This window comes from Streptomyces coryli, from assembly GCF_011044975.1.
GTDB lineage: Bacteria > Actinomycetota > Actinomycetes > Streptomycetales > Streptomycetaceae > Streptomyces > Streptomyces coryli.
Map to the genome: position 1 here is coordinate 1 of NZ_JAAKZV010000040.1, position 45,153 is coordinate 45,153.

Here is a 45,153-nt window from a genome sequence, read left to right on the forward strand (position 1 = left end):
CCCCGCGCCACCGGCCGCCCCTCCATCGCCGCGACCTGGGCCACCAACCGCCTCCTGTGGTCCTCCCGCCCGCGCCGGTACGTCTACCTGGCGCTCTGGCTCCCCAACGGCCTGATCGTCGGCTGCGAATCCCTGTTCGTCTCGTACGAGCCCCGGCACGCGGGCGTCCTCTTCGCCGCCGCGGCCGCGGGCATGCTGACCGGCGACATCATCGGCGGCCGCTTCGTACCGCAAGGCCGCAGGGCGCGGCTCGGGGTGCGGATGCTGATCCTGCTCGCCGCCCCGTACCTGATCTTCGCCCTGCACCCACCCCTCTTCCTCGCCGCGGCACTGGCCGCGATCGCCTCGGTCGGCTTCTGCGCCAGCCTGATGCAGCAGGAACGCCTGATGTCCCTCACCCCTGACGAACTGAGCGGGCACGCCTTCGGCCTCCACTCGTCGGGCATGCTGACGATGCAGGCCGTCGCCGCGGCCCTGGCGGGGGCCATCGCCGAGTGGACGTCGCCGGGGACGGCGATGACGATCATGGCGGCGGCATCGCTTACGGTGACGGCGGCGCTGGCTCCCGGACTCGCCGTCCGGGGGCAGGCGTCCCGCATGGCGGGACGGGTGGGTCCGGACGGCACCGCACCCGCCGACGCAACCGGCACCGGGCACTAGCCGGCGCGCCACCCGCCCCCACCCACCGTCATGTCGGATTCTCGCTAGCTTTAGGCCCCAGCCTCAGCAAGGCTGGGGTTCATGCACACCGACACCGAGCGCTGCGTCCGCGCCGTCCAGTCCAAGGACGCCCGGTTCGACGGATGGTTCTTCACCGCCGTCCTCACCACCGGCATCTACTGCCGGCCCAGCTGCCCGGTGGTGCCGCCGAAGCCCGAGAACATGCGGTTCTACCCGAGCGCGGCCGCCGCCCAGCTGGCCGGCTTCCGGGCCTGCAAGCGCTGCCGTCCGGACACCAGCCCGGGCTCTCCGGAGTGGAACGTCCGCGCCGACCTCACCGCCCGCGCCATGCGCCTGATCGCCGACGGCGTCGTCGACCGCGATGGCGTGCCGGGCCTCGCCGGCCAGCTCGGCTACAGCACCCGCCAGATCGAGCGGCAGCTGAACGCCGAGCTCGGCGCCGGCCCCCTCGCCCTCGCCCGCGCCCAGCGCGCCCAGACCGCCCGCATCCTCATCGAGACCAGCGACCTCCCCATGTCGGACGTCGCCTTCGCGGCGGGCTTCTCCTCGATCCGTACCTTCAACGACACCGTCCAGGAGGTCTTCGCCCTCGCCCCGTCCGAGCTGCGCCGCCGGGCCGCGACCCGTAAGCAGCCCGCCGCCGCCCCCGGCGTGATCTCCCTCCGCCTGCCCTTCCGCAAGCCGCTCACCCCCGACAACCTCTTCGGCCACCTGGTCGCCACCGCCGTCCCCGGCGTCGAGGAGTGGCGCGACGGGTCGTACCGGCGCACCCTCGCCCTCCCGTACGGGCACGGCACCGCCGCGCTCACCCCGCACCCGGACCACATCGAGTGCCGGCTCGCGCTGACCGACCAGCGCGACCTGGCCATCGCGATCACCCGCTGCCGCCGCATGCTCGACCTGGACGCCGACCCCGAGGCGATCGACGAACAGCTCTCCACCGACCCGCAGATGGCCGAACTGGTGGCGAAAGCGCCGGGCCGGCGGGTGCCGCGGACCGTGGACGGGGAGGAGTTCGCGGTACGGGCCGTGCTCGGGCAGCAGGTCTCCACGGCCGCCGCCCGCACCCACGCCGCCAGACTGGTCAAAGCACACGGCACCCCCGTCGAGGACCCCTTCGGCGGCGGCCTCACCCACCTCTTCCCCGATGTCCACGAGCTCGCCGCCCTCGACCCCGAGGCGCTCGCGATGCCGAAGTCCCGGCGTACGACCCTGACCACCCTCATCGCCGCCCTCGCCGACGGCGAGCTCGACCTCGGCGGTGGCAGCGACTGGACCAAGGCCCGCGAGCAGCTCGCGGCGCTGCCCGGCATCGGGCCCTGGACCATCGAGGTCATCGCGATGCGCGGGCTCGGCGACCCGGACGCCTTCACCGCCACCGACCTGGGCGTACGCAAGGCGGCCGAAGCCCTCGGCCTGCCCTCATCGCCCGCCGCCCTCACCCGGCACGCCGAGGCGTGGCAGCCCTGGCGGGCCTACGCGGTCCAGTACCTGTGGGCCACCGACGACCACCCCATCAACCTCATGCCTACGGAGTGACCTCAGACATGCGCACCCACACCGTCACCGACAGCCCGTGCGGCCCGCTCACCCTCGTGGCCGAGGACGGCGAGCTGACCGGCCTCTACATGACCGAGCAGCGGCACCGGCCGGGGGAGGAGACCTTCGGCGAGCGGGCCGACGCCTCCGAGGCCCCGTTCGCGGCGGCGATCGCCCAGCTCACGGCGTACTTCGCGGGTGAGCGGACCGACTTCGACCTGCCGCTGAAGATGACCGGCACCGCCTTCCAGCAGCGCGTCTGGAAGGAGCTCCAGGCGATCCCGTACGGCGAGACCATCAGCTACGGCGAGCTCGCCGAACGCATCGGCAACCCGGCCGCCTCCCGCGCCGTCGGCCTCGCCAACGGCAAGAACCCGATCGGCGTCATCGTCCCCTGCCACCGCGTCGTCGGCGCCAACGGCAGCATGACCGGCTACGGCGGCGGCCTCGAGCGCAAGCAGCTGCTGCTGGCGCTGGAGCAGGAGGCAGCGGGGTCCTGACCGCAGGCGGCGGTCACATGCCGCGCTCCTCGATCCGGTGTTCCACGGAGACGAGCTGGTTGCCGAACCGGCCGACCAGGCCCGGGCCCGCGTCCATCAGCTGCGGCTGGGCGCCGGCCACCGCACGCGGGTCGGGCAGGGCGAGCTTCCGGCGGGAGAGCGGCGTGCCGTTCGCCGGATCCACGGCGAAGAGCTCGGCGTCCGGGGTCAGGATGTACGTCCCGAGCATCGTCATCACGACCGCGGGCGTCCGCCGGCCCCACGATCCGGCGTCCATGTCCGACGGGGGTCGGAAGGTCCAGAGCCTCGTGCCGCCGGCCGCCCGGACCGCCGTGACGCTGCCGTCCGGGCCCGGAAAAGCGATGGTGCCGCTGTAGTCGTGAAAGCTGGGCTGCCGGGCGGCGGTCTCGGGGAACGGGTGGCTGCGGGCAGGCTGCAGATTCTCCGGCATGTCGCCCGGGGGCAGCGGGTTGACGATGTCCACCCGGTGGTAGCGCTTGACCGGCTTCCCGATGTCCTCGGGCCGGTATGCGGCGAAGTACAGCTTGGCCCCGCGGGAACCGAGGAATTCGGTGCTGCGGGGCAGCGTGGCGAGCGGGTAGGGCTGGTTGCTCTGCGGGTCGACGCCGATGAGGCGGAGGGTGTCGGACGTATCACCCGGTGCCGGCGGGCACAGGAACGACGGTTTGTAGATGCTCGAGACCGGGGTGCACTCCTGCCCAGGGTCCGCGGGGTAGTCGGTGCTCCACAGGTACCGTCCGGTCTTCAGGTCGAAGCCGCCCATGGCGGGGTACTGCTCCGTCTGGGCGTAGAGCGTGTCGAAGCCGGGCTTCGCGGTCCGCGCGCCTGTGGCTTCGTCCGCGAGCTCCTGCTTCCAGACCTGCTTGCCGGTGCGCCGGTCGAGAGCCGCCACGTTCGCTCCCGGGGCCGCGCCGGGGCCGCGGGAGCGGACGGCGAAGACCATGTCCTTACGGACTCCCAGCGGGGCGACCCGCGGTGCGGGGGCCTTGCCGGACGCCGCGGAGGGGAGCTTCCACCGCACCTGGCCCGTCGGCGTCCAGATCCGGATGGCGTCGTAGCCGGCGCCGTTGCAGTAGACGGAGTTCCCGTCCGCGGAGCACAGTGCGTCGCCCCGTACCGGCAGCGTCATCGACCACTCGGGGCCGCGCGGGCGGGGGCGCGGCTCGTCGGAGTCGGGCAGGCCGAGGGCCAGCAGGAATCCGGTGGCCATGGCTATGAGGGCGAGCGTCGTTCCGATCAGGACGCGGTGTCTTCGCCCGCGGTCCGCGCCGGTGCCGGCGGGCTTGGCGTCGACGGGTGCGGGAGCGGCTGTGGGCCGGGCATCCTCGGGCCCTCGCGCGTCTTCCGGCCCCGCATCCGCGCCCTTGCCCGCTCGCGCCCCCGCACCCGCAGCGTCCTTGATCCCCACCCGCGCCCCCCTCGCTTCCGGAGGGGGAAGCTTACGGCTCCGCGCAAACTCCAGGCACCCCGGCGGCCTCAGCCCTCCTCGTCCCGCCCCCTGATCGCCGCCGCGGCCCGTCGCAGGCGATAGTGCCGCTGCGGCCCGCGGCCGCCGCCCTGCTGTTCGTCGATCGCCTCGCCCACCATCGCGCGTACGGCGTCCTTGAGGCCGTGCATCGCGTGGTGCCGGGGCGGTCCCGCGCCCGGGTCGTCGCGCAACTCCTTGAGCAAGGCCCAGACGACGACCAGCATCACGACCACGAAGGGCAGCGCCACCAGGATCGTCGCCGTCTGCAGCGAGTTCAGCCCGCCGGCGACCAGCAGCACCGCCGCCACCGCGGCCATCAGCACGCCCCAGGCCACGCTCACCCAGGTCTGCGGGTGCAGCGCGCCGCGCGACGTCAGCGAGCCCATCACCAGCGACGCCGAGTCGGCGCTGGTGACGAAGTACGTCATCACCAGCACGATCGCGATCCAGGAGGTGACGACCCCCAGCGGCAGCGCCTTCAGCAGCGCGAAGAGCGAGGCCTCGGCGCCGTCCTTGGCGGCCGTCGCCATGTCGGCGGTGCCCTTCTGGTCCAGCCGGATCGCGCTGCCGCCCATGGTGCAGAACCACACGATCGTCGCGCTCGACGGCACCAGCAGCACCCCGAGCAGGAACTCCCGGATCGTGCGGCCGCGCGAGATCCGCGCGAGGAAGGTGCCCACGAACGGGGCCCAGGACAGCCACCACGCCCAGTAGAAGATCGTCCACGTGCCGAGCCAGGAGGCGTCGGTGAAGGCCCCGGTGCGGGTGGACATCTGCAGCAGGTGGTCCATGTAGCTGCCGACGGACGCCGGGATGCTGTCGAGGATGTACACGGTCGGGCCGAAGATGAAGACGAACGCCATCAGCAGCGCGGCCAGCGCGATGTTGATGGTGCTCAGCCACTTCACGCCCTTGTTGAGACCGCTCATGGCCGAGACGACGAAGGCCGCGGAGAGCGACGCGATGATGATCAGGCTCAGGGCGGTGGAGGCCTTCACCCCGGCGGTGAGGTTGAGGCCTTCCGCGATCTGCAGGGCGCCGAGGCCGAGGCTGGTCGCGGTGCCGAAGACGGTGGCGAAGACGGCGAGCAGGTCGACGCAGCGGCCGGGCCAGCCGTCGGCGCGCCGCTCGCCGATCAGCGGGACCAGGACGGCGCTGATGCGGTTGCCGCGGCCCTTGCGGTACGCGGCGTAGGCGAGGGCCAGGGCGGTGATGCCGTAGATCGCCCACGGGTGCAGGGTCCAGTGGAAGAACGAGTACTCCATCGCGGCCCGCGCGGCGGCGTCGGTCTGCGGCTGGGCGCCGGAGGACGGCGGCGGGTCCACGTAATGCTGCAGCGGCTCGCCGACGCCGAAGAACATCAGGCCGATGCCCATCCCGGCGCTGAACATCATCGCGATCCACGCCAGATTGTTGAACTCCGGCTCCTCGCCGTCCTTGCCGAGCCGCAGCCGCCCGTAGCGGCTGAGCGCGATCACCACGCACAGGACGAGGAAGAGGTCGGCGGCGACGACGAACAGCCAGCCGAAGTTCTTCAGCACCCAGGCGAGGGCCGTGCTCGACGAGCTGTCGAGGGAGTCCTTGCCGAAAGCGCCCCAGGCCACGACGGCCAGCACGACGAGGGCGCCGATGACGAAAACGGGCCAGTCCGGCGGCTGTGGCTGCGATCGAGGCGGCTCGGGTGGCTCCTCCGTCGGGGGCGCAGCGGTCTCGACGGTACTCATGTCGCCCCACTATGGTGCGCTATGTCCGTGATGTCGCCTCTGGCGCGCCGAACGTGGTGCCGGATAGTGTCGGCTCCGGCGCGACTGCACGTTCGACAGTAAGGAAATGCAAGGTGGCGGACGGAGCAGTGAACCGCGTGCTGATCGCCGCGGACAAGTTCAAGGGATCCCTCACGGCCGTACAGGTCGCGGAGCGGGTCACGGCCGGGCTGCGCAAGGCGGCGCCCGGGGTGTCCGTGGAGGCGCTGCCCGTCGCGGACGGCGGTGACGGCACGGTGGCCGCGGCGGTGGCCGGCGGCTTCGAGCGCCGCGAACTCGAGGTGACCGGGCCGGTCGGCGCGCCGGTCACGGCGGCGTACGCGCTGCGCGGCGACACGGCGGTGGTGGAGATGGCCGAGGCCTCGGGCCTGGCGCATCTCCCGGACGGCGTCTTCGCGCCGCTGACCGCCACCACGTACGGCAGCGGCGAGCTGCTGCGCGCGGCGCTGGACGCGGGTGCGCGCACCATCGTCTTCGGCGTCGGCGGCAGCGCGACCACGGACGGCGGCGCCGGGATGCTGGCGGCGCTGGGCGCCCGCTTCCTGGACGCGGACGGCGAGCCGGTGGCGCCGGGCGGCGGTCCGCTGCGCGATCTGGCGTCGGCGGATCTGTCGGGCCTGGACCCGCGCTTCGCGGACGTGGATCTCGTCCTCGCGAGCGACGTCGACAATCCCCTGACCGGGCCGAAGGGCGCGCCCGCGGTCTACGGGCCGCAGAAGGGCGCCTCCGAGGAGGACGTGGCGACGCTGGACGCGGCGCTCGCCCACTTCGCCGAGGTGCTGGCCGAGGCGATCGGCCCCAAGGCGACCGAGCTGGCGCTCCAGCCCGGCGCCGGCGCCGCGGGCGGCATCGGCTACGGCGCGCTGGTGGGCCTCGGGGCCCGCTTCCGCCCCGGCATCGAGGTGATGCTGGACGTCCTCGGCTTCGCCCCGGCCCTGGACCGCGCCGACCTGGTGATCACGGGCGAGGGCTCGCTCGACTTCCAGACCCTGCACGGCAAGGCCCCGGCGGGCGTCGCCGCGGCGGCCCGTAAAGCCGGCAAGCCGGTGGTGGCGGTCTGCGGCCGCCTCGCGATCGACGAGTCCGCGCTGCACGGCGCGGGCATCGAGCGCGCCTACGCCCTCGCCGCGCTGGAGCCGGACCCGGCGAAGTCGATGTCCCAGGCCGGTCCGCTGCTCGAACAGGCCGCTGAGCAGCTGGGCCGGGATTATCTGAGCTGACCCGGCCGTGAGGGCCCCTACGCTGGGGCCCTCGCGGACGGCTTTACGGCGTTGCCGTGGCGGATGTCTTCGATGGCTGCGACGGCTGCTCCGTCCGGTGCTCGCCGCCGGGCCGGGTGACCCAGCCCAGGCAGAGCGCCAGCGCCACGGTCGCGATCAGGCCGGCCCGCAGCCGCGGATCGGCGAAGTCCCGGCGCCATTGCCCGCCGGTGGCTATCTTCTCTTCAGGCAACGCAGTTCCCCCTGTACGTGCATGGTCAGACCCCCTCATCGCGCGGTGGTCAGCCGCGACGATCAAGTGCCGTTACTCAACAGCATCCTCGCCGGTGAGCCGGTACGCGTCCAGCGCCAGCGTGATCTCCGTCAGATCGCGTGGCCGGGACAGCGAGCGCGATGTCAGCTGCTCCACCCGGCGCAGCCGGTTGAAGACTGTATTGCGGTGGCAGTACAGGCGCGTGGCCGCCCGCCCCGCGGAGCCGCTGCACTCCAGCCACGCGTCCAGGGTCTCCAGCAGCACCGCCCGGTCCGTCGCCTCCAGCGCCATCAGCTCGCCGAAGACGTCGGCCACCAGCAGCCGCGCCAGCTCCGGCTGGCTCACCACGAAGGCGGCCGGCAACCGCCGGTCCAGGCGGACCACTTCCGTCGAGCCCGCCGGCACCGTCCGCAGCGCCAGCTCCGCCCACCGCCGCGCCCGGCCCAGCTCCGTAAGACCGCCGACGACCGGGCTGATCCCGCCCGGTCCCGCCGAGCGCGCCGCCACCGCGGCCGCCAGCTCCGCCGTGCCCGCCGCCTCGCCCAGCGCGACCAGGCCCACCTCCGAGTCCGGCCGGATCCGCCACAGGAACCGCATCCCGCCCGGCTCCCCGAACACCCCGTGCTCGGCGCCCCGCAACACCACCACCGCGTACCGCCCCCGCACCGGCAGATCCAGCGCCGCCGCCGCGCGCTGCGCCAGCTCCGGCTCCGCGCCGCCCGCCAGCAGCGCGTCCAGCAGCGCCTGCACCCGCTCGTCCGTGCGGCGGCGCAGCTCGCGCTCCGTCGCCCGGTAGGCGTCCGTCACCGTCGCGGTCTGCCGGTCGGTGCCCGCCCAGATCACCGTCGCCGTGTGCCCGAGCAGCGGCAGCGCCTCTGGGTCCTTCGCCGTGACGATGTCCAGCAGCGTCTCCCAGACCAGATAACCGGCATGCCGGTACGCGTAGAGCAGCAGCTCCAGCGGCAGCCCTTGCTCGGCGCGGCAACGCCCCAGCTCCGCCGCGTACTCGAGGTCCCGCCGCGTCCCCTCGCGGGAGGTCACGATCGCCTCGATGCCGTAGCGCAGCGCCGCGTCGATCTGCCGCCAGTGCTCGTCCCGCGGCACCGCGAGGTCGTATTGCGGCGAGTGCGCGATCAGCTCCTCCAGTAGGCGGTCGGTGAGTTCAGGAACCCGGCTCGCCAGCTCGTCCGAGGCGCTGAGCAGCACCTCCCACTCCCGTTCCGTGCGCGCTCTCAAAACGGCCACGCCGTCAAGATGGCAGGCATTGTGCGCATGCACAATCGTCCGGTTTCACGGGTGTTCACGGGCAGCGATTCCGGCGCCAGCCGTGGACGCGCGGCGCCGCCCGGTGTTGTGGTATCCGCACTCCCGGTGAAACTTCTCAGTAACAAGGAGCGCCGATGCCGCACGCCGCCTTGCAAGTAGGCGCGCTGACCGCTGGATACGGACCTGTGCGGGCGCTGCGGGAGGTGACACTCACCGTCGGCGACGGCGCCGTGGTGGCTGTGCTCGGGGGCAACGGCGCAGGAAAGACGACGCTGTTGCGGGCCATCTCACGGACGCTCGGCTTCCACGGTGGAGCGGTCGCCGGGGGCGAGATCAGCTTCGGGGAGACCCGCCTGGACCGGCTCGCCGCGCCGGAGGTCGTCGCGGCCGGAGTGGTTCAAGTGCCCGAGGGGCGGCGCGTGTTCGCCCGCATGACCGTCGCCGACAATCTGCGGGCGGGTGCGCTCGGCGCCCCGCGCGGCTCCCGGTCCGTATCGCTGGAGCGGGTGCACGACCTCTTCCCGGTCCTGCTGGAGCGGGCCGCGCAGCCCGCCGGGCTGCTCTCCGGCGGCGAGCAGCAGATGCTCGCCCTGGCCCGCGGCCTGATGGCGCAGCCCAAGCTGCTGCTGCTCGACGAGCCCACCCTCGGCCTGGCCCCGCTCGCCGCCGAGCGGATCGCCGAGCGGATCCGCGAGATCAACCGGCAGGGCACCTCGGTGCTGCTGGTCGAGCAGAACGCGGCCATCGCGCTGCGGGTCGCCTCCGAGGCGTACGTCCTGGAGACCGGCCGGGTCGCCCTCTCCGGACCGGCCGCCGAACTCGCCGCCTCGGACGAGGTCCGCAGACGCTACCTGGGCGTCGTCGATGAGGACGCGGCCGCGGACGCCGAACGGATCGCGGACGCGGCCCCGGTGCTGCGGAGGTGGCAGCCGTGACCGAGGATGCCCCCGAGAAGACCGCGGACGCCCCCGGGCAGACCCCGAGCCTCGAAGTCCGCGACCTCACCGTCCGCTTCGCCGGCCTCACCGCCCTCGACGCGGTGTCCTTCACCGTCGCCCCCGGCAGCCTGCACGCCGTCATCGGCCCCAACGGCGCCGGGAAATCCACCTGCTTCAACGTCCTGTCCGGGGTCTACCGCGCCTCCGCGGGGCACGTCCACTTCGGCCCCGACGAGCTCACCGGCCTGCCCCCGCACCGCATCGCGGCCCTCGGCGTGGCCCGTACCTTCCAGAACATCGCCCTGCCCCCGTACGCCACCGTCGCCGACTCCCTCATGCTCGGCCGCCACCGCCTCACCAAGGCGGGCTTCCTGGCCGCGGGCCTGCGGCTGCCGTCCGCGGCCCGGGAGGCGGAGCGGCACCGCGAACGGGTGCAGGAGATCGCCGAGTTCACCGGTCTGGAGCGCTATCTGGACCACCCCGCAGCCGCGCTCCCGTACGGGCTGCAGAAGCTCGTCGAGCTCGGCCGGGCGCTGTGCATGGAGCCGCGGCTGCTGCTGCTCGACGAGCCGGTCGCTGGAATGACCTCGGACGAGCGGCGCCGCACCGCCGCAGTCATCGCGGGAGTACGGGAGGGCCTCGGGATCTCCGTCGTCCTGGTGGAACACGACATGGGGGTGGTCATGCGCCTCGCCGACGAGGTGACCGTGCTCGACTTCGGCCGCCGCATCGCGAGCGGGCCGCCCGCCGAGGTGCAGCGCGACCCTGAGGTCGTCCGCGCGTATCTGGGCGACACCAACAACTCCGAGGACGCAGAAGAAGGTGTGACCTCATGACCACCTTCTTCGAGTTGCTGATCAGCGGCATTTCGCTGGGCGCCGTCTACGCCCTCATCGCCCTCGGCTTCGTCGTCATCTTCCGCGCCACCGAGGTCGTGAACTTCGCGCACGCGTCGCTGCTGTTCGCCGGCGGCTATGTGACCGCGCTGCTCACCGACGACATCGGCTTCTGGGCGGCGCTCATCGTCGGCATCGCGGGCGCGGCGGTGGTCGGGTCGCTGGTGGAGTTCCTGGTCATACGGCGCTACCGGGGCCGCGACCACAGCGTCCTCGCGATCGTCACCATCGGCGTCGATATCGTGCTGCTCACCGATCTGACCCGGCGGATCGGCACCGACGTGCTCCCGCTCGGCGACCCCTGGGGCGACAAGATCGTGCAGATCGGCCCGCTGGCCATACCGGAGACCCGGATCGCCGCGCTGCTCACCGCCGCCCTCGTCATCGCCGTCTTCCTGCTCGCCTTCCGCTACACGTCCTGGGGCGTGGCCATGCGCGCCGCCGCCGAGGACCGGGAGGCGGCGGCGCTGATGGGCGTACGACTCGGGCGGGTGTCGCTGTCGGCGTGGGCGGTGGCGGGGGCGCTGGCGGCGATAGCCGCGCTCTTCCTCACCGTCTTCCCCACGCCGGGCCTGGAACGCAACACCTCCCTCGTAGCGCTGAAAGCCTTCCCGGCCGCCATCATCGGCGGCCTCGACTCGACGACGGGCGCGCTGGCGGGCGGCCTCATCGTCGGCGTCACGGAGGCGATGGTCACCGGCTACCAGGACGAACTGTCCTTCCTGGGCCGCGGCCTCGGCGAGGTGGCCCCGTACCTGGTCATGCTGCTGATCCTGCTGGCGCGCCCGGCCGGGCTGTTCGGGACGAGGGAGCTGACCCGTGTCTAGCCGCATCCGGATCGGACTCATCGCCGCCGGCGCCCTGGTCCTCCTCGCCCTCCCCTTCTACGTCGACCGCTTCTGGCTGCAGGCCGGCCTCTTCGCGATGGCGGCGTCGATCGGCGCCATCGGCCTTAACCTCCTCACCGGCGCCACCGGCCAGCTCTCCCTCGGCCACGCCTTCTTCCTCGCCGTCGGCGCCTACGGCTACTGCGCCCTGGCCGACATCGTCCCCACCGCGCTCGCCGCCATCGGCGCGGTGCTGGTCGCGGGCGCCGCCGGGGGCCTGCTCAGCCCGATCGCCGGGCGGCTCAGCGGCGCGTATCTGGGCATCGCCACCCTGGCCCTGATCTTCATCGGCCAGCATGTGCTCTTCAACGCCTCCGACCTCACCGGCGGTTACAACGGCCGCGACGTGCCCGCGCTGAACATCTTCGGCCTCAGCTTCGACGACACCGAGACGGTCGTCCTCGCCGTCCCGTTCGAGTCGATGGAGAAGCTCTGGTACGCGGGCCTGCTGCTCCTCGCGGCCTGCGCCCTCTTCGCCCGCGGCGTGCTGCGCGGCCGCCCGGGCCGGGCCATGAACGCCATCCGCGACCACCGGGTCGCCGCCGGCGTGATGGGCGTGCCGGTGGCGCGGCTGCGGGCCTGGGTCTTCGTCCTGTCGTCGATGTACGCGGGCCTGGCGGGCGTGTTGCTGGCCCTGATCGTGCAGCGGACGACTCCCGAATACTTCGGCTTCGCGCTCTCCCTCGAGTACCTCGCCATGATCGTGATCGGCGGCCTCGGCTCGGTCGCGGGCGCGGTGCTCGGCGCCGTCTTCGTATCGCTGCTGCCGCAACTCTTCGACCGCTACAGCGAATCGCTGCCGCTCGTCTCCGCCTCCGGCACCGGCGGCATCGCCCCCGGCGAAGCGTCCTCGTACCTCTACGGCGCCGCCGTCGTGGCGGTGGTGCTGTTCCTGCCCGGCGGTCTGGTCCGGCTGGGCTCGGCAGCCACCCCACGCGCCCTCACCCTCAGGAAGAAGGAGCCGACCGATGAAAGCGCACCCGCGTAGATCAGCAGTGGTGGCGGTGGCAGCGATCCTCGCCCTCACCGCGGCAGGCTGCAGCAGCAAGGCGAAGGACGACGACGGCGACACCGGCGGTGGCAAGGGCGCGGGCGCGCTCAAGACCGGCGACGGCGTCACCGCCACCACCATCCCGCTCGGCGTGCTCACCGACATGACCGGGGTCTACGCCACCCTCGGCAAGAGCGTCACCCAGGCCCAGCAGCTGTACATGAAGCAGCTCAACGACGATGGCGGCATCTGCGGCCGCAAGGTCCAGCTGACGATCCGCGACCACGGGTACGACCCGCGCAAGGCGGTCTCGGCGTACACCGAGCTGGAGCCGAAGGTGCTGGGCTTCCCGCAGTTCATCGGCTCGCCGTTCGTCGCGGCGCAGAAGAAGCGCATCGACGGTACGGACAAGGGCCTGGTCATCCCGCAGGCCTGGTCGGCGAACCTGCTCGGCAGCGAGTCCATCCGGCAGATCGGCGCCACCTACGACTACGAGATGATCAATGCCGTCGACTGGCTGGTGAAGTCGAAGAAGGTCAAGTCCGGCGACAAGATCGGCCACGTCTACTTCGAGGGCGACTTCGGCGAGAACGCCCTCGCCGGTTCGAAGTACGCGGCCGACGAGGCCGGCCTCGAGGTCGTGGAACAGAAGATCAAGCCCACCGACCAGGACATGACGGCCCAGGTCACCGCGCTGAAGAAGGCCAAGGTGAAGGCCATCCTGATCAGCGCGGGCCCGGCCCAGTCGGCATCCCTGACGGGCGTTGCGGCAGCGGCGAACCTCCCGGTCCCGGTGGTCGGCAACAACCCGACCTTCGCCCCGCAGCTGCTGAAGACCCAGGCCGCCCCCGCGTTGCTGAAGAACTTCTACTTCCTCGCCTCCACGCTGCCGATCGGCGACAAGGGCTCGGGCCCGGCGGAACTCGCCAAGACCTACTCGGCCGAGTACAAGGGCGACCTGCTCGACAACGGCATCATCGCCGGCTGGGCCGCGGCCGACGTCTTCGCCAAGGCCCTGGAGGGAGCCTGCAAGGACAAGAACCTCACCCGCGAAGGCGTCCGCAAGGCGCTGCTGTCGATGAAGTCCTACGAGGAGGGCTTCGGCATCACCCACGACTTCTCCGACCCGGCGGCCCCGTCGACAAAGGAGAGCTACGTGCTGCGCCCGGACGACAAGGCAAAGGGCGGCATGGCAGTGGCGGAGAAGGCCTTCACCGCACCGGCGGTTGAGGGGTACACGCCGGAGGGCTAGTGGACCGCCGCGGCGCAGGCCTCGTGACCCCACCCCTCCGGGTTCTTCATGATGGTCTCGCCGCGGTCGTACGACTTCCCGCACCGGCAGCGGCCGGGGAACTTTGCCTTCACCGTGCCGCCGCCGGTGCGCCGCTTGGCGCCGGAGGCGGCGTTCGCGCGCGCCTTGGGGACCGACGCCTTCTTCGTCGGCGCGTCCGGCTCCGGCAACGCCGACCCGTAGGCGGAGCCGATCGCCTCCTGCGTCCGCGCCGCATAGCTCGCCGCGGCATCCGCGGCGGCGTTGTACGGGTCGCCGTCCACCTGATGCGCGGCCACGTAGACGAGCTCGACCTCGCGCCCGCTCAGCCGCTCGTCGATCGCGACGATCAACTCCTTGTTGGCCACCGGCTTTCCGGCCGCGGTCTTCCAGCCCCGCCGCCGCCACCCGGGCAGCCAGTCCCGCACCGCCTGCATCGCATACGTGGAGTCCATCCGGACCTGCAGCGGCACCGCCGCATCCGTCGACTCCAGCAGCCGCAACAGGGCGGTCAGCTCGGCGATGTTGTTCGTCGCGGTGCCGAGCGGCCCGGCCTCCCAGCGCTCGACGCCGCCATCGGCGCCCGCGATGGCCCAGCCCCAGGCGGCACGTCCAGGGTTACCTTTCGACGCGCCGTCGCACGCCGCGATGATCAAGTCAGTCACCGGGCGATTCTCCCATCCCGGCGACCGATTCCCGGACCGAGGCGGCGATCGCGTCGAGGCAGGCGGCGAAGTCCTGTTCCCCGCGGGCCTCGATCCAGCGCTCGAAGGCGTTCTGGAAGACGACCGTGGCGAGCTGCGCCACCAGCTTCGCGCGGTCGTCCGGCACCCCGCGCTGCCCCAGCGCATCGCGGATCGCGGCCCCGACCGCGGCGGTCTTGGTGCGCTCGCGCTCCTGGAGCTCCGGGCTGGCGTCGATCACGGCGCGGCGCTCGGCGATGTGGTCGAGGTCCTCGACGAGCCGGGTGCCGATCGGAGCGAGCGCGTCGAGAACCGCGGTCAGCGCAGGGGCGTCCGGATCGGCGGCGAGGACGGCCTCGGCCGCCGCGGGCGGCAGCTGCTCCGAGCCGGCGAAGAGCACCTCGCGCTTGTCGGGGTAGTAGCGGAAGAACGACCGCCTGGTGATCCCCGCGCGCTCCGCGATCTGGGTCACGGTCACCTGCTCGTATCCGTGCTCGCCGAAGAGCTCCAGCGCGGCCTTCTTCAGCCGCTCCTCCGTGCCGGGATCCCATCGCGCCATGGCCCCGACGAGGAGGACCGACATGAATACGCAGCCGGCAGAGGTATGGATCCTGGGCGCGACGGGCCGTATCGGCCGCGGCGTCGCCGCGGACCTGGCAGTGCGGGGCCTGGCCCCCGTCCTGGTCGGACGCGACGCGGAACGCCTGCGCAAGACCGCGGCGGACCTCGGCCTCGGCTCCGGTACGAAGGTCGTCGCCGCCGACGGGGCGGACCGCATCGCCGCCGAGATCACCCGGCAGCGACCGGCCGTGGTCGTCAACACCATCGGTGATTACGCCGACACGGCCGCGCGGATCGCCCGCGCCTGCATGCCAGGCGGCCACTACCTCGACTTCGCCAACGACCTGTACGCGACTCCCCGGCTGCTCGACCTGCACGACGAGGCGGCCGCGGCGGGCAGCACCCTGGTCACCGGCGCCGGCTTCGGCGTCCTGGCCACCGAGGCCGTGGTGGCGAAGCTCTGCGAGGGCCTCCCCGCCCCGGACCGGGTACGTATCGACGCGCTGCCGTCGGTCGCCTCCGAGGGCGGCGTCATGGGCGCCGCCCTCGCCGCCTCCGTCGTCGACGTGCTGGCCACGGGCGGGCGCCGGTACGCGAACGGCCGCCTGGCCAAGGCGCGGCTCGGCGCCGAGCCGCAGCGGCTCGCCCTCCCCGACGGGGAGACGGCGCGGAGCGCGGGCGGCCCGTCGGGCGAGCTGTTCGCCGCCCAGCGGGTCAGCGGCGCCCCGAACGTCACCGCCACCTCGGTCCTGGTCCCGGCCGCCCCCGCCGTGGCGGCGGCTCTGTCGCTCCTCGGCAAGCTGCTGTCCGTACCGGCCCTGCGCCGCCTGGCCGTCCGCGGGATGGCCCGGATCTCGGTGAAGCCCGCCCCCAGGCCCCGGCAGCACTCCTGGGGCCACGCGGTCGCGCAGTGGTCCGACGGCACCCGCCGCGAGGGCTGGCTGCGCGCCGGCGAGGCCATGGACTTCACCGTGTCCGCCGCCGCCGAGACCGCCGCCCGCCTCGCCAGGGGCGAGGGCAAGCCCGGCGCCTATACGCCGGCCGCCGCCCTGGGGCCCGAGCTCGCGACCGCCGCCGGCGGCACCTTCATCCTCGGCTGACGGACTGGCCGAGCTCTCCGGGGCAGAGGGTCCGCGCCGCCTCGTCCCCGCGGAGTTCCGCCCGCACGCACCCGCCGTCGACTCCGGCCCGCCGCTGGTCGCCGAAGTTCGCGGTGACGGTGAGCTTGCCGTCGCCGAAGGTGGTGCGCTGCACCGTCCGGTCTTCCGTAAGCCGGTCGAACGCCGTCATCGGCTCGGTGCCCACCGCCTTATGCAGCGGCGCGAAGTACCGCTGCAGCGCGGCGAGCTCCTTGCCGTGCTGGTCGATGGCCGGGCCGTCCAGCACAAAGTTGAGCGGGATGTTGTAGAGCATCGCCAGCAGCGCCCGGTCGGTCTTCTGCGCGGGCAGCTTCTCGTACGACAGCTCCCACCGCTCGGCGCCGACCAGGACGTCGTGCAGGGCGGTCTCGTAGAGCGGGACGCGGTAGCGCGGGTCGTACATCTCCTTGGCGAGCTCTGCCGGGAGCTCGACCGGCTTGAAGAAGAACGCGGGCGCGTTGTGCGGCGCGTAACCGCCCCACGCCTTCTTGTCGTTCTGCAGCGCCCACAGCCCGTCGGCCACCGGGGTCGCGTTGCCGTGACTGTACGCGAGCGGGCCGGAAGCCCACGCGCCCGCGGACTCCGAGCCGAGGACCAGGCGGCGGCCGGGGGAGCCGAGGCGGTGCATGCGCTCGAGCCGATTGGCCCGGTCCTGGCGCTGGTTCATGGGATGGGTCGCGCTGTGGTCGGCGAAGAGCTCACCCGCGGCGTCCACGTCGAGGAAGTAGCTGCGCGCCCCGTTGCCGGTGAACTTCGCGGTGTGCTCGTCGAGCAGCCGCTGCCCCTTGGCGCCGGTGAAGGCCTGCGAGCTGAGGTAGCAGCCACGGCCGCCGAAGCCCGGCTTGACGCTGCCGTCGGCGCGGCGCACGCAGGCGTCCTGGTAGACCGGATCCGGCCAGACGGACGTGGGCGCGTCGGCGCTCTCCGGGGCCTGGGCATTGGCGTACGAGTCGTACGGCCCGACCAGATAGCCCGCCCGCTGAGCCGCGCGCACGGCCGCCTTCGTCATCGGGGTGTCGTCGGCGTCGTAGCCGAGCCACATCCGGTCGATGCCGAGCTTGCGCAGCTTGGCGACGCCGTTCGCGGTACGGGCCTGCCCCCAGCCGTACGCGTGGAAGGCGCCCAGCAGCCGCTCGGTGTCCGGGTTGGCCGCGATCTTCTCGCGCAACGAGGTCAGGTCGCCGTGCTCGCGCATCCAGGACCGGTAGTCGGCGGCGGCCGCGACCGGCGAGGCGTCGGTGAGCTTGAAGGTGACGGTGTACGTACGCGTGTCCGCGGCCTTGGAGAACTCGTGGCTCGCCGCCGTACGCAGCCGGCCGCCGGACGAGCCGACGTCGAGGGTGGTGCCGATCGGGTCCGGGACGAGGTAGCTGACGCCGGCCTTGCCCGACGTATAGCCCCAGAGGGGGAGGGTGAGTCCGGCGGTCATGTCCATCGGCTCGGCCTTGACCAGATCGGACTCGGTGTTCCACCACGTGTCTCCGGCCGGTACGGACAGGCCGCTGCCCTTGGGGAGCTGCAGGGCATCCGCCCCGGCGCCGGTGCGCGGCCAGTCGAGCGTGCCGTCCTTCGCGGCCCGTACGGACATCTCCAGGCGGCCGTGGCGGGCGGCGGCGGTGACGGTGAGGCCGCGGTCGGGATAGCGCCAGCGCGCGCCACCCGGGACGGTCTCGGGGTCGGTGGGGGTGCCGAGGCCGGTCGCGGAGGCCCCGGAGAGGGTGAGGTCCTGCCCGGAGCGGGTGCGGGCGGTGACGGCGAGCGTGCCGGGGTCCACGGTCGCCGTGCCGCCGGTGACCCGGACGCGTATCCCGTCCTGGTCCTCCTCGGGCGACCCGGTCGCGACGGTCGGCACCAGCGCGCCCGCCACGCAGGCCCCCGCTGTGAGCAGCGCCGCGCGGCGCTTCGTCAGGTTCCATGGCATGCCGGCGGACGCTAGGCGCGGGTTCTAAGAGCGGCCTCTTAGAACCCCGCGCAAACGGCCCCGGGCCCACGTCCAAGACGTGGGCCCGGGGCCGTAGAGCTTCAGATACGGGTGTCAGCCCTGGGCAGCAGCCCGCGCTTCGCGGCGATTGTCGCGGAAGGCGTTCACCCGCCGCGCCGTCGCGAAGAGCGGGATGACCGCGGCCATCACGATCTGCAGCGAGCAGCCGGTCTGCAGCAGCAGCTGTGCGCCGGGCGCGTCGAGCGCCCAGGACGCCAGGCAGCCCATGCTGATCGCCGCCCAGATGAGGGTGGCGAGCGCCAGCCGGCCGCGCGGCTTCGGGTACTCGACGCGGCTCACCATCAGCCACGCCACGCCCACGATCGCCAGCAGCGTCGGGATGAACGGCAGCTCGAGCAGCACCACGGAGATGACCGTCAGCGCCCCGAAGGGCGACGGCAGCCCCTGGAAGCCCCCGCCGGGGACCTCCGTGCACGAGAACCGCGCAAGCCGGAGCACCACCGCCAGCAGGACGACCACCGCGGCGACCGCGGAGATCCGCTCGTGCGCGCCCTCGGTGACCATGCCGTAGACCAGCACGAAGTACGCCGGCGCCAGGCCGAAGCTGATCAGGTCGGAGAGGTTGTCCAGCTCCGCGCCCATGGCCGAGGAGCGCAGCTTGCGCGCGACCAGGCCGTCGAAGAGGTCGAAGACCGAGGCCAGCAGCATGAGCATCACAGCGGTAGCGGCGCTGTGCCTGGCCATGCCGCCGTCGCCCTCGCCGGTGATGTGCGGCATCAGGACGCCGGTCGTCGTGAAGTAGACCGCCAGGAAGCCGCAGGTGGCGTTCGCGAGGGTCAGGGTGTCCGCGATGGACAGCCGCGTCGACAGCGGCATGTCGTCATCGTCGTCCGCGGCGGGCTCGGGGACCCACTGCGCGTCGGCTGAGGTACTGGGATCAGTCACGGTCAAGGCGTGTCACCCCCGCGGTAGTGGCCTGGCCGACCTCGACGGCCGGCTCGACGCCCTCCGGGAGGTAGACGTCGACACGCGAGCCGAACCGGATGAGTCCGATCCGCTCGCCCTGCTCGACCTTCGCCCCGGCGTCCACGTACGGCACGATGCGGCGCGCCACGGCGCCGGCGATCTGGATCATCTCCACATCGCCGATCTCCGTGTCGAAGTGCCACACGACGCGCTCGTTGTTCTCGGACTCCTTGTTGAACGCCGGTACGTAGCCGCCGGGGATGTGCTCGACGGAGGCCACCGAGCCCGCGAGTGGGGCGCGGTTGACGTGGACATTGAGGGGGCTCATGAAGATCGCGACGCGGGTGCGCCCGTCCTTCCACGGCATGATGCTCTGCACCACGCCGTCAGCCGGGGAGATCACGCGGCCGGTGGCGATCTCTCGCTCCGGGTCGCGGAAGAACCACAGCATGCCCGCCGCGAGAGCGGTGGAGGGCACGGCTGCGGCCGCCCACTTACCCGAGCGGCGGGAGCGGGCGAGGCTGACGGCTGCGGTGGCCAAGGTCGGCAGGAGCCACGGCGAAGCGCCGCGCGCCAGGCTCACCTTCCGAGGTGCCTGGCTGCGCGGTGCTGAGGGGTTGCTGTGGGGCATGAATGACCTTCGTAGCGGAGGATGCCGCGTAGACAAGGGGGACGGCGGCTTCCCGGGATGTTATCGGTTGACACCGGCAACTCGGCAAGCGCGCGTGGGTAGTCCACACCCGTAAAACGGTGACTGGGGGTCACCTGGTTCCCGGACGGGCTGCCCCAAACGAGACATTCACCCTTGGCTCTTGTACTCCTCGAGTAGTCGGCGTCCAATGATCATTTTCTGGATCTCGGCGGTACCTTCACCGATCAGCAGCATGGGCGCCTCCCGGTAAAGACGCTCGATCTCGTACTCCTTGGAGAAGCCGTATCCGCCATGGATGCGGAAGGCGTCCTCCACAACTTCTTTGCAGTATTCGGAGGCGAGGTACTTCGCCATGCCTGCTTCGAGGTCGTTCCGTTCCCCGGTGTCCTTTTTGCGTGCTGCTCTCACCATCATCGCATGGGCGGCCTCGACCTTGGTAGCCATCTCGGCCAGCCGGAACTGAATCGCCTGGTGCTGGGCGATCTGCTTGCCGAAGGTGTGTCGCTGCTGGGCGTAGTCGATACCCAGCTCGAATGCACGCTGTGCGACGCCGCAGCCACGCGCCGCTACATTCACCCGGCCGACCTCGACACCGTCCATCATTTGGTAAAAACCTCGGCCCGTCTCACCACCCAAGACACGGTTGGCCGGAATGCGTAGTCCGTCCATGATCAACTCGGTGGTGTCGACGCCCTTGTAGCCCATCTTGTCGATCTTCCCGGGGATGGTGAGCCCTGGTCGGACCTCCCCGAAGCCGGGCTCCTTCTCCACCAGGAAGGTGGTCATCTTCTTGTGCGGCGGGGCGTCCGCCGGCTGCCCCTCGTCCGTGCGACAGAGCACGGCTACGAGAGTTGACGAGCCGCCGTTGGTGAGCCACATCTTCTGGCCGGTGAGGGAGTAGTGATCTCCGTCACGAACACCCTTGGAAGTGATGGCCGACACGTCCGAGCCGAGCGCCGGCTCGGACATGGAGAAGGCGCCGCGCACCTCTCCGGTGGCCATCCGGGGGAGGAAGTAGTCCTTCTGCTCCTGGGTGCCGTGCTGCTTGATCATGTACGCCACGATGAAGTGCGTGTTGATGATCCCCGACACGCTCATCCAGCCGCGGGCGATCTCCTCGACGCACAGCGCGTACGTGAGAAGGGACTCACCGAGGCCGCCGTACTCCTCCGGGATCATCAGGCCGAAGAGGCCGAGTTCCTTGAGGCCGTCGACTATCTGCTGCGGGTACTCGTCCTTGTGCTCCAGTTCCGTAGCCACCGGGAGGATCTCTTTGTCGACAAAGTCCCGGACGGTGGACAGGATTTCCTGCTGGATGTCGGTCAGACCCTCGGTCTGCGCGAGACGGCCCATGGTCAGCGCTCCTGAAGTTCCGGGCGGCCGGGCTGCTCGCCGCCGCGCTCCTTGATGTAGGTGGCCGTCGGGACCATCACCTTGCGCTTGAACACGCAGACGAGGGTGCCGTCCTGCTTGTAGCCCTTGGTCTCGACGTGGACGATCCCGCGGTCGTCCTTCGACTTGGACGGCCACTTGTCCAGGACCGTCGTCTCGCCGTAGATGGTGTCGCCGTGGAAGGTCGGCGCCACGTGCTTCAGCGACTCGATCTCCAGGTTGGCGATCGCCTTCCCGGACACGTCCGGGACGGACATGCCCAGCAGCAGCGAGTAGATGTAGTTGCCCACGACGACGTTCTTGCCGAAGTCGGTCGTCCGCTCCGCGTAGTTCGAGTCCATGTGGAGCGGGTGGTGGTTCATGGTGAGAAGGCAGAAGAGGTGGTCGTCGTACTCGGTGACCGTCTTGCCGGGCCAGTGCTTGTAGACCGCGCCGACCTCGAACTCCTCATAGGTGCGTCCGAACTGCATCTCGCTCAGGCCTCCGGCGGGGTGAAGGTGGTCGTACGGTGCATGCCGGCCGCGCGGCCCTTGCCGGAGATGACCAGCGCCATCTTGCGGCTGGCCTCGTCGATCATCTCGTCGCCGAGCATCGCCGAGCCCTTCTTGCCGCCCGCCTCTGACGTGTAGTACTCGTACGCGTCCAGGATCAGCTCGGCGTGGTCGTAGTCCTCCTGGGAGGGCGAGAAGACCTCGTTCGCCGCCGTCACCTGGCCCGGGTGCAGCACCCACTTGCCGTCGAAGCCGAGCGCGGCCGCGCGGCCCGCGACGGTGCGGAAGCCGTCGACGTTCTTGATCTGCAGGTACGGGCCGTCGATCGCCTGGAGGTCGTTGGCGCGGGCGGCCATCAGGATCTTCATGAGGATGTAGTGGTACGCGTCCGCGTCGTAGCCCGGCGGCTGCTCGCCGACGACCAGGGACTTCATGTTGATGGAGGCCATGAAGTCGGCCGGGCCGAAGATGATGGTCTCCAGCCGGGGGGAGGCCTCGGCGATGGCGTTCACGTTGTTCAGGCCGCGGGCGTTCTCGATCTGCGCCTCGATGCCGATGCGGCCGACCTCGAAGCCCATGGTCTTCTCGATCTGGGTGAGGAGCAGGTCGAGCGCCACCACCTGCTGGGCGTCCTGCACCTTCGGCAGCATGATGCAGTCGAGGTTGGGGCCCGCACCCTCGACGACCGTCACCACGTCGCGGTAGGTCCACTCGGTGGTCCAGTCGTTGACCCGCACGACGCGCGTCTTGCCGGTCCAGTCACCCTCGTTCAGGAACTTCACGATGGTGTGCCGGGCGTCCGGCTTCGCCAGCGGCGCGCAGGCGTCCTCCAGGTCCAGGAAGACCTGGTCGGCCTCGAGCCCCTGCGCCTTCTCCAGGAAGCGCGGGTTGGAGCCCGGTACGGCCAGGCAGGAACGCCGGGGGCGCAGGCGGTTGACGGGGGCGGTCATGCGGGGACCTCCAGGGGGTCGAGCTTTCCAGCGGTGCGAATCTCATCGACGATACGGCCGATGATCTCCGTAAGGTCGAAGTCCTTGGGTGTGAAGACGGCGGCCACTCCGGCGGCCCTGAGCGCCTCGGCGTCGGCGGCCGGGATGATGCCGCCGGCGATGACCGGGACGTCGTCGACGCCCGCGGCGTGCAGCCGCTCCAGCACGTCCGGGACGAGCGCGGCATGCGAGCCGGAGAGGATCGACAGGCCGACGCAGTGCACATCCTCGGCGATGGCGGCGTTCACGATCTGCTCGGGCGTGAGCCTGATGCCCTGGTAGACCACCTCGAAGCCGCAGTCGCGGGCGCGGACGGCGATCTGCTCGGCGCCGTTGCTGTGCCCGTCGAGGCCGGGCTTGCCGACCAGGAGGCGGAGCTTCCCCACGCCCAGGTCGGCGGCGGTGCGGTCGACCTTGTCCCGGACACGGGACAGCGGGGAGCCCGCCTCGCCCGCCACGGCGAGCGGGGCGGAGCTGACGCCCGTAGGAGCGCGGAACTCGCCGAAGACGTCCCGCAGCGCCCACGCCCACTCGCCGGTGGTGACGCCGGCGCGGGCGCATTCGAGGGTGCGCTCCATCAGGTTCTCGTCGCCCGCGGCGCCCGCCTTGAGGGCGGAGATGGCCTTCTGGGCGTGCTCGTCGTCGCGGTGCAGGCGCCAGTCGTGCATGGCGCCGACGACCCGGGCCTCGTTCTCCGGGTCCACCGTCATGATGGCCGTGTCGAGGTCGGCGGTGAGCGGGCTGGGCTCGGACTCGGTGTAGCTGTTGACCCCGATGATCTTCTCCTCGCCCGCCTCGATACGGGCCCGGCGCTCGGCGTGCGAGGAGACCAGCTGCGACTTGAGGTACCCGGACTCGACGGCGGCGAGGGCGCCGCCCAGGTCCTGGATGTGCTCGATCTCGGCGAGCGCCGCCTCGGTCAGCTCGGCGGTCTTCGCCTCGACGACCTTCGAGCCCTCGAAGAGGTCCTCGTACTCCAGCAGGTCGCTCTCCTGGGCGAGGACCTGCTGGATCCGCAGCGACCACTGCTGGTCCCAGGGCCGGGGGAGGCCCAGGGCCTCGTTCCAGGCGGGGAGCTGGACGGCGCGGGCGCGGGCGTCCTTGGAGAGGGTGACGGCCAGCATCTCCAGGACGATCCGCTGGACGTTGTTCTCCGGCTGCGCCTCGGTCAGGCCGAGGGAGTTGACCTGGACGCCGTAACGGAAGCGCCGATGCTTGGCGCTCTCGATCCCGTAGCGCTCCCGGGTGATCTTGTCCCAGATGCGGTTGAAGGCCCGCATCTTGCACATCTCCTCGACGAACCGGACGCCGGCATTGACGAAGAAGGAGATCCGCGCGACCACGTCGCCCATCTTGTCCTGCGGCACCTGTCCGCTGTCCCGGACGGCGTCCAGGACGGCGATCGCGGTGGACATGGCGTAGGCGATCTCCTGGACGGGAGTCGCCCCGGCCTCCTGCAGGTGGTAGCTGCAGATGTTGATCGGGTTCCACTTGGGGATGTGCGCGACGGTGTACGCGATCATGTCCGTCGTCAGCCGGAGGGAGGGGCCCGGCGGGAAGACGTACGTCCCCCGCGACAGGTACTCCTTCACGATGTCGTTCTGGGTTGTCCCGGACAGCTTGGTGATGTCCGCGCCCTGCTCCTCGGCGACCACCTGATAGAGCGCCAGCAGCCACATCGCGGTGGCGTTGATGGTCATCGAGGTGTTCATCTGGTCGAGCGGGATGCCGTCCAGCAGCTTGCGCATGTCGCCCAGGTGCGAGACCGGGACCCCGACCCGGCCGACCTCGCCGCGGGCGAGGATGTGGTCGGGGTCGTAACCGGTCTGCGTCGGCAGGTCGAAGGCGACCGACAGGCCGGTCTGGCCCTTGGCGAGGTTGCGCCGGTAGAGGGCGTTGGACGCCTCGGCGGTGGAGTGCCCCGCGTAGGTCCGCATCAGCCAGGGCCGGTCCTTGGGGGGCCGTTCTGCCGGTGCCATCAGATGTTCCGGAAGCGGTTGATGGCGTCGAGGTGCGTGGCGCGCTTCTCCTCGTCGCGCACGCCCAGGCCCTCCTCGGGGGAGAGGCAGAGCACGCCGACCTTGCCCTGGTGGAGGTTCTTGTGCACGTCGTACGCGGCCTGGCCGGTGTCCTCCATCGAGTACGTCCGGGACAGCGTCGGGTGGATCTTGCCCTTGGCGATGAGGCGGTTGGCCTCCCAGGCCTCGCGGTAGTTGGCGAAGTGGGAGCCGATGATGCGCTTCAGGGACATCCACAGGTAGCGGTTGTCGTACTGGTGCATGTAACCGGAGGTCGAGGCGCAGGTGGTGATGGTGCCGCCCTTGCGGGTGACGTACACGGAGGCGCCGAAGGTCTCGCGTCCCGGGTGCTCGAAGACGATGTCGATGTCCTCGCCGCCGGTCAGCTCGCGGATGCGCTTGCCGAAGCGCTTCCACTCCTTCGGGTCCTGGGTGTTCTCGTCCTTCCAGAACTTGTAGTCCTCGGCGTTGCGGTCGATGATCGCGTCGGCGCCCATGGCGCGGCAGATGTCGGCCTTCTGCCGGCTGGAGACCACGCAGATCGGGTTGGCACCGCCGGCGAGCGCGAACTGGGTCGCGTACGAGCCGAGTCCGCCGCTCGCGCCCCAGATCAGGACGTTGTCGCCCTGCTTCATGCCGGCGCCGTTACGGGACACCAGCTGCCGGTACGCGGTGGAGTTGACCAGGCCCGGGGCCGCGGCCTCCTCCCAGGAGAGGTGGTCGGGCTTGGGCATCAGCTGGTTGGACTTCACCAGGGCGATCTCGGCGAGGCCGCCGAAGTTGGTCTCGAAGCCCCAGATGCGCTGCTCCGGGTCGAGCATCGTGTCGTTGTGGCCGTCGGCCGATTCGAGCTCGACGGACAGGCAGTGCGCGACGACCTCGTCGCCGGGCTTCCAGGCGTTGACGCCGGGGCCGGTCTGCAGCACCACGCCCGCGAGGTCGGAGCCGATGACGTGGTACGGCAGGTCGTGGCGCTTGGTGAGCTCGCTGACGCGGCCGTAGCGCTCGAGGAAGCCGAAGGTGGAGAGCGGCTCGAAGATGCTCGTCCACACGGAGTTGTAGTTGACCGAGCTGGCCATGACGGCCACCAGGGCCTCGCCAGGGCCGAGTTCCGGGGTGGCGACGTCCTCGACGTGGAGCGACTTGCGGGGGTCCTTGTCCTTGGTGGACAGGCCCTCGAACATGTCGGTCTCGTCCTTGTGGACCGTCACCGCCCGGTAGTGGTCCGGGATGGTCAGCGCCGCGAAGTCGGCGGGGGTGGTGTCGGCGGCCATGATGGCGTCGCGGATCTCGTTCACGGTGTGCCTCCGGCGGAAAGCGGTGCCCGTGCGGGGCGCTTGAGGGACGTCGGGTGCAGCTGCCGTCGGTTCGGTGTGCCTGCGGCGAGCGCGATGGCGCTCGTTCCGGTCTGTGACGGGACCGGGGGGACCGGGCGGGCCAGCGGGTGCGCTGGCTGGGACAGCCGGCTCGCGGAGTTGCGCTACGAGCCGGCCGCCCGGATGTCCTCACCGTATGGCACGCGGTGCCAGCTGACAAGACACTGGGTGCCAGCAATCTTTCCGGCGTACCGCTGGGGTGACCGAGTCGGCCTGGTGCATCCTTTCCGGATGCCCGGACTTCGCAGCCGCCTCGTGTCCGTAGCGCTCGCCGGTCTGTGCACCGCGGGGTTGCTGAGCCTCGCCGGCTGCTCGGTGGACCAGGCGGTCGAGCGGGGCGAGGACCCGCTGCCGGGCTGGTCGAAGTCCCGGGAGCGGGACGCGGGCGAGGCCAACCGCGACGACATCGACGGCGACGGCCACGCCGACGCCGTGATCGGCGATCACGTGGCCCTCGCCCGGCCGGGCAGCAAGGACCCGGCCGCCGCCCTCCGCCGCGCCGAGCCGTTGCCCCCTCTGCCCGCCCCGAAAGGCCTCGAGCCGTTCCCGGGCGAGGCCCCCACCGCCCGCACCGGCGATCTCGACGACGACGGCTACGCCGACATCGCCGTCGTACAGACCCTGCAGGGCGAGCGGCGCGCGGAGGGGAACAAGACCGAGGGCTACACGGTCCCGGTGCAGCGCGTCGTCTGGAGCGGCCCGGACGGCGTCGGCGAGGTCACCGAGCTCCCCGGGAAGTTCGGCAAGATCACCGCCATCGGCGACTTCGACGGCGACGGCGCCCTCGACCTCCTCACCCTCGGCCCGGCGGCCACCGAGTCCGACCACAAGGGCAAGCGCCAGTGGGCCACCGTGCTGCACGGCCCGCTGAACCGGGCGGGCGCGCGGCCCCGCACCACCACCCGGATCGACGTCGGCTACGACGGCTGGGTGCCGGTGGCGCACGCCGTCGTCGGTGACTTCGACGGCGACGGGCGCGACGACCTGGTGACCAAGGCCGAATGCGGGGAGGAAGACGGCCGTCTGGAGGGTGACGCCCCCGACCTCGACGACGCCACGTACTACCGCGGCACCAAGGAGGGCCTCGAGAACGCCGGCTCCGTACCGGGCATCACCGAAGGTGACACGCCCGTCCTGGCCGCGGACTTCAACGGCGACGGGCGCGACGACATCCTCGGCGCCAACTCCTACGACGGCGAGGCGGGCGGAAGCATCGTCTACGGCGCCGCGGACGGACCGGGCGAGGGCCGCAAGTCCACCAGCCTGACCGGCGGCTGGGTGCCCGGCGGCGTCGCGGGCGAGTGGAACGGCGACCGGCGGGCCGACGTCGCCATGCGCGACACCGTCGGCGACCGGATGCACGGGGAAGTGTCGGTGAGCGGCACCCGTATCGACGCGTACGAACTCGCCCTCGCCGGCGATGCGAAGCGCAAGGGCTACGCGTCCGGTTTCGCCCGGGAGGTGTACGGCGCGGATCTCGACGCGGACGGGACCGACGAGCTGGTGCTCAGCCACAACGGCTTCCACAAGCCGCGCAAGGACCCCGGCTACTGGATCCTGCGGGGCACCAGGAGCGGGCCGTCGATGACGGGCCGGTCTTCGTCAGGACGAAGGACTTGCGGAGGAGCTAGCGCTTACCCGGCGTTTGAAGGTTTCGCCCAGGCATCCTGCGGCGCGGTCCGTAAAACCTTCACCGCACGGTTCAATGAGACCGTTGAAGGCATGGAAAACGCGAAGTTCGTTCTCGAGGTCGACCTGTCCGCCGACACCTTCCGCGCCGACGCCGCCGGCGAGCTCGGTCGCATCCTGCGCTACTGGGGTGGCAGCCTCCGCCACTACGAGCTCACGCCGGGCACCGCCGAGACGATCTACGACTCGGCGTACAACGAGGCAGGGACCTGGCGGATCAGTCCGAAGGGTGCTTGAGGGCCTTCTCGATCGTGCGCATGACCTCGCTCAGCGGCGCGTCCGTGCGGGTCACCGTCACCAGCACCTCGTCGGAGCTCCGCGCCGTGGCCGTCGTCGCCGCCCCGCCGGAGCCCGAGACCCGGCCGCGGCGGCCGATGCCCGCGCCGAAGGTCTCCCTGACCACCTCGAAGGCGTGGTCGAGCTGGCCCTCCACATCGCCCTGGCCGCCGGCCCGCAGCCAGCGGCGCAGGACGTGGTTGTGCGCCGTGACCACCGCGGACGCCGCGACCTCCGCCAGCAGCGGGTCGTCGTCGCCGTCGCGGTGGGCGCCCTCGTCGAAGTGGCCGAGGAGATAGCGGGTGAAGACCCGCTCGTAGCGCGAGACCGAGGCGATCTCGCGCTCGCGGAGCGTCGGGACCTCGCGGGTGAGCTGGTAGCGCTCCACCGAGACCGCGGGGGAGGCCGCGTACATCCGCATGACCTCCTTGATCCCGCGGCAGATCGTGTCCAGCGGGTTCTCGTGCGCGGGGGCCGCGTCGAGCACCGCGATCACGCGGTCCAGGGTGTCGTCGTGGTCCGGGAAGATCGCCTCTTCCTTGGAGCGGAAGTGCCGGAAGAAGGTCCGCCGGGCCACCCCGGCCGCCGCCGCGATCTCGTCGACGGTGGTCGCCTCGTACCCCTTCGTCGCGAACAGCTCCATCGCTGCCGCCGCGAGCTCGCGGCGCATCTTGAGTCTCTGACCCGCGGCTGTGGTGCGGGCGGCGGACGTCTTCTGGGCGGCGGCAGGCTGGGGCTGGGACATGACTGGAACGTACTCCATAGGTCGGTGGGAAACGTACTCCATTGCCTGGTGGCCGGGCCGTCCCGGGCCCCGGCCCGCCGCTCGCCGCGAGGTCAGCGCCGCGCGTACTCCCGGAAGCCCCGCCCGGTCTTACGGCCCAGGCACCCGGCCGCCACCAGGTGCTCGAGCAGCGGCGCCGGGGCCAGACCCGGGTCGCGGAACTCGCGGTGCAGCACCCGCTCGATGGCGAGCGAGACGTCCAGGCCGACCACGTCCAGGAGCTCGAAGGGCCCCATCGGATAGCCGCCGCCCAGCTTCATCGCGGTGTCGATCGCGTCGGGAGTCGCGTAGTGCTCCTGGACCATCTTCACGGCGTTGTTCAGGTACGGGAACAGCAGCGCGTTCACGATGAAACCGGCCCGGTCGCCGCAGTCCACCGGGTGCTTGCGGAGCCGCCCGGTGACCTCGCGGACGGTCGCGTGCACGTCGTCGGCGGTGAGCACCGTGCGGACCACCTCGACCAGCTTCATGGCCGGGGCGGGGTTGAAGAAGTGCATGCCGATGACGTCCTGCGGGCGGCTCGTCGCCCGCGCGCAGGCGATCACCGGCAGCGACGACGTGGTCGTCGCCAGCACCGCGCCCGGCTTGCAGATCTTGTCGAGGGTGGCGAAGAGCTGCTGCTTCACCTCGAGGTCCTCGGCCACCGCCTCGACCGCCAGGTCGGCCTCCGCGAGGCCGTCCAGGGAGCCGACGGGCGCGATGCGCTCCAGCGCCGTCTCGCGGGCCTCGGCGGACATCCGGCCCTTGTCGACAGAGCGCTGAAGTGACTTGGCGATACGTGCCTTTGCCGACTCGGCCTTCTCCAGCGAACGGGCCGCGAGGACGACGTCGTAACCGCCCTTCGCGAACACTTCCGCGATCCCGCTCGCCATCGTCCCGGACCCGGCGATCCCGACGCTGCGCACCTCGCGCGCCGGCGCCTGCCCGGCGCCGCCCGCGGCCGGGGTCTCGGCATCCGCCACCACCGTGGCGCTGCCCGGCGTCTCGTACGTGTAGAAGCCGCGGCCCGCCTTCCGGCCGGTCAGCCCCGCCGCGCTGAGGTGCCCCAGGATCGGCGCGGGCGCGTGCAGCCGGTCGCGCGATGCCTTGTACATCGCCTCCAGCACCGTCCGGGCCGTATCGACGCCGATCAGGTCGAGCAGCGCCAGCGGACCCATCGGCAGGCCGCAGCCCAGCTTCATCGCCGCGTCGATGTCCTCGCGGGTCGCGTACTTCGACTCGTACATCGCCGCGGCCTGGTTGAGATAGCCGAACAGCAGCCCGTCGGCGACGAAGCCTGGCCGGTCGCCGACCGCGACCGGTTCCTTGCCGAGCTCGCGGGCGAGCGCGGTCACCGCCTGCACGGCCTGCGGGTCGGTGAGCACCGACGACACCACCTCGACGAGCTTCATCGCCGGGGCGGGGTTGAAGAAGTGCAGGCCCAGGACGCGTTCGGGGTGGGCGGAGTCGGCGGCGAGGCGGGTGACCGACAGCGCGTTGGTGCCGGTGGCCACGATCGCGTCGGGGCGCAGCACGCGGTCGAGCGACGCGAAGACGTCCCGCTTCAGCTCCTCGCTCTCCGGCACCACCTCGACCACCAGGTCCGCGTCCGCGGCCGCCTGGATGTCGGAGAAGGTACGGAACCGGGCGAGGACGTCGCGGCGTTCGGCGCCGGTGAGCCGCTCGCGCTCCACGGCGCGGGCCGTCGAGCGCTCCAGCGCGGCGACCGCCTGCGCGGCGGCGGCCTCGCTGACGTCGATGCCGATGACCTCGCGGCCTGCGCGGGCCAGCACCTCGGCGATACCTGTGCCCATGGTGCCAAGGCCGACGACGGCGACAACGGGGAAGGGGACATTACGGTCCATCGCGGACTCCAAGCTGCAAGTCTCGCCCCGGCGGCGGGGCATGGCGACTGATGAGGGGTCGAGCCCGGGCCATGGCAACGCACACGCCCATGGCGGGGCTCGTGAAGGGTGGAGAGCTGCGACCGGCCCTGTCCCGGGGCCGGGCCGTACTGAAAAGTCGCCGAACCGACTGCAAGCTTGGCGGCTGCGTCACCAGCCGCACGGACGCTCCAGGGCGTCCGTGTCTTCGACGTTAACTCAGCAGTAGCCAAATGCGCCAGGGGGCCTCACATATGAGCGGTTGTGAAGCAGGGCACGTACCCGGCACCTCTTTGGGGTGAAGAAATGGCCGGTCATGGGCTCTCAGCGGGCGCGGATTTCCCTACCCTGAGGGGCGTAACACCTAAAAGGGGGCGGTATGGACGACGAGTTCACAGCGCTGACACGCCGGGTGCAAGCCGAATTGCACGGACATGCCGCATGGGCCGCCTATGAACGCGTCGTCTCCCTGGCGCGGGCGGCGGCCGTCAACTCCACCGCCCGCGACACCCTCGCCGGATATCTGGACGCGCCCGCGCAGCCGCTGTGGGCGCGCGAGGTGGCGGCGTACGCGCTGGGCGCGGCCGGCGACCGGCGCGCCTTCGAAACGCTCGTGCTGCTGCTCAACTACCGCGATCCGGCCCGCGGCGCGACCGCCGCCGACGCTCTCGCCAAACTCGGCGACCCGCGCACCGCCCGCGCCGCGGCCGCGCTCGCCACCAACCCGCTGCGCACCTCCTACGCGCGGCACGCCGTCCTGCTGCTCGGCCGGCTCCGGGCACCGGAGTCGGTGCCGGCGCTGATCAGCACCCTGGAGCGGCTGGTCCGCGGGCCCGACCACCACTGGCCGGTGGCGAACGCCTGCATCGCCGGGCTCGGCGCGGCGGCGGACGAGCGGGCGATCCCGGTGCTCACCTCGGCTCGGGTCTTCCCGGAGCTGCGGGACACGGCGGCGGAGGCGCTCGCCCGGATCTGGCGGCAGGCGCCGCCGTCGAGCTCCAGCGCCTGAGGGGGCGCGGTCCGCGGCCCCCGCGCTCACCGTCCGGCGTGCCGGCGCAGCAGCTCCCGGGCGGTGGCGGCCATCGCCTCGTCGACCATCTCGCCCTCGAAGGCCACGGCGCCGGCGCCGCGGGCCCGCGCCTGCTCGACGGCGGCGATCAGGCGGGCGGCGCGGTCGAGTTCCTCCCGGGCGGGGGTGAACACCTCGTTGATCACGGGGACATGGCTCGGGTGGATCGCCATCATCCCGGCGTAGCCGAGCGAACGGTTCTGCGCCGCGAAGGTGCGCAGCCCGTCGAGGTCGCCGACGCGGGTCCACAGCCCCGCGACCGGGTGCGGAGCGCCGGCGGCCCGCACGTCCAGCAGCGCGCGGGCGCGGAGGTGGTACGTCTCCGTGCCCTCCGGGCTCCAGCGATAGCCGATGGCGCGCTCGACGTCACCGCCGGCGCCGGTGACCGCGCCCGCGTACGCGACCCGGGGCGCGGCCGCCGCGCAGTCGCGGGCGGCGTGCAGGGCGGTGGCCGTCTCCAGCAGCGGGAGCAGGGCGAAGTGGCCGTACGGCAGGCCGTGTTCGCGTTCCGACCAGGTGAGCAGGCGGTCGGCCAGGCGGATGTCGTCAGGGCCGGTGACCTTCGGCAGCACGATGCCGGTGAGGCCGGGACGGGCGAGGGCGCGCAGCTCCTCGGCGGCTGCCCAGCGGTCGAGCGGGTTGATCCGTACGAAGAGCGCCGGGCCGCCGTCCGCGTCGTCGACGGCCGCGGCCACCTGGTCGCGGGCAGCCGCCTTGCCGTCCTCGGGGACCGCGTCCTCCAGGTCGAGGATGACCGCGTCCGCCCCGCAGGCGCGCGCCTTCGGCAGCAGGTCCGTACGGCTGCCGGGGACGAAAAGCAGGGACCGGAGAAGGGCGCGGGCGGCCGGCCCAGATGACGTCCGGGCGGCCGGCTCAGATGACATCGCGCTCCTCCAGCTCCGCCAGCTCGCCCTCGCCGAGGCCCAGCCACTCGCGGTAGACGAGGTCGTTGTCCTGGCCGAGGGCCGGACCGGTGCGCCACACCTTCCCTGGCTGCTGCCGGAAGTGCGGGAGGACCGCCTGCATCCGTACGGGCCCCAGGTCGGCGTCGGCCACCGTGACGATGTCCGCGCGCTCGGCGTAGACGGGGTCGGCGGCGATGTCGGCGGCGCTGAACACCCGCGAGGCCACCACCTCCGCTGCCGCGAAGGCCGCCAGGCACGCGTCCGCGGTGCGCTCCGCGACCCAGGCGCGCAGGCCGTCGTCGAGGCGGCCGCGGGCGGCGTACTGCTGCTCGGAGGTGGCGAATTCGGTCTCGTCCCAGCCGAGGAGGCGGGCGACGTTACGCACCGAGCGCACCGTCGCGGAGGTGACGGTGATCCACTCGCCGTCGCCGGAACGGTAGGTGTTGATCACGGCGGCGGGCGCCACGGCGAGCTGGTTGCCGGAGCGTTCCGGGACGCTGCCCAGCTGGTCGTGCACGATGACCTGCCATTCGATGAGCCGGTACAGCGGCTCGAAGAGCGCGAGATCGATCCATTCGCCCTCAAAGCCGGGGTCCGTCTCGCGGCGGTGCAGCGCGGCGAGCACGGCGTACGCGCCCATCAGGCCGGTGACCGCGTCGCCGTGCGAGAAGCCGGTGTGCACGGGCGGTCCTTCGGCGAAGCCGGTCAGGTGCACGACCCCGCTGCGCGCCTCGCCGACCTTGCCGAAGCCGGGCTCGTCGGCGCGGGTGGAGGTGGCCCCGTAACCGGATATCTGCAGCAGCACCGCCCTGGGGTTGAGGCGGTGCACCGCCTCCCAGTCCAGGCCCCAGGCGCGCAGCCGGCCGGCGCGCAGGGTGACGATGACGACGTCGGCCCAGGCGACGAGGCGGTGGGCGAGGGCGCGGCCCGAGGCGTGGTGCAGGTCGAGGGTGACGGAGCGCTTGTTGCGGCCCGCGACCTTGAACCACAGCGGGTGGCCGTCTTTTACGGGACCCATCGCGCGGGCCGCGTCGCCGGTGCCCGGCGGCTCCACGTGGACGACGTCGGCGCCCTGGTCGGCGAGCATGGAGCCGGCCAGCGGCCCGGCCACCACATGCGCGAATTCCACCACCTTCAGCCCGCTCAACTGCCCCTGCCCGCCGCCCTGCCCACGCTCGTCCGCCACCATCGCGCTCCCTGTGCTCGCTTCCAGCGGCTTTCAGGGTGACCAGGCCGGGGAATGCCCGTCCAGCAAGAAATCTCCATGAATCCATGCGACTTGCGCATGAATCGAGGGCGGGCCGGGCTGCTACGCCCAGGTCACCCCCGGCGGCAGCGGGCGCTCTTCGGCGCGGAACGCCTGCAAGGTGTCGAGGAAGTGCTGCGCCGTGAGCGGCAGCGGGCGGCGGGCCCGTAGCGCGATGTCCAGGCGGCGGTCGACGACCGGGCCGGTGAGCGGCCGGTGCACCAGGGCGCCGGCGCCCAGCAGCGGCAGGACGAGCGCGGGCAGGGCGGTGACGCCGAGTCCGGCCGCCACCAGGCCGCCGACCGTGGCCACGCTGCCCGCCTCGGCGGCCGGCGCGGTCCGCGCGTCGACCTGCGCGAACGCCGCGTCCACCAGGCGCCGTACGCTCGACTCCCGGCCGACCGCCAGGAACGGCTCGCGGGCCAGCTCCTCCCAGCCGACCGCCTCCTGCTCGCCCCGCTCCGCCAGCGGATGCCCCTCGGGCAGCACCGCCACGAACCGGTCGCGGACCAGCGGGCGGTGCTCCAGCTGACCCGACGGCTCGCCGGTGGTGATCGCGAAGTCGGCGTCGCCCGCCAGCACCCGGCCCAGCACCGACTGCTCCAGGCCGTCCATGATCTGCACCGCCACCCGCGGCCGCCGTTCGCGGAAGCCGGAGATCACCCCGGGCAGCAGCACCGCCGCGACCGACGGCAGCGTGGCTACGGCGACGGTGCCGGACTCGCCGAGCAGGAAGCGCTGCAGCTCCTTCATGCCGGACCGGTGCGCGTTCACGATCTGCTCGGCTATCCGCAGCGCCTCGACGCCCGCGGCGGTCAGCTGGACGTTACGGGTGTCCCGTTCCAGCAGCTGGGCGCCGACCTGCCGCTCCAGGTCGGCGACCGCGCGGCTGAGCGAGGACTGGGAGACGTGCAGTTGCGCGGCGGCCGCGGTGAAGCTGGCGGCCCGGGCGACGGCGGCGTACGCGCTCAGCTGGCGGAGGGTGGTGTCCATGGCCGGTGAGCGTAGGTCGCTATCGCCGCGCCGGACAGCCGGATTGATGCGGACAACGCATGAACACATCTCGGTTTGATGCTGGACGCCGATCTGTCGCCGCTTCGACACTCATCCGCATGCCGGCGACTCTCGGATTCCTCACCATCGGCCTGTTCCTGTTGCTCACCATGACGAAGCGGGTCTCCGTCCTGGTGGCGCTCGTGCTGCTCCCGGTCCTCGCCGCCCTCGTCGGCGGCCACGCCGGCGACCTCGGCGACATGGTGCTCACCGGCCTCACCACGGTGGCGCCGACCGGCATCATGATCGCCTTCGCGGTGCTGTACTTCTCGCTCATGGTCGATGCGGGCCTCTTCGACCCGCTGATCCGCGTGCTGCTGAAGTTCGCGCGCAACGACCCGGCGCGGGTCGCGGTCGCCACGGCGGTGCTGACGATGTGCGTGGCCCTGGACGGCGACGGAGCATCGACATTCCTCATTACGGTCTCCGCGCTGCTGCCGGTCTACCGGCGGCTGCGGATGAGCCCACTGGTGCTGTCAGGCGTGGTCTGCCTGGGCGCGGGCGTGATGAACATGGTCCCGTGGGGCGGGCCGACGGTCCGGGCGATGGCGGCGCTGAAGCTGGAGAGCTCGGAGGTCTTCACGCCGGTGCTGCCCGCGATGGGGGTCGGGATCCTCTGGGTGCTGCTGGCGGCGTATTGGATCGGGCGGCGGGAGCGACGCCGGCTGGCGGGGGAGAGCGGGGAGAGCGAGTCGAGCGAGGAGAGCAAGGCGAGCGCCGAGCCCGCCGGCCCGCAGGTCGCCCCGCTGCCGGGCGACGGCCCCGGCACCCCGCTGCTGCCCGCCGCCGAGACGCGGCCGCCTGCCTGGCTGATGGTCTTCAACGCTGCGCTCACCGTGGTGCTGCTCGTCGCCCTCGTCATGGAAGTGATGCCGCTGCCGGTGCTGTTCGCGCTCGCCTTCGCGGTGGCGCTGCTGGTCAACCACCCGACCTGGGAGCAGCAGCAGGCGCTGCTGGAGAAGCACGCCAGGAGCGTGGTGCTGGTCACCACCATGATCTTCGCGGCGGGGGTGTTCACCGGCGTGCTCACCGAGACGAAGATGATCACCGAGATGGCGCAGGCGCTGGTGGACGTGGTCCCCGACTCCTTCGGTGGCCATCTGCCGCCGCTGGTGGCCATCGCCGGGATGCCGCTCAGCCTTGCTTTCACGCCGGACGCGTTCTACTTCGGGGTGCTGCCGGTGCTCGCCGAGACGGCGGCCGGCTTCGGCACCGGGCAGGAGGAGATCGCCCGGGCCGCGATCCTCGGCCAGATGACCACGGGCTTCCCGCTCAGCCCGCTCACCGCCTCCACCTTCATCCTGCTCGGGATGAGCGGCGTCCAGCTCGGTGAGCACCAACGGTTCATCTTCCGCTGGGCGTTCGGCACCACGCTCGTGATGACGGCGGCGGCGCTGGCCACCGGCGCGATATCGCTCTGAGGGCACGACCAACGAAGGGAACGCCTGCGCATGCCCGAGCCCGAGTCCGTACCCGACCGTCACCCGCAACCGGCGCTCTCCCGCCGGACTCTCTGCGCCCTGGGCGCGGCCGCCGGCATCGGCGCGGCCCTGGCACCCGCGACCGCCGCCCGCGCGTCGGCCGGGCAGATCGCCGGTGAGCCGACCGGAGGGCCGCCCGACCCGTTCTTCGCCTACGACCGCCCCGCCGCCTACGGCGTCGTCCGCGAGGACGTCAAGGTCCCGCTGCGCGACGGCAGTCACCTCGCGGCCCAGCTCTACCGCCCCGCCGACGCCACCGGCCGGCCCGCGGCGGGGACCTTCCCCGGCATCGTGTACGAGTACACCGCGTACGCCCCCTCGCTGGAGCAATTCGGCACCGACGCCGCCTATTTCGTCCGCCGCGGCTACCTCGCGCTGGTCTGCCAGGTGCGCGGCGCGGGCGCCTCGCCGGGCACCGTCGACCCCTTCGGCCCGCAGGAGCAGCGCGACAACCACGACGCCATCGAATGGCTCGCCCGGCACGCCGCCTGCGCCGGCCGCATCGGGCAGATGGGCGTCAGCTACGGCGGCCACACCACGGTCCTCGCCGCGGCCAACCGCCCCCCGTCGCTGAAGGCGATCATCCCGGTCAACGCCATCTCCGACTGGTACGAGAACACCATCTACCGCGGCGGCATCTACTCCGCCCGGATCCGCGACTGGCAGCGCCAGTGGGCCCCCGGCACCCTCACCAGCTACGCCGAGCACCCGCTCCACGACGACTTCTGGCGCGACCGCAGCGTGAAGACCCGCTGGGACGCGCTCACCATCCCCATGCTGGGCATCAACGGCTGGTACGACCGCTACCGCGACGGCATGGTGCAGAACTACCTGGCCCGCCCCGACCACGTCTGGCTGGTCTCCGGCCCCTGGGAACACGGCTCACCGCAGGGCCAGTACGCCGGCATCGGCCCCGGCGGCTACCTCGCCTGGTGGGACCGCTGGCTGGCCGCGGACGCGCGGGCGCCCCTGCCCGCCGCGCACATCACCTCGTACGAGGTGCCGGGTCCCGGCGCGGGCGCGGGCTGGCAGCAGTTCGGCCAGTGGCCGCCGCCCGACGCCCGCCGCCGCACCCTCAGCCTGCGCGCCGACGGCTCGCTCCACACCGGCTCCGGCCGCCCGGCCACCACCGGCTTCGACGTCAACACCGGCACGGGAGCCCCCGGACCGCACCAGCAACTGACCTTCTCCACCCCGCCGTTGCGCCACGCCACGGTGCTCGCCGGCGACGCCACGGCCCGTATCCGCGCGGCCTTCACCGCCACCGACGGCAATATCGCGACGATCCTCTACGACCGGGCGCCCGACGGCAGCACCACCTGGATCACGGCCGGCTGGCTGAAGGCGAGCCACCGCCGCGGCCACACGGCACTCACCCCCGTTACCCCCGGCCGCGATCACGACCTCGACGTGCACCTGTGGCCGACGCACTACCGCCTCGCCGCCGGCCACCGGCTCGTGCTCCGGGTCTCCGCCGACGACTATCCGGAGATCGACTCGGACGCGCCGCCGGGTCGCGTGCGGCTACGGCTCGGGGCGGGTGGCTGCGCGCTGGACCTCATGGTCCGTACGCCGGGGTGACGCGAGCGCGGGGCGCGGTTAATGTCCGGTCATGGCCGTTGATTTGAATCACACCATCGTCGCCGCGCGGGACAAGAAGGAGTCGGCGGAATTCGTCGCCGGCATCCTGGGCCTCGAGGTCGGGCCGCAGTACGGCCCGTTCCTGCCCGTCGTCACCGCCAATGGCGTCGCCCTGGACTTCATGGACGCCGACCCGTACCACCCCATCAATGAGCAGCACTACGCCTTCATCGTCACGGAGGCCGAGTTCGACGAGATCTTCGGGCGCATCAAGGAGGCCGGGATCGAATACTGGGCGGACCCCGGCCACCGGCAGCCCGGCGAGATCAACCATAACGACGGCGGCCGCGGCGTCTACTTCCCGGACCCCAGCGGCCACAACCTGGAGATCATCACCCGGCCTTACGGCAGCGGGAGCTGATCACAGCAGCGTCAGCTGGGTGGGAGCGGCCTCGGCGGTGTCCGACGGCCGCTCCGGCTCCGGGAGGCGCCGCGCGACGCCCCGCCCGGAGGGCCCTATTCCGGCCGCCTCCGCGAACTCGTGCACCTGCCGCGTGATCCGCCGCTGATACCACTTGGGCGCGTAGGCCCCGTACGCGTACATCCGCTCGTACCGCCGCACCAGATGCGGATGATGCGCCCCGAGCCAGCTCATGAACCACTCCCGCGCCCCCGGCCGCAGATGCAGCACCAGCGGCGTTACGGATGTGGCCCCCGCCGCGGCGATCGCCTGGACGGTGGCCTCGAGCTGCTCCGGGGAGTCGCTGAGGAACGGGATCACCGGCGCCATCAGCACCCCGCACTGGATCCCGGCGTCGGTGAGCGTCCTGACGACGTCGAGGCGCCGCTGCGGCGCGGGCGTCCCGGGCTCGACCGTGCGCCACAGCCCCTGATCGAGGAAGCCGACGGAGACGGCGACGCCGACCTCGGTGACCTCCGCGGACTGCTGGAGCAGCGGGAGGTCGCGGAGGATGAGGGTGCCCTTGGTGAGGATCGAGTACGGGTTCGCGTAGTCGCGGAGGGCGGAGAGGATGCCGGGCATCAGCGCGTACCGGCCCTCGGCCCGTTGATAGCAGTCGACGTTCGTGCCCATGGCGATGTGATCGCCGTGCCAGCGCGGGGAACGCAGCTCGCGGCGGAGCAGGTCCGGGGCGTTGACCTTCACCACGATCTGCGAGTCGAAGCCCTGGCCCGTATCGAGGTCGAGATAGCTGTGCGTCTTCCTCGCAAAGCAATACACGCACGCGTGTGAGCAGCCGCGATACGGATTCACGGTCCAGTCGAAGGGCATCCGGGATGCGCCCGGCACGCGATTGACGATCGAGCGGGCGCGGACCTCGTGGAAGGTGATGCCTGCGAACTCAGGGGTGTCGAAGGTCCGCGTCACCACATCCGTCCCGAAGAGGGCGGGAGCAGCCGCACCGTCCCCGGCTCCGTCCTGGCTCAGGTTCTGCCAGCGCATCGCACGCACCTCCGCTTGTATCGACTCCGCCGAGAATAGAACACGCGTTCCCTTCGCGTCGAGTCCACGATCGGGTGAGCCCGTTGTGCGGCGTAATACCTAGCGGTACTATGCATCGCGGACTTAGGCATGCAGCCCCCGGAGGAGGCCCCGTGAAAGTCACCAAGGATCTGGTCGCCGCATCGGCGACGCCGATCGTGCTGGGCATCCTGGCCGAGGGGGAGAGCTACGGGTACGCCATCCTCAAGCGGATCAGCGAGCTGTCCGGCGGCGAGCTGGACTGGACCGAGGGGCTGCTCTACCCGCTGCTGCACCGGCTCGAGCGCCTCGGGCACGTGGAGTCGGCCTGGCAGGCGGTCGCCGGTGAGCGGCGGCGCAAGTACTACCGCATCACGGACGGCGGCCTGGCCGAGCTTGCCGAACAGCGCCGCCAGTGGGACACGGTGGTGGACGCCCTGAAGAAGGTCTGGCAGGACGCCGGTGATCTGGGGACGCGAACGGCACGACCGCTGGAGGGGCTGGCATGACCGCGCTGGATGACCGCGGCGGGCTGGAGGCCCAGTTCGCCGAATGGCGTCATTACGTGCAGCGGCGGCCGGAGTTGCGGACGTCCGATGCCGAGGAGCTGGAGGACCACCTGCGGGGTTCCGTCGAGGAGCTCACCGCGCTCGGGCTGCGGGCGGAAGAGGCGTTCCTGGTCGCGGTCAAGCGCATGGGCGGCCTCGACGAGCTGTCCCGCGAGTTCGCCCGGGAACATTCGGAACGGCTGTGGAAGCAGCTGGTGCTGACCGGCGAGGCCGACAGCCCGGCGGCGGACTCCCGCGCCCGCCGCGACCTGCTCGCGCTGGTGGTCTGCGCGGCGGGCGCGGCGGTATCCGTCAAGCTGCCCGCGCTGTTCGGGATGAGCCTGGCGGACGATGCCGGGTTCTACGGGCGCAACATCGCCCTGTTCGCGCTGCCTTGGCTGGCGGCCTTCCTGGCCTGGCGCCGGCAAGTCGGACCGGCGCTGATCGGCGTGCTGGTGGGGCTGTTCGCGCTCGGCGCCGTGGCGGCCAATGTGTATCCGCTCGCCGAGGACTCCCAGTCGGTGGTGCTGACGGCCATCCACCTGACGATCGCCCTGTGGTTCGCGGTCGGTCTGGCCTACGTGGCCGACGACCTGCGCTCGTCACGCCGGCACATGGACTTCATCCGCTTCACCGGCGAATGGTTCGTCTATCTCGCCCTCATGGCCGCCGGCGGCGGGGTGCTGACCGCCTTCACCTTCGGGACCTTCCGGGCCATCGGGATCGTCCCGGAGGACGCCATCCAGCAGTGGCTGCTGCCCTGCGGCGCCGCGGCGGCGGTCGTCGTGGCCGGCTGGCTCGTCGAGGCCAAGCAGAGCGTGGTCGAGAACATCGCGCCCGTGCTCGCCCGGCTGTTCACCCCGCTGTTCGCCGCCACCCTGCTGGCCTTCCTCATCACCTTCGGCTTCAACAGCTCCGGCATCGACGTGGAGCGCGAAGCGCTGATCCTCTTCGACCTCCTCCTGGTCGTCGTCCTGGGGCTGCTGCTGTACTCCATCTCGGCCCGCGAACCGCTCGCCCCGCCCGGCCTCTTCGACCGGCTGCAACTCGCCCTCGTCGCCGCCGCCCTCGCCATCGACGTGCTGGTCCTGGTGGAGATCGCCGGGCGCATCTCCGAGTACGGCACCACGCCCAACAAGACCGCGGCGCTCGGCGAGAACGTCATCCTGCTCGCCAACCTGGCGTGGTCCGCCTGGCTGCTGCTGTCCTTCATCCGCCACCGGCAGCCGTTCTCTGCGCTCGAACGCTGGCAGACCTCGTACCTGCCGGTCTACGCGGCATGGGGCTGGGCCGTGGCCCTGCTCTTTCCCCCGCTTTTCGGCTACGCCTGACCGGCCCCGGCGGCAGCCGCTCCGTTACGCTGTCCGGCGACCGTGCGGCGGCTGGGGAGCAGGGGGTTTCGGGGGATGCGTGCGCTGGGGGCCGGCGATCCGCGCCGGATCGGCGAGTACGAGCTCGACGGCGTCCTCGGCGAGGGCGGCATGGGGAAGGTCTACCTGGGGCGTTCGCCGGGCGGCCGGAAAGTGGCGGTCAAGCTCGCCAAGCCGGAGCTGGGCGCCGATCCGCGCTTCCGGGACCGCTTCCGGAGCGAGGTCGCGGCGGCCCGTAAGGTCGGCGGCTTCCACACCGCGCCCGTCGTCGACGCCGACCCGGACGCCGAACTGCCCTGGATGGTCACGGCGTTCATCCCCGGCCCGTCGCTGGGCGAGCTGCTGCACCGCGACGGGCCCCTCGACGAGTCCCGGCTGCGCGGCCTCGGCGCCGCCCTGGCGGAGGCGCTGCGCGCCATCCACGCCTGCGACCTGGTGCACCGGGACCTGAAGCCCTCCAACATCATCATGGCCGCGGACGGCCCCCGCGTCGTCGACTTCGGCATCGCCCGGGCCCTCGGCGAGACGCGGCTGACCACGGCGGCCGGGGTGGTGGGCACGCCCGGCTTCCTCGCGCCGGAGCAGATCAGCGACCCCGGCCGGATCGGCCCGGCCTGCGATGTGTTCGCGCTCGGGGCGGTGCTCGTACAGGCCGCCGGCGGCGTGCCGTTCGGCGACGGGGACCTCATGGCGCTGATGTACCGGGCGGTGCACGAGGCGGCGGACGTGAGTGCGGTGCCGGCGGAGCTGCGGCGGCTCGTAGCGGCGTGCCTGGAGAAGCGGCCCGAGGACCGGCCGACGCCGGCCGCGATCCTCGCGGAGCTGACCGGCAGGGCGGCGCCCGTCCGCGACCTGCCGCCGCCGCCCGTGCAGGACGTCCTGCCGCCCACGAGGGAGGCGGCTGCTGCCGCGGCGCCCCCGGTGGTCTTCGCGTCGCAGTGGACCGGGGGGACCTGGCGCTTCTGGCGCCTGGTCCTGCTAGTGCTGGCCCCGGCCGTGGGCGCGGGATACATATCGGAGGGCGATGTCGCCGCAGGGTTCGGTGTGGTGGGCCTGGGCGCGTTGTTGTACGTCCTCGCGCTGGTGCCCGCCCTCGTCGGCCGGCCGACCGCGACGTTCGACAGCGGGGGCATCCGCGTCGAGCGGCATCGCAAGACGGTGGGCGGCACGAAGACGCAGCACGCGGCGTACTACCGGTGGAGTGACGTCACGTCCGTCCGCCGGGCGGCCGCCGACAAGGGAAAGATGCCCGTCCAGCTGCTGCTGACCACGCAGGACGGCGGGACGACGCCCGTCATCGTGCCCTGGCCGCTCCGACCGGTCGAGCTCAAAGCGCTCACAGCCGTCCCTGCCTACCGCTCCGCCGCCGCCCTCGGCACCAACGACGGCGCCTGCGAGCTCATCGTGCGCACGGCGATACGGGAGTTCGCCCCGCATGTCCGCGTGATCAACCTCTGAGCGCCGTCAGGGCATCCCGCAGATGGGCCAGCGAGCCGGCGACCCACGGCAGACCGGCGGGGGAGTCGCTGCGCAGCGACTCCCAGCGGCGGGCGTCCGTATCGCCGTACAGCAGGCTCGTGGCCACCCGCACGCGCAGCGCCTCGGGCGCGTCGCCGAAGGCCTCGCCGGGCAGGACGCCGACGCCGTGCCGGTTCAGCAGTGCCGCCGCGAGGGCGGCGCCGGTGTCGATTCCCTGCCGGGCGAGCCGGGGCCGTAGCGGCTCGAAGTCCGGGTAGAGGTAGAACCCTGCCTCCGGCGGGCGGCAGTTCACGCCCGCGGCCGTGAACTCGGCGTGCACGGCCCGCGCCACGGCGCCGTGCAGCCGGCGGGCGGCGGCGATGTGCTCCCGTATCGCGGGCGGCTCGGCCAGCACGTGCGCGGCGACAGCCTGCATCGGAGCGGCCAGGCTGGACCAGATCTCACTGGCGATCCCGGTCAGTTCGGCGTGCAGCCGCTCGCCCCAGGCGCCCGCGGGCAGCCGGGCGCAGCCGATCCGCCAGCCGCCCAGCGCCATGGACTTGCTCAGCCCGGTGGTGACGACGGTGCGTTCCGGAAGGTATTCCGCCGGACTGGGGGCGCGGGCGCCCGAGTGCACCAGCTCGCCGTAGATCTCGTCGGCGATGATCGCGAGGCCGTGCCGGCCGGCCACTTCGCACACCGCGCCTACGTGGTCGGGGCGGGCCACCGTCCCGGTCGGGTTGTCGGGCACGGTGAGCACCAGCATCCCGGCGTCCGGCGCGTCCCGCAGCGCCCGCGCCAGCAGGTCCGGGTCGGGTACGCCACCCGCCTCCGCCGGGACCGGGACGCCCAGCGTGCGCTTCCCCGCCAGCGCCGCCTGCGCGGCATAGCTCACCCACGACGGCCGCGGCAGCACCACATCGCCCGGGAGCGCGAGGATCAGCGCGTAGAGCAGCGCCTTGCTCCCCGGCGCGAACAGCACCTGCTCCGGCTCCGTGGCGAGCCCCCGGCGCGCGAAGAAGCCGGCCGCTGCCGCCCGCGCCTCGGGCGACCCGGCCACGGGCCCGTAGCCATTACGTCCCGCCGCTTCCGCCAGCTCCGCCGCGACCGCGGCCGGTACCGGCAGCCCGGCTTCGCCGAACCCCAGGTGCAGGACCTTCTCGCCCGCTCTCCGCCGGGCCCGCAGCTCCTCGTCGATGGCCAGCGTGGCCGAGTACGCCGTCATGGCCGACCCCCTCCGTACGGGCGGGCACCGCACGCTGCTGTTAGCACAGAATGCACACCCTTATCGGTGTAATCAGTAACTTCACCTTTTCAGGCCACTTCTGAATAACCTCCTCGGCACCGCTTCCGCAAGGGGTGGGGGCAGCGGTGAGGGGAGGGGCGGGTGTCCGCGATGGAGGACCACCTGCATGAGGCCATGGCCCTGCCCGGTGCGCGCAACGCGGCGGTGGTCGAGTGCGCAACCGGGTTCGTGCTGGCGGCTGTTGGAGCCACGCCGCGGGGCAGTGCGGACGAGACCGCCGTGGAGACGGCGGAACTGGCCCGGATGGCCATCGAGCACGCGGCGTTCGCGGGCGGCGACGACCCGGGCGGCAGTGCCCACCGGCCCGGCGACTCCGGTGTGGAGGACGTCATCGTGACCACGCGCACCGCGTATCACGTGCTGCGTTTTGTCGACGCCGCCTTCGACGGCGGCGTGTTCGTGCATCTGCGGCTCGATCGCAGCACGGGCAACCTCGCGCTGGCGCGGATCCGGATGCGGAGCGTCGCCGAACGCCTGGTGGGGGCCTGATGGCCGGGGAGTTGCTGCTGCGGCTCGCCGAGGAGCGGGCCAGCGGGGCGGTGCTGTGCGACGCCGGCACGGTCTTCCTCCGCGACGGCGCCGTGGTGCACGCCGAGAGCCCCGCCGCGCCGGGTGTCGAGGCGCTGCTGATCGGCGGCGGACTGCTGCCGGCCGACCGGTGGCAGGAGGCGATCGACGCGGCCGGGGCGCGCAACGGCGTCGCCCGGCATCTCGTCGACTCGGGCCGGGTGGGGGCGCCCGTACTGGAGATGCTGCACCTCAGCGCCGTTTACGACGCGGCGTATTTCGCGCTGGCCGCGGGCAGCACGGCGCGCCGCTTCCGCGCCGGCGTGGCGCACTGGCTCGGTCCGGTCTGCCCGGTGACCGCGCCATCGCTGCTGCGGGAGTCGGCGCGCAGGGCCGAGCTGCTCGCCTCCCTGTGGCCGCATCCGCAACTCGACCAGGTGCCGGTGGTCCGCCGCGACCCGCCGCGGCCGCCCATGATCGGGCGCCGGCAGCGCACGGTGCTGGATGCCGCCGACGGGAAGCGCACGCCCTCCGTGATCGCACGGCTGCTTGCCCGCCCCGCCTTCCACACGCTGCTCGATGTCCGCCGGCTGGCGGCAGCCGGACTGATCGCCACCCCGCGGCCCCGGCCACCGG

At 72.1% G+C, this 45,153-nt stretch carries 41 protein-coding genes; 20 read left to right on the forward strand and 21 right to left on the reverse strand.

Features of this window, described 5'->3' with window-relative positions:
• The 3 genes from G5C51_RS12160 to G5C51_RS12170 form a co-directional block, all read left to right on the forward strand.
• On the forward strand, nucleotides 1–660 hold a 660-nt coding region (locus tag G5C51_RS12160), incomplete at its 5' end, for an MFS transporter (protein ID WP_476715131.1).
• An 81-nt stretch (nucleotides 661–741) separates the two neighbouring features.
• Nucleotides 742–2,220: a DNA-3-methyladenine glycosylase 2 family protein gene (locus G5C51_RS12165; RefSeq protein WP_165236345.1), complete on the forward strand. Its 1,479-nt coding sequence runs from the start codon at nucleotides 742–744 to the stop codon at nucleotides 2,218–2,220.
• 8 nt (nucleotides 2,221–2,228) lie between these two features.
• Entirely contained in the window at nucleotides 2,229–2,720 is a 492-nt protein-coding gene (locus G5C51_RS12170) for a methylated-DNA--[protein]-cysteine S-methyltransferase (protein WP_165236347.1), read from the forward strand.
• Between the two features lie 13 nt (nucleotides 2,721–2,733).
• On the opposite strand, the gene G5C51_RS12175 is transcribed toward G5C51_RS12170, so the two are convergent.
• Nucleotides 2,734–4,149: an outer membrane protein assembly factor BamB family protein gene (locus G5C51_RS12175; protein ID WP_165236349.1), complete on the reverse strand. Its 1,416-nt coding sequence runs from the start codon at nucleotides 4,147–4,149 to the stop codon at nucleotides 2,734–2,736.
• Between the two features lie 68 nt (nucleotides 4,150–4,217).
• Nucleotides 4,218–5,933 (reverse strand): BCCT family transporter, encoded by a 1,716-nt coding sequence (locus G5C51_RS12180; RefSeq protein ID WP_165236351.1) that lies wholly within the window; start codon nucleotides 5,931–5,933, stop codon nucleotides 4,218–4,220.
• A 113-nt stretch (nucleotides 5,934–6,046) separates the two neighbouring features.
• On the opposite strand from G5C51_RS12180, the gene G5C51_RS12185 reads away from it, so the two are divergent.
• Complete coding sequence (locus G5C51_RS12185) at nucleotides 6,047–7,192, forward strand: glycerate kinase (RefSeq protein ID WP_338118108.1); 1,146 nt, start codon at nucleotides 6,047–6,049, stop codon at nucleotides 7,190–7,192.
• 43 nt (nucleotides 7,193–7,235) lie between these two features.
• Here G5C51_RS12185 and G5C51_RS12190 read toward each other — a convergent pair whose 3' ends face one another.
• Together G5C51_RS12190 and G5C51_RS12195 are read right to left on the reverse strand one after the other, a co-directional pair.
• Nucleotides 7,236–7,424: a hypothetical protein gene (locus tag G5C51_RS12190; protein ID WP_165236355.1), complete on the reverse strand. Its 189-nt coding sequence runs from the start codon at nucleotides 7,422–7,424 to the stop codon at nucleotides 7,236–7,238.
• Nucleotides 7,425–7,496: 72 nt separating this feature from the next.
• Entirely contained in the window at nucleotides 7,497–8,690 is a 1,194-nt protein-coding gene (locus tag G5C51_RS12195) for an RsbRD N-terminal domain-containing protein (RefSeq protein ID WP_165236357.1), read from the reverse strand.
• A gap of 155 nt (nucleotides 8,691–8,845) precedes the next feature.
• Between G5C51_RS12195 and G5C51_RS12200 the strand changes: the two genes are divergently transcribed.
• The 5 genes from G5C51_RS12200 to G5C51_RS12220 are packed head-to-tail and all read left to right on the forward strand — an operon-like array spanning nucleotide 8,846 to nucleotide 13,675.
• On the forward strand, nucleotides 8,846–9,646 hold the full coding sequence (locus G5C51_RS12200) for an ABC transporter ATP-binding protein (protein WP_165236359.1): 801 nt from the start codon (nucleotides 8,846–8,848) through the stop codon (nucleotides 9,644–9,646).
• Nucleotides 9,643–10,485 carry an ATP-binding cassette domain-containing protein gene (locus tag G5C51_RS12205; RefSeq protein WP_165236361.1) on the forward strand — a complete coding sequence of 281 codons (843 nt, stop codon included), beginning with the start codon at nucleotides 9,643–9,645 and terminating at the stop codon, nucleotides 10,483–10,485. Before G5C51_RS12200 ends, G5C51_RS12205 begins: the two co-directional genes overlap by 4 nt.
• Nucleotides 10,482–11,372, forward strand: a complete 891-nt coding sequence (locus G5C51_RS12210) for a branched-chain amino acid ABC transporter permease (protein WP_165236363.1) — start codon at nucleotides 10,482–10,484, stop codon at nucleotides 11,370–11,372. The genes G5C51_RS12205 and G5C51_RS12210 overlap by 4 nt, the downstream gene beginning before the upstream one ends.
• A complete protein-coding gene (locus tag G5C51_RS12215; RefSeq protein ID WP_165236365.1) occupies nucleotides 11,365–12,420 on the forward strand; it encodes an ABC transporter permease subunit in 1,056 nt (351 codons plus the stop codon). The genes G5C51_RS12210 and G5C51_RS12215 overlap by 8 nt, the downstream gene beginning before the upstream one ends.
• Complete coding sequence (locus G5C51_RS12220) at nucleotides 12,401–13,675, forward strand: ABC transporter substrate-binding protein (RefSeq protein ID WP_165236367.1); 1,275 nt, start codon at nucleotides 12,401–12,403, stop codon at nucleotides 13,673–13,675. The genes G5C51_RS12215 and G5C51_RS12220 overlap by 20 nt, the downstream gene beginning before the upstream one ends.
• On the opposite strand, the gene G5C51_RS12225 is transcribed toward G5C51_RS12220, so the two are convergent.
• Both G5C51_RS12225 and G5C51_RS12230 read right to left on the reverse strand, forming a co-directional pair.
• A complete protein-coding gene (locus tag G5C51_RS12225; RefSeq protein WP_165236369.1) occupies nucleotides 13,672–14,358 on the reverse strand; it encodes an RNase H family protein in 687 nt (228 codons plus the stop codon). The genes G5C51_RS12220 and G5C51_RS12225 overlap by 4 nt on opposite strands.
• The gene (locus G5C51_RS12230) at nucleotides 14,351–14,935 is read right to left on the reverse strand and encodes a TetR/AcrR family transcriptional regulator (RefSeq protein ID WP_165236371.1); all 585 of its coding nucleotides are present in this window, start codon (nucleotides 14,933–14,935) and stop codon (nucleotides 14,351–14,353) included. The genes G5C51_RS12225 and G5C51_RS12230 overlap by 8 nt, the downstream gene beginning before the upstream one ends.
• A 22-nt stretch (nucleotides 14,936–14,957) precedes the next feature.
• Here G5C51_RS12230 and G5C51_RS12235 point away from each other — a divergent pair, with 22 nt between their 5' ends.
• Nucleotides 14,958–16,037: a saccharopine dehydrogenase NADP-binding domain-containing protein gene (locus G5C51_RS12235; protein ID WP_240929586.1), complete on the forward strand. Its 1,080-nt coding sequence runs from the start codon at nucleotides 14,958–14,960 to the stop codon at nucleotides 16,035–16,037.
• Here G5C51_RS12235 and G5C51_RS12240 read toward each other — a convergent pair.
• From G5C51_RS12240 to ccrA, 8 genes are all read right to left on the reverse strand, one after another.
• Nucleotides 16,024–17,997 (reverse strand): glycoside hydrolase, encoded by a 1,974-nt coding sequence (locus G5C51_RS12240; protein WP_165236375.1) that lies wholly within the window; start codon nucleotides 17,995–17,997, stop codon nucleotides 16,024–16,026. The two genes, G5C51_RS12235 and G5C51_RS12240, sit on opposite strands and share 14 nt — an antisense overlap.
• 114 nt (nucleotides 17,998–18,111) lie before the next feature.
• Complete coding sequence (gene pssA, locus G5C51_RS12245) at nucleotides 18,112–18,969, reverse strand: CDP-diacylglycerol--serine O-phosphatidyltransferase (RefSeq protein ID WP_165236377.1); 858 nt, start codon at nucleotides 18,967–18,969, stop codon at nucleotides 18,112–18,114.
• Entirely contained in the window at nucleotides 18,956–19,615 is a 660-nt protein-coding gene (locus G5C51_RS12250) for a phosphatidylserine decarboxylase (RefSeq protein WP_165236379.1), read from the reverse strand. The genes pssA and G5C51_RS12250 overlap by 14 nt, the downstream gene beginning before the upstream one ends.
• A 168-nt stretch (nucleotides 19,616–19,783) precedes the next feature.
• Entirely contained in the window at nucleotides 19,784–20,989 is a 1,206-nt protein-coding gene (locus G5C51_RS12255; RefSeq protein WP_165236381.1) for an acyl-CoA dehydrogenase family protein, read from the reverse strand.
• 2 nt (nucleotides 20,990–20,991) lie between these two features.
• Entirely contained in the window at nucleotides 20,992–21,498 is a 507-nt protein-coding gene (locus tag G5C51_RS12260) for a MaoC family dehydratase (protein WP_165236383.1), read from the reverse strand.
• Between the two features lie 5 nt (nucleotides 21,499–21,503).
• Nucleotides 21,504–22,469, reverse strand: coding sequence for an HpcH/HpaI aldolase/citrate lyase family protein (locus G5C51_RS12265; RefSeq protein WP_165236385.1), 966 nt, complete (start codon nucleotides 22,467–22,469; stop codon nucleotides 21,504–21,506).
• Entirely contained in the window at nucleotides 22,466–24,487 is a 2,022-nt protein-coding gene (locus tag G5C51_RS12270) for a protein meaA (protein WP_165236387.1), read from the reverse strand. Before G5C51_RS12270 ends, G5C51_RS12265 begins: the two co-directional genes overlap by 4 nt.
• On the reverse strand, nucleotides 24,487–25,800 hold the full coding sequence (ccrA, locus tag G5C51_RS12275; protein WP_165236422.1) for a crotonyl-CoA carboxylase/reductase: 1,314 nt from the start codon (nucleotides 25,798–25,800) through the stop codon (nucleotides 24,487–24,489). The genes G5C51_RS12270 and ccrA overlap by 1 nt, the downstream gene beginning before the upstream one ends.
• A 333-nt stretch (nucleotides 25,801–26,133) precedes the next feature.
• Between ccrA and G5C51_RS42975 the strand changes: the two genes are divergently transcribed.
• Nucleotides 26,134–27,828: a VCBS repeat-containing protein gene (locus G5C51_RS42975; RefSeq protein WP_240929587.1), complete on the forward strand. Its 1,695-nt coding sequence runs from the start codon at nucleotides 26,134–26,136 to the stop codon at nucleotides 27,826–27,828.
• Here G5C51_RS42975 and G5C51_RS12285 read toward each other — a convergent pair.
• Both G5C51_RS12285 and G5C51_RS12290 read right to left on the reverse strand, forming a co-directional pair.
• Complete coding sequence (locus G5C51_RS12285; protein ID WP_165236389.1) at nucleotides 27,809–28,630, reverse strand: TetR family transcriptional regulator; 822 nt, start codon at nucleotides 28,628–28,630, stop codon at nucleotides 27,809–27,811. The genes G5C51_RS42975 and G5C51_RS12285 overlap by 20 nt on opposite strands.
• A 74-nt stretch (nucleotides 28,631–28,704) precedes the next feature.
• Nucleotides 28,705–30,495 carry a 3-hydroxyacyl-CoA dehydrogenase family protein gene (locus G5C51_RS12290; RefSeq protein ID WP_165236391.1) on the reverse strand — a complete coding sequence of 597 codons (1,791 nt, stop codon included), beginning with the start codon at nucleotides 30,493–30,495 and terminating at the stop codon, nucleotides 28,705–28,707.
• Nucleotides 30,496–30,892: 397 nt separating this feature from the next.
• On the opposite strand from G5C51_RS12290, the gene G5C51_RS12295 reads away from it, so the two are divergent.
• On the forward strand, nucleotides 30,893–31,522 hold the full coding sequence (locus tag G5C51_RS12295) for a HEAT repeat domain-containing protein (RefSeq protein WP_165236393.1): 630 nt from the start codon (nucleotides 30,893–30,895) through the stop codon (nucleotides 31,520–31,522).
• Nucleotides 31,523–31,548: 26 nt separating this feature from the next.
• On the opposite strand, the gene G5C51_RS12300 is transcribed toward G5C51_RS12295, so the two are convergent.
• The 3 genes from G5C51_RS12300 to G5C51_RS12310 form a co-directional block, all read right to left on the reverse strand.
• Nucleotides 31,549–32,466 carry an HpcH/HpaI aldolase/citrate lyase family protein gene (locus tag G5C51_RS12300; RefSeq protein WP_165236395.1) on the reverse strand — a complete coding sequence of 306 codons (918 nt, stop codon included), beginning with the start codon at nucleotides 32,464–32,466 and terminating at the stop codon, nucleotides 31,549–31,551.
• Nucleotides 32,456–33,673: a CaiB/BaiF CoA transferase family protein gene (locus G5C51_RS12305; protein ID WP_338118110.1), complete on the reverse strand. Its 1,218-nt coding sequence runs from the start codon at nucleotides 33,671–33,673 to the stop codon at nucleotides 32,456–32,458. Before G5C51_RS12305 ends, G5C51_RS12300 begins: the two co-directional genes overlap by 11 nt.
• A gap of 123 nt (nucleotides 33,674–33,796) precedes the next feature.
• Nucleotides 33,797–34,726, reverse strand: a complete 930-nt coding sequence (locus tag G5C51_RS12310; RefSeq protein WP_165236399.1) for a LysR family transcriptional regulator — start codon at nucleotides 34,724–34,726, stop codon at nucleotides 33,797–33,799.
• A gap of 59 nt (nucleotides 34,727–34,785) precedes the next feature.
• Between G5C51_RS12310 and G5C51_RS12315 the strand changes: the two genes are divergently transcribed.
• Genes G5C51_RS12315 through G5C51_RS12325 form a run of 3 tightly spaced genes read left to right on the forward strand, consistent with a single transcriptional unit; the run spans nucleotide 34,786 to nucleotide 38,269 of the window.
• Complete coding sequence (locus G5C51_RS12315) at nucleotides 34,786–36,207, forward strand: CitMHS family transporter (RefSeq protein ID WP_165236401.1); 1,422 nt, start codon at nucleotides 34,786–34,788, stop codon at nucleotides 36,205–36,207.
• 30 nt (nucleotides 36,208–36,237) lie between these two features.
• Complete coding sequence (locus tag G5C51_RS12320) at nucleotides 36,238–37,848, forward strand: CocE/NonD family hydrolase (protein ID WP_165236403.1); 1,611 nt, start codon at nucleotides 36,238–36,240, stop codon at nucleotides 37,846–37,848.
• 31 nt (nucleotides 37,849–37,879) lie between these two features.
• Entirely contained in the window at nucleotides 37,880–38,269 is a 390-nt protein-coding gene (locus G5C51_RS12325; protein WP_165236405.1) for a VOC family protein, read from the forward strand.
• Here G5C51_RS12325 and G5C51_RS12330 read toward each other — a convergent pair whose 3' ends face one another.
• Nucleotides 38,270–39,310, reverse strand: coding sequence for an Rv2578c family radical SAM protein (locus G5C51_RS12330; protein ID WP_165236407.1), 1,041 nt, complete (start codon nucleotides 39,308–39,310; stop codon nucleotides 38,270–38,272).
• 152 nt (nucleotides 39,311–39,462) lie between these two features.
• On the opposite strand from G5C51_RS12330, the gene G5C51_RS12335 reads away from it, so the two are divergent.
• The 3 genes from G5C51_RS12335 (at nucleotide 39,463) to G5C51_RS12345 (ending at nucleotide 42,704) form a co-directional block, all read left to right on the forward strand.
• Complete coding sequence (locus G5C51_RS12335; RefSeq protein WP_165236409.1) at nucleotides 39,463–39,837, forward strand: helix-turn-helix transcriptional regulator; 375 nt, start codon at nucleotides 39,463–39,465, stop codon at nucleotides 39,835–39,837.
• Complete coding sequence (locus tag G5C51_RS12340) at nucleotides 39,834–41,207, forward strand: permease prefix domain 1-containing protein (protein ID WP_165236411.1); 1,374 nt, start codon at nucleotides 39,834–39,836, stop codon at nucleotides 41,205–41,207. Before G5C51_RS12335 ends, G5C51_RS12340 begins: the two co-directional genes overlap by 4 nt.
• Before the next feature lie 75 nt (nucleotides 41,208–41,282).
• A complete protein-coding gene (locus tag G5C51_RS12345) occupies nucleotides 41,283–42,704 on the forward strand; it encodes a serine/threonine-protein kinase (protein WP_165236413.1) in 1,422 nt (473 codons plus the stop codon).
• Here the strand turns inward: G5C51_RS12345 and G5C51_RS12350 are convergent.
• Nucleotides 42,694–43,929: a pyridoxal phosphate-dependent aminotransferase gene (locus G5C51_RS12350; protein ID WP_165236415.1), complete on the reverse strand. Its 1,236-nt coding sequence runs from the start codon at nucleotides 43,927–43,929 to the stop codon at nucleotides 42,694–42,696. The genes G5C51_RS12345 and G5C51_RS12350 overlap by 11 nt on opposite strands.
• Nucleotides 43,930–44,100: 171 nt before the next feature.
• Here G5C51_RS12350 and G5C51_RS12355 point away from each other — a divergent pair, with 171 nt between their 5' ends.
• Together G5C51_RS12355 and G5C51_RS12360 are read left to right on the forward strand one after the other, a co-directional pair.
• A complete protein-coding gene (locus G5C51_RS12355) occupies nucleotides 44,101–44,499 on the forward strand; it encodes a hypothetical protein (RefSeq protein WP_206313744.1) in 399 nt (132 codons plus the stop codon).
• Nucleotides 44,499–45,153 (forward strand): transcriptional regulator (locus G5C51_RS12360; protein ID WP_165236420.1); only part of this gene is annotated, 655 nt, incomplete at its 3' end. The genes G5C51_RS12355 and G5C51_RS12360, both read left to right, overlap by 1 nt.

Excerpts from the sequence above, each read along its gene's own strand:
- G5C51_RS12165 (WP_165236345.1), top strand. The coding sequence starts at position 742 with ATGCACACCGACACCGAGCGCTGCGTCCGCGCCGTCCAGTCCAAGGAC.
- G5C51_RS12170 (WP_165236347.1), top strand. The coding sequence starts at position 2,229 with ATGCGCACCCACACCGTCACCGACAGCCCGTGCGGCCCGCTCACCCTC.
- G5C51_RS12180 (WP_165236351.1), bottom strand. The coding sequence starts at position 5,933 with ATGAGTACCGTCGAGACCGCTGCGCCCCCGACGGAGGAGCCACCCGAG.
- G5C51_RS12200 (WP_165236359.1), top strand. The coding sequence starts at position 8,846 with ATGCCGCACGCCGCCTTGCAAGTAGGCGCGCTGACCGCTGGATACGGA.
- G5C51_RS12210 (WP_165236363.1), top strand. The coding sequence starts at position 10,482 with ATGACCACCTTCTTCGAGTTGCTGATCAGCGGCATTTCGCTGGGCGCC.
- G5C51_RS12220 (WP_165236367.1), top strand. The coding sequence starts at position 12,401 with ATGAAAGCGCACCCGCGTAGATCAGCAGTGGTGGCGGTGGCAGCGATC.
- G5C51_RS12230 (WP_165236371.1), bottom strand. The coding sequence starts at position 14,935 with ATGGCGCGATGGGATCCCGGCACGGAGGAGCGGCTGAAGAAGGCCGCG.
- G5C51_RS12235 (WP_240929586.1), top strand. The coding sequence starts at position 14,958 with ATGAATACGCAGCCGGCAGAGGTATGGATCCTGGGCGCGACGGGCCGT.
- G5C51_RS12240 (WP_165236375.1), bottom strand. The coding sequence starts at position 17,997 with ATGCCATGGAACCTGACGAAGCGCCGCGCGGCGCTGCTCACAGCGGGG.
- G5C51_RS12250 (WP_165236379.1), bottom strand. The coding sequence starts at position 19,615 with ATGCCCCACAGCAACCCCTCAGCACCGCGCAGCCAGGCACCTCGGAAG.
- G5C51_RS12255 (WP_165236381.1), bottom strand. The coding sequence starts at position 20,989 with ATGGGCCGTCTCGCGCAGACCGAGGGTCTGACCGACATCCAGCAGGAA.
- G5C51_RS12260 (WP_165236383.1), bottom strand. The coding sequence starts at position 21,498 with ATGCAGTTCGGACGCACCTATGAGGAGTTCGAGGTCGGCGCGGTCTAC.
- G5C51_RS12265 (WP_165236385.1), bottom strand. The coding sequence starts at position 22,469 with ATGACCGCCCCCGTCAACCGCCTGCGCCCCCGGCGTTCCTGCCTGGCC.
- G5C51_RS12270 (WP_165236387.1), bottom strand. The coding sequence starts at position 24,487 with ATGGCACCGGCAGAACGGCCCCCCAAGGACCGGCCCTGGCTGATGCGG.
- ccrA (WP_165236422.1), bottom strand. The coding sequence starts at position 25,800 with ATGGCCGCCGACACCACCCCCGCCGACTTCGCGGCGCTGACCATCCCG.
- G5C51_RS42975 (WP_240929587.1), top strand. The coding sequence starts at position 26,134 with ATGCCCGGACTTCGCAGCCGCCTCGTGTCCGTAGCGCTCGCCGGTCTG.
- G5C51_RS12285 (WP_165236389.1), bottom strand. The coding sequence starts at position 28,630 with ATGGAGTACGTTCCAGTCATGTCCCAGCCCCAGCCTGCCGCCGCCCAG.
- G5C51_RS12290 (WP_165236391.1), bottom strand. The coding sequence starts at position 30,495 with ATGGACCGTAATGTCCCCTTCCCCGTTGTCGCCGTCGTCGGCCTTGGC.
- G5C51_RS12295 (WP_165236393.1), top strand. The coding sequence starts at position 30,893 with ATGGACGACGAGTTCACAGCGCTGACACGCCGGGTGCAAGCCGAATTG.
- G5C51_RS12300 (WP_165236395.1), bottom strand. The coding sequence starts at position 32,466 with ATGTCATCTGAGCCGGCCGCCCGGACGTCATCTGGGCCGGCCGCCCGC.
- G5C51_RS12310 (WP_165236399.1), bottom strand. The coding sequence starts at position 34,726 with ATGGACACCACCCTCCGCCAGCTGAGCGCGTACGCCGCCGTCGCCCGG.
- G5C51_RS12315 (WP_165236401.1), top strand. The coding sequence starts at position 34,786 with ATGAACACATCTCGGTTTGATGCTGGACGCCGATCTGTCGCCGCTTCG.
- G5C51_RS12320 (WP_165236403.1), top strand. The coding sequence starts at position 36,238 with ATGCCCGAGCCCGAGTCCGTACCCGACCGTCACCCGCAACCGGCGCTC.
- G5C51_RS12325 (WP_165236405.1), top strand. The coding sequence starts at position 37,880 with ATGGCCGTTGATTTGAATCACACCATCGTCGCCGCGCGGGACAAGAAG.
- G5C51_RS12330 (WP_165236407.1), bottom strand. The coding sequence starts at position 39,310 with ATGCGCTGGCAGAACCTGAGCCAGGACGGAGCCGGGGACGGTGCGGCT.
- G5C51_RS12340 (WP_165236411.1), top strand. The coding sequence starts at position 39,834 with ATGACCGCGCTGGATGACCGCGGCGGGCTGGAGGCCCAGTTCGCCGAA.
- G5C51_RS12345 (WP_165236413.1), top strand. The coding sequence starts at position 41,283 with ATGCGTGCGCTGGGGGCCGGCGATCCGCGCCGGATCGGCGAGTACGAG.
- G5C51_RS12350 (WP_165236415.1), bottom strand. The coding sequence starts at position 43,929 with ATGACGGCGTACTCGGCCACGCTGGCCATCGACGAGGAGCTGCGGGCC.
- G5C51_RS12355 (WP_206313744.1), top strand. The coding sequence starts at position 44,101 with ATGGAGGACCACCTGCATGAGGCCATGGCCCTGCCCGGTGCGCGCAAC.